The sequence below is a fragment of the Sinorhizobium fredii genome (assembly GCF_002944405.1).
Lineage (GTDB): Bacteria > Pseudomonadota > Alphaproteobacteria > Rhizobiales > Rhizobiaceae > Sinorhizobium > Sinorhizobium fredii_C.
The window spans coordinates 3484161-3541831 of sequence record NZ_CP024307.1 but is presented as its reverse complement, the minus strand read 5'-3'; the positions used below and the strand labels follow the sequence as shown (position 1 = coordinate 3541831).

Below are 57671 nucleotides of genomic sequence, written 5' to 3'. Positions count from 1 at the left end.
GTCAGGAGGGGACGTCAACGTGCGCTATTTCATGCCGCATCAATGTCACCCTTCGCTGGCGACGACCGGGGCCGTGGGGATTGCCACCGCCTGCATCAATGAAGGCACCGTAGCTTCCCTTCTCGTCGGCACGCGCAAACCGCCGGTGGTGCTTTCGATTGAGCACCCGAGCGGCCACCTGGACGTCAAGCTCTATGGAAGGGACGGCAAGGTCGTTGCCGGCATCCTTCGCACCGCCCGCCGGCTGTTCGAAGGACATGTCTTCGCAAAACCTGTCACGCAACTGGGTTGCGCGGCATAATGATCGTGGCCGCCGGGAGGGCGCCATCAACAGGAGGAGAATATCATGCACAAGCTCATGCTCGCCCTCGCGGCAACCGTCGCCTTTACCGGTCCCGCGTTGGCGGATCCGGTCCGCATCAGCGTCGGTTCTTATAATCTTAATAATCTTCCCTTTCCGGTCGCCCAAGGGCTCGGCCTTTATGAGAAGGAAGGCCTGGAGGTGACGGTAGAGAACTTCGCGTCGGGCGGCTCGAAGACTCTCCAGGCGCTCGTTGCCGGCTCGACGGATATCGCCGTCGGCTTCTACGACCACACCATCCAGATGCAGTCTCAGAACAAGGCCGTCGTGGCCTTCGTGCAACTCGCTCGCAATTCCGGCCTGGTGCTGGCAGGCGGGAAGGAAAGCACATTCGACCCGGCAAAGCCTGAAACGATCAAAGGGGCGAAAATCGGGATCACCTCGCCAGGCTCGTCTTCCGATTTCTTCGTCCGCTATTATCTGCAGCGCAACGGCTTGTCCGCCGACGACGTCTCGCTGATCGGCGTTGGCTCCGGATCTGCCGCCGTTGCAGCGCTCGAACAGGGCAAGGTCGACCTGCTCGTCAACTACGACCCGGCGGCAACCTTCATCGAAGCCAAGGGTGTTGGGAAGATCCTGATCGACGGGCGCAGCGACGACGGTGCCAAGGCGATCTATGGCGGGATTTACCCCACCTCCGTCCTCTATGCCACACAGAGCTATATCGAGGAAAATCCGGAAACCATCCAGAAGGTCACGAATGCGACGGTCAAAGCGCTCGAGTGGATGAATAGCCACTCCGCGGAAGAGATCGTCGACAAGCTTCCGAAGGAGTTCATCTCCGGCGATCGTGACACCTACATCAAGGCGGTCGAGAACGCGAAGGCGATCTTTTCAAGGGACGGGCGCATCGACGAGGAAGATATCAAGACTCCGCTCGCCGTCCTGAAGAGCTTCAACGAAAAAGTCGCCGCGGCTGAAATCGACCTTACGAAAACCTACACGAACGAGTTCGTCGGCAAGGTCCCGACCGTCGCTGCCAACTGACAGGAGGAGGTCATGGCATTGGCCGTAGTTAAAACCGCACCCCCGACGGACAACCCTCATCAAGCAAAGTCGATGGTTTCCCTCGACTCGGTCACCATGGCATTCGGCGCCTACGTGGCCGTGCAAGATGTGAACCTGAGTGTTGCCGATGGCGAGTTCCTCGCCATCGTAGGCCCTACGGGCTGCGGCAAGAGCACAATACTGAATGCGACTGCCGGCCTGCTGAAACCTGCGAGTGGCACCGTATCGATCGATGGTCAGCCGGTGCGTGCGATCCAGAACGACATCGGTTATCTCTTCCAGCAGGACGCATTGCTACCGTGGAAGACCGCGATCGAGAACGTGGAACTCGGTCCCATGTTCAAGGGTGTCGGCGCTGCCGAACGTCGCGAGCAGTCGATGAGATGGTTGGCGAAAGTCGGACTGAAGGGGTTCGAGCATCGCTATCCCCATCAGCTATCCGGCGGTCAGCGCAAGCGCGTGCAGATGGCCCAGGCGCTGATTACTGGCCCCAAGGTCATCCTGATGGACGAGCCCTTCTCGGCGCTCGATATCCATACCCGCCATCTGATGCAGAACGAGCTGTTGCGGCTTTGGCAGGAAGAAAGGCGCGCCGTTGTGATGATCACACACGACCTTGAGGAGGCAATTGCCCTCGGTGATCGAGTCGTGGTGCTTGCCGCCGGACCGCGATCGCGGGTGATCGACAGCTTCCCCGTCGATCTCGAACGCCCGCGCGACGTCGCCGAAATCAAGCTCGATCCACGCTTCATGGATCTTTATCGCAACATCTGGTCGTCGCTGCGCGGCGAAGTGGAGAAAAGCTATGAACGCCATGACTGAACGCTTAATCCAGGTCGTGCTGCTGGTGGTAATTGTCGGCGGCTGGCAGCTCGGTGTCACGGCAGGCGTTATCGACGTCTTCTTTTTCCCGGCGCCGGTCGACATCTTCAACCAGGTTGTTTCCTGGGTGATGGACACCAGCTTTTATAGCCATGTGGCGATCACCTTGACGGAAACCGTGCTCGGCTATCTGGTCGGAACGGCACTTGGCGTGGCGGCAGGCGTTTGGCTCGGCCTCAGCCGCTCGGCGGCGCGGATCCTGGACCCTTTTATCAAGGGCTTGAACGCGATCCCTCGCGTCGTACTGGCGCCAATCTTCGTGCTTTGGCTCGGCCTCGGTCTGTGGTCCAAGGTGGCGCTGGCCGTGACGCTCGTGTTTTTTGTCACCTTCTTCAACGCCATGCAAGGCGTCCGCGAAGTGAACCCGGTGGTGCTGTCGAACGCTCGCATTTTGGGGGCCAAGCGGTCGGACCTGCTCCGCCATGTCTACTTCCCGGCAGCAGCGAGTTGGATCCTATCCTCCCTGCGTACATCGGTCGGCTTTGCCGTCGTCGGGGCGATCATCGGCGAGTATCTCGGTTCTTCCGCCGGCCTCGGCTACCTCATCGCACAGGCCGAAGGCAATTTCGATGCAGTGGGCGTCTTTGCAGGTATCTTTATCCTCGCGATCTTCGTCCTGATCATCGACAGCATCCTGGACATGGCAGAGAGACGCTTGATCAAGTGGCGTCCGAGCGCATCCGAACGCCGGGCTTGAAGGCGCATCTTTGACCCGCCACTCGTCAAACCCATCGACCGCGCGTTCTCCCCTTCGGCCATGAAGGGTAGAACGCTGGCGCCCGCGGACTTCGATGCAATTAAGTTCGCGACCGCTCGCGAACTCGGTCTGCTGGGTCAGCGTTGTCGTCGCTGCTCATGCTAATATTCAATGGCCGCGTGGGACGACTATCTGCTGCAGGGACCCTTTCGCTGGGCGCGTTAAAGACCGCATTGCACTCATTACCGGATTTTCAATGCGCTCCCGGCGTATGTCCGCAACGGGTCGAAGGCGTGACTAGCCGGCGTCTGGTGCCGGTTAGCGGCGTTGAGTCCGCTGGTGACGAAAGCTGCCGCGGCCGAGTCGCTGAAAGGATTGATCGGCATCAAAGGTCGCGAACCCATATCAGCTCGACCTGGGCGGTCTTGCGTCGGCGGTTGAAAACCAAAGGTCTTTGTAGATTGCAACGGCCGTCTCGTCTGGCGAGCGATCCCGTGTCAGCCAGACCGAGCGTGTCGACCATGCATCGGCCGAACTTGGCAACTTGCTGCATTTGGCACCATCTGATGCACCGACGCAGGGAATGAACCAAGCTGGCATCAGTGGCCTCGCTTCGTAGCCTGCGGCTGTTCGTGTGATCAGCACTGCGAGACCGGTCCTCCTGTTTGCCTGCCAAGGAAAGATTATGCGGCCGCCGGGGAGCAGTGCTTCCAGCCAGTGCGCTGGAAGCGCGACGACGCCGGCACTCACATAGACGAGGTTGGCGCTCTGCATGGGCAGAGCGGTCGCATCATCATTGGTGACCGCAACGCCCTCAAACGGCTCGAGGTTTTCCCGCGCACGGTCGGCCAGCCGTCGATCAATCTCAAAAGCTTGAACATACCCGTTTGGCAGCACCAGCATCGCCAGCAGCGCGGTATAGTAGCCCGTTCCCGCGCCGACATGGATGACCATCTCACCAGGCTTGGGGGCCGCCGCGCCGATCAAGGCTGCATGGAGGAACGGTTCGCCATTGTTGATGCCTTTCGTGACATCCAGTGCGACAAGGACATTCTGGTAGACGTAGCAGGGATCGACGCTGGGCGTCTCTATGTAGCGTCGATTGACTTTGATCTGCCACGGCCCGGAACCCAGGAAGGCCTCGCGCGGGACAAGCTCAAATATCCGCTCAAGCCGTTCGTCTGCCGAGTTGCTGGCAACCGCCATCATCCTCGCGTGGAATGCGCGTATCTCATTCAAACTGGCACGGCGATTTCTAGTCATTACCTCCCTCCGTCCGTCGGCAAATATTTTCGACCGCCTGTCCACTCCCGGTCGGCACAGGCTATAGCAGACAGCCATCAGATGAAAAGCTTAGATCTCCTGTCATCAGGAGTTGCAATGCGGCCGCTTCGTTCGCATTCTGTCCGGATCGGCGCGGCAGGTAGGATCCGTGCTCTAGTCGCAATGAGTCCCTTTGCCCCCTTCTCGTCCTTAGCCGGAGCCGCCATGTCGTTTTCGGATCTCATCTATCGCCCGTTCGAGACGCTCATTCGTCCGCTTGACATTCCTTACACGCCGCTGCCCTCACGGGGGCCGTTCGCGCTTCTCATGCATTTCGCCTCGATGTTCCGCGGCGCGCTCGCGGCCGTCGCCATGCTGATGATCGCTATCGAAGGCATCAATCTCGCGACGATCTGGGGCATTTCCTTTGTCGTGGACGGGGTGACCGCCAAGGGCGCGGCCGCTTTCCTCCAAGAGAATTGGCCTACGCTGGCCGTTCTCGGCGTGCTGGTTTTCCCGGTGCTGCCGCTGCTGATCTTCCTCGGCAACACGCTGAACTCGCAGGCCGTGGCAGTCTGCATGCCGGCCGCGATGCAATGGCAAGGCCACAAGGCGGTGGAGCGCCAAGACCTCGCCTTCTTCCACGATCTCTTCGCCGGCCAGGTGGCTGCGCGCATTTCCCAGGTCGCGTCTGCCGTGCAGCAGCAGATCGTCGTGGCCTTCTACCAAGGACCGCTCTTCCTCGTGCAGTTTGTCGGCTCGCTCGTTCTGCTCAGCGCGCTCTCCTGGCCGCTGGCGCTCCCCGTCTTCGTCTGGATCGCGGCCAACATCGCGCTTGCGTCGGTAGCCGTGCCGCATTTTTCCGAGCGTTCGCGCAAGACCGCCCGCGCCCGCAGCCTTGTCGTCGGCGCCATGACCGACCTCTACAGCAACATCCAGATGGTGAAGCTGTTCGCGGCGGAGGACAGTGAAGCGGGGACGATGCGCAAGATCATGGCGAACGCTATCGAGAGCCAGCAGCGCGAAAGGCGCATCCACCTGACCACCGACACGAGCGTCATCCTGCTCAATACCGTCCTCATACTCGCCAATTCCGCCGTAGGCTTCTGGGGACTTGTGGGCGGCTTCGTCACCATCGGCCAGTTCGTCGCCTCGGTTGCTATCGTGCTGCGGCTCAACGCGAACTCCCGTGCCTTCCTGCAGATGGGGCAGCAGATTTTTCAGGCGGTGGGAACGATCCGCGACGCCATGCCCGTCGTGACCACGCCTCCGACGATCATCGACGCGCCGAACGCCAGCTCGCTCACCGTGAGGGCCGGCCAGGTCGAGTTCAGGAACGTGCAGTTTGAATACCGGCAGGGACAAGGGGTGATCGAAGGCCTGTCGCTCACTGTGCGTGCCGGCGAGAAGGTGGGGCTGGTCGGCCTCTCCGGCGCCGGCAAGTCGACCCTGGTCAGCCTGCTCCTCCGCTTCTTCGATCTGAAGGGCGGCGCCATTTACATAGACGGGCAGGATATACGCAACGTCACGCAGGCGAGCCTGCGTCAGAGCATCGGCGTGGTCACCCAGGACGTATCGCTGCTGCATCGCTCGGTAGGCGACAATATCCGCTACGGCCGGCCAAGTGCCTCGCGGGAAGAGGTGGAACATGCCGCGAGGCTAGCTGAGGCGGACGGCTTCATCGCCAATCTCAAGGACAGCGAAGGCCGCACCGGTTATGACGCCTTCGTCGGCGACCGCGGCGTAAAGCTGTCCGGGGGCCAGCGCCAGCGCGTCGCTATCGCACGAGTCCTGCTCAAGGACGCGCCGATCCTTGTGCTCGACGAGGCGACGTCAGCACTAGATAGCGAAGCCGAGGCTGCGGTGCAGGACAAGCTCGCCCTATTGATGGCGGGAAAGACGGTAATTGCTATCGCGCATCGCCTCTCCACCATCGCCAGCATGGACCGGATCGTCGTGCTCGATAAAGGCCGCATCGTCGAGCAAGGAACACCGTCGGCGCTGCTCGAACGAGACGGGCTCTACGCGCGGCTATGGAAGCGGCAGACGGGTGGCTACATTGCCGATACGGTCGAAGCGACGTGAAACGACTCTGAAGCCCCTCCCAGGTCGTCAGGAATACGTGCGGCAAAGCGGGCAGTTCGTGCGCAGGCGAGCATCCTCCTGCGGCCTATAATCACCGTTTGCCGAAATGTGCAGGATGGTTGGTTCGGGGCCAGGACCGGAGTTCCGGTGTTTCCGCGAGTGATTGCAGTGGTTGAACGCGGTCGCCCGATCAACTCGGCTGCGACGGCCGTGGTGCGCCAACAGCGGGCATTGCGGTCGTTGTGGAACTCCGTAGTTTGCAAAGCTGATTGCTTTTACGGCACCTACGGAACACCGGCCATGTATGACTTTGATCCGCTATATTCGACCTCTCAGACTGAGGCGATCGAACGCTTTATCGATAAGCACTACGCGTTGGGAGCGCCGGTTTCTTGCCAGTTGCTTCAACGCGGCTTGAATGACGTTTACCTGGCCAGCGTGACGAGCAGCGAGCGTTATGTGTTTCGGCTTTCTCACCATCGCGCGCGTGGGCCAGCCAACGTCAGGAGCGAAACTGCATTTTTGACCCACCTCTCTAAATTGGGAGTTCCGGTCGCCGCGCCCATTCCGACACGCGATGGCACGTTCTTCCTTCAAGGGCACGCACCAGAGGGTGCACGCGATGGTGTGCTTTTTCAGGCGATCGATGGCCGAGAACCGCTTGCAACTGGCACCGGTGATGCTTGGGCCAACGGAAAGACCCTTGCTCTACTGCATAACGCGGCCGAGACATTTCCGGCTGACGGTGCGCTGTACCAGCTTGATCTGGAACATTTGCTGCATCGGCCTCTTGCCCGAATCCGCGATAGCGGAATTGTGGAAGATGCACTTGTCCTCAGCGACCTTGGACAGATCGCCGAGCGGACTGCGGCGGCTATCAAGGCGTTCAGAAACCTAACATGGACGTATTGCCACGGGGACTGCCACGGCTTCAATTCGCGTATCAATGGGGCTGGAGAAGCCGTGTTTTTCGATTTCGATGACGGAGGTCCGGGATACCTTGCGTACGACTTGGCCGTTTTTTTGTGGGCACAAGTCTCTTTCGGCCGGTCGTTGACTGCTATGTGGGCTGCCTTCGTTGACGGATATCAGTCAATCCGACCAATAACTCCTGACGACTTCGAAGCAGCTATTCGGTTTGTGATCGTCCGCCACTTTTGGCTGATGGGTGAGTACGCGAGCCGCGCACGAGAGTGGGGGAGCAACAGTGTCGGTTGGATAGCACGGGAGGTCACTTTTCTCAGGACATGGGAGACTGAGCGATTTGTCGGTCGCCTATTCTGAGTCAGTTCTCAAACGTCGCCACCAACAGAGGAATGACCGCTTCTGGCTCAATCGAGCCATTCGTGGTGCTTTTCGCCAACGACCGCAAGGGGTCGATCTTTCCGGTTCGATCCGTCGGCGTCGGGTGGATTGTCGCCATACGAGCTTCGGTGCCAGAATGACCAGCATGCTGATGGAACGGACGTTGGCCCTGTCTCCAATAATGACCGGTGGCAACTTCGTGGAGGATAATCATGACGCTACCCAGCTACGCAATGAACCAGGCAAGTTTCCCGGAGATGTACGAGCGGTGGCTAGTCGGTCCTCTTTTCCGCCCATGGGCCGAAATGACTCTCGAAGAGCTGGCACTATCTCCAGGCGACCGTGTCCTCGATATCGCTTGCGGAACAGGAGTAGCGGCGCGCGTTGCAAGAGAGCGACTCGGTCACGCCGCATATGTCGTCGGCATCGACATCAGTCCGGATATGCTTGCCGTGGCGCGCGCTGTGGAACCAGCCATAGACTGGCGCGAAGGCAATGCCAGCGCACTGCCTCTTCGCGACGGAGAGCAGTTCGACGTGCTCGTCTGCCAGCAAGGACTGCAGTTTTTTCCTGACAAGCCGGCGGCGGCAGCGCAGATGCGTGGCGCGCTGGCAAAGGGTGGCAGGCTGGCGCTGGCCACGTGGCGCCCAGACGATGAAATCCCGTTCTTTCGGGAGCTGCGCCGCGTCGCGGAGCGCCACCTGGGCGCCATCGTCGATCAGCGGTACAGCCTAGGGGATGCTGCCCCGCTTGAGGCGCTGCTGCGAGACGCAGGTTTCCATGAGGTCCGATCAAGGATCGTTTCGCGCACCATCCGTTTCGAAGAAGGTGCACCCTTCCTGCGATTGAATACGATGGCGCTGGTTGGGATGAGTTCTCTAGCCAAGGAGATGGGCAATCAGGAACGCAAGCGCATCGTGGACGAGATCGTGAGCGAGAGTGCGTCCGCGCTGCAGCCATACAGCGATGGATCGGGACTCGCTTTCGAGCTCAGCACCAATCTGGCGACAGCCAAAGGGTAAAGTGCTTCCCTCATCCCGCTATGGGAACATGAGCCATCCCGGATGGCGTTCCTGAGTGGGGCAAATCTGGGCAACGGCAGGTGACGGCGGGTTTCTCCATACAAAGCCGCTGTTCCCGAACAGGCCGATCAAGGACAATAAAGGCTCGATGCTGCTCTGTAGGTCTCACCAGGGTCGACAGCGGTCGTGAGCGCGGCGATGCAACGGCGGCTGCTCCTGGGGGCGAAGCAGAAATTCTCGCCGTAAAGCCACCCCGAGGCTTGGAAATTTACAAGTCTCCGTGGCTTCAGGCCCCCGCAACCAAATAGTCCTCAAAACGGCCCGCCAAGCGCGGGCCTTTTTGCGTTCGCCTCCCCGCGCAACCCCCGCTGAAGCCGGCACAAGCCCCGCCGACGCGTGGATTTCTACCTCTCGGAGCAGGCAAGGGTGCAGGCGGCGCCGTGTCGCCGTCACGAGCTGCAGGTCTTCCAAAAAACCTTCGATCTCCAGGATTTAAACGCTTTCCGCAGCAAGTGCCGAAGCCTTGCCACTTGTAGGCAAGGGCGATGCTCCGGCTCGAAATGGTCAGTCCGGCTCTGGCGCGCCGGCGATCTCCGGATCCCAGGTGAACAGTTCCTTCGCTCTTGCGACGCCGCGAAGCGCGAAGCGGCCGAGCGAAACGGCGTTGGCGCGATGGGCGGCCGGAGAGGCCTCGATGAACTCCGAAGACATGATGAGGTGCCGTTCCACCGAGCGACACATCGAAACAATGCGGCTCACCTCGTTGACGGCCGGGCCGACCACGGTGAAGTCGAGCCTGTTCCGGCTGCCGATGTTTCCGTAGAAGACCTCGCCGATATGCAGGCCGAGATACACGTCGGTGGTCGGCTTTCCTTCCCCGAGCCGTTGCTCGTTCAGCTCGGCGAGCATGACGCGCAGTTGCCGCTCGGCGGCGATCGCCGCATTGCAGGCATCGGCCGGCTGGCGGCCGTTGAAAATCGCGAGGACGCCGTCGCCGATCAGTTTCAGTACGCTGCCGCCATGCTCCTCGATTGCCGTGATCACCGTACCGGAATAGTCGTTGAGGAAGGGAATGACCTCCTCCGGCGCAATGCTCTCGGCGATGCGCGTGTAGTTGCGCAGGTCCGAGAACCACATGACCGCCTCGATGCGCTCGGCCGCCCCCCGTTCGATGCTGCCCTCGACCACGCGCCGCCCGGCGTCCTGGCCGAGATAGACGTCTGCGAGCGTGCCGATGATGCGGACGCAGGAGGCCGCCTTCACGGCGAGCGCAAGCGTCGGCACCAGCGTCCGGAGCACGTCAAGGTCCTCGTCGCTGAAGCCTGCACGTCTCTTCGTCGCCCAGTGGGAGTAAAAGCAATCCATCTGGCCTACCCGGCCGCGGTCGGTGAAGCGGTGGATGAAGCCGACACAGTCGGTGTGTCCCTCGGACTTGAGCGTGTCGAGGGTGGTGAAGGGGATGTCTCGCTCCTGCGCAAGGCGAATGCGGCGTTCTGTTTCGTCTGCCTGGAGCATGTGGAAGAAGAGAGAGCGCTGCCAGTTCGCCAGTGCCTCGCCGCTGGTCGTCGAGCCGTAGTGCAGAACGTCCGGCACTTCATCGCTTTCTCTGTTCCACTGGAAGGCGCGGCCCTCGAATTCCGGGTGGAGCGTGTCGATCAGCCCGAGCGCGCGGTCGACGTGAACGCCGGCAGCATGGCAACGGTCGCAGAAGCCCGCAAGAAGGTCCTGTTCCTTGAGCCCGCGAATTGCCTCGTCCGACATCCATAGAACGATGTCGCGGATTGCCTGGTCCTTCATCCTCTATCCCGTCGTACTGTCGCGCCGGTTTCGCCCGGCGATCAGCAGCACAGTGGCGCGCCTTGCCGTCGCGCGCAAGTCGGCGGGGTTTCAGTCGAGGGGGCTGCGGGAGGCGTGAACCTGCTGGGGGCCCGCGACGGGCCCCCAGCAGTATCTGAGTGTTCGGTCAGCCCGCCGGCGCCAAAATCAGATGATCAATGCCAAGCGCGACGTTCAGGCCCTCCTGGACCTGGACATTGATCGGCTGCAGCATGAAGGCCTTGTTGGTGCCGCCGGCGATAACCTTTGCGCCGCCGCCGACGGCGAAGCTCGCATCGGCACCGAGACCGGTATATTCGCCGGCCAGCGCATACTCGGTGAAAGGCGTGCCGGTCTTCGCCAGCACGTCCCAGACCATGACGGTCTTGCCGGTCGAGCCAATGTCGATGCCGATCTTGGTGATCCTGCCGGCATAGACGGCTCCTGGCGATCCATCCGCAGGCTTGAAGGTGCACATCAGGTTTTTAGTGGAGGTGACGATGAGCCCCGTGCCGCCCTCGGAGCCGCAGGTCAGGCGACCGAGCGCCATATAGTTCTGGGCGGGCGCCGTTCCTGAAAGGGCCGCAAGGGCGGCCGCCGCGATGACAATGTGTCTGATCATGGCTCAGATCTCCGTTTGGAAGCTCTGGTCAAACGGATAGAACCCCTGATGGTTCCGCAATCTGCCGGTGCTACCAGATCGGCATTCCACAAAGAAAACGCCCGCGGCATCGCCACGGGCGTCTGAAATTAGCGAGGGAGCGACCTCAGGACATTGCCTTGACGCGCTCCAGCCCGGCGCGGGCCGGCTCATATTTCGGATCGAGCTGCAGCGCGTGCGAATAGGACTTCTGCGCCTTGGCCTTCTCGCCGCGACGCTCGTAGATCAGCGCCTGGTTTGCCCAGGATTCTGCGAGCTTGCCGTTGAGGTTGATGGCTGTGTTGAAATCCGAGAAGGCGTTGTCGTCGTCGCCTTGCGCCGCATAGGAAATGCCGCGGCCGTTATAGGGCTCGGCCGAGCTCGGCGACAGCGAGATCGCCGTCGAGAAATCCTCGATCGCCTTGGCGTGATCATTGCGCGCCTGATAGATCAGGCCGCGATTGTGGTAGGCGCGGGGATCGGTGGTGTCGAGCTGGATCGCCTTGCTGAAATCGTTGAGGGCAGGGTCCAACTGGTTGGCCTGGCGATAGAGATTGCCGCGGCCGATATAGGCGACGTCGTAATTCGGATTGAGCTGGAGCGCCGCATTGTAGTCGGCAAGCGCCGCCTGCTGGTCGCCCATGTTGCGATGGACGAGCCCGCGGTTGGCATAGGCCTGGTAGAAGCTCGGGTTGAGCTTGATCGCCTGGTCGAAATCGGCAAGCGCCCGGCGGAATTCGCCGGCGCGGCCATAGGCCGAACCACGCACATTATAGGCTTCCGGGTCGCTCGGATTGGAGGCGATGACGCTCGACAGCGACGCGATGTTTTCTTCCGAGCCCTGCTTCCGCTCGACGCGGATCATCGATTCGGAGGCGTTGTCGGTCTGGCATCCGGCAAGCAGCAGAGCCGAGCCGAGTATCAGCATGGCAGCAAGCTTCGGATTGCGCTGGCGGCGGCGGTGCGCCTCTTGAAAGGTGAAACCGGAGACGTCCGCAGTCATGGCAGCAAGTGTCAAAGTCGATCCCTCAAGCGACAGGTCCCAGTGCTTTCCTTTACGGAGAGCGGCGAAGGCGCGGGGCTCCGGGGCTCAATGAGCGCCTCGGATGAACCGACCGGCCTATTTCCGGGCGGCTGACCGTCGCCAACTGATGCGGCAGTCACGCTAAACTGCCGACGGACAGGGTGTCCATATCAAAATGGCGGCGGCGATGCCTCGCCCCCGCCACGATTTACATTGGAAAGCGTCGAAAAAACGACCAATCAGCGGGCCAGGAGGCCTTCACGCTGCGCGCGCTTGCGAGCCAGCTTGCGAACGCGGCGGACAGCCTCGGCCTTTTCGCGCGCACGCTTCTGGGACGGCTTTTCGTAGAAGTCACGCATCTTCATTTCGCGGAAAATGCCTTCGCGCTGCATCTTCTTCTTGAGTGCGCGAAGCGCCTGATCGACATTGTTATCGCGGACAAGTACCTGCACGTGAATCCCGTTCCTTTGTTCGAGTTGGCAGCCTCACCATCAGGTTTGGGAGGCAATAAGTCTACGTTCGCCGAGCCGAAAGCTCTACGATTAGAGGAGCGGATACCAGATGACGGGCCGAAAGTCCAGCGGCGAGAGCATCGCTGCCGGCAAAAATGCGCCACAGCGGGACAGAAGGAGGGCTTACGCCTCGAATGCTTGTCGCCCATGTCGCAAGTCCGACCAAGTCCGCCGGATCGCGTCGCAAAAGAAACGTTGCGCCGTCACCGGATTTGCGATTTCTAACGCCGACAGAACGTATTTTCGGGGTTCATGGAGTAGCAGGCGGATGCGCAAATATTCTGTTTTCGCCGTGGCGCGTGAGGCACTGCGCGGCCACAAGGGCTGGGGCCCCCACTGGGCCTCGCCGGAGCCACGCCCGCACTATGATGTGATCATCATCGGCGGCGGGGGGCATGGCCTTGGGGCAGCCTATTATCTCGCCAAGGAGCACGGCATCACCAATGTCGCCGTGCTTGAAAAGGGATGGATCGGCGGCGGCAATACCGGCCGCAACACGACGATCATCCGGTCCAACTATCTCTATGAAGAGAGCATGGATATCTACGAGCATTCGTTGAAGCTCTGGGAGAACCTGTCGCAGGACCTGAACTATAACGTCATGTACTCGCCGCGCGGCGTGATGATGCTGTCGCACAACATCCACGACCAGCAGTCCTTCAAGCGGCATATCAATGCCAACCGGCTCTACGGCATCGACAACGAGTGGCTGACGCCGGAACAGGCAAAGGCCTATTGTCCGCCGCTCGATATTGCCAAGACCGCCCGCTACCCGATCAACGGTGCGGCACTGCAGCGCCGCGGAGGCACGGCGCGTCACGATGCGGTCGCCTGGGGCTATGCGCGTGGAGCGTCCGACCGGGGCGTGCACATCATCCAGAATTGCGAAGTGACCGGCATCCGCCGCGACGAAACCGGCCGCGTTACCGGCGTCGACACCAATCGCGGCTTCATCGGCGCGAAGAAGATCGGCATTTCCGCCGCCGGCCACAGTTCGGTGCTGATGCAGATGGCGGATGTGCGCGTGCCGCTGCAGAGCCAGCCGCTGCAGGCGCTGGTCTCCGAGCCGCTGAAGCCGATCTTCCCCTGCGTGGTGATGTCGAACTCGGTGCATGCCTATATTTCGCAGTCCGACAAGGGCGAGTTCGTCATCGGCGCCGGTACCGACCAGTACAATTCCTATTCGCAGACCGGCGGCCTGCAGATCATCACCCATACGCTCGACGCGATCTGCGAGCTCTTCCCGATGTTCCGCCGCGTCAAGATGATGCGGCAATGGGGCGGCATCGTCGACGTGACCCAGGACCGCTCGCCGATTCAGGGGGTGACGCCGGTGCCGGGGCTTTACCTCAATGCCGGCTGGGGCACGGGCGGCTTCAAAGCGACGCCGGGTTCGGCCAATCTCTTCGCCCATCTGATCGCACGCGGGGAGCCGCACCGGCTCGCCGCCGGGCTGACGCTCGAGCGCTTCCGCACCGGGCGGCTCATCGACGAGGCGGCTGCCGCCGCCGTTGCGCACTAGAGTTGAAGGATAGAGCGACCTTTGCGCCTTCCGGGGAAGACGCGGCGCTCTAACGCGAGGAATTACCAGATGCTTCTGATTTACTGCCCCTATTGCGAGGAAGAGCGCTCGGAGCTCGAATTCCGCAACGGCGGTGATGCCCACATCGCCCGTCCGACCAACATCGCCGAGATCAGCGACGAAGAATTCGAGGCCTATTTCTTCCTGCGCGACAACCCGAAGGGCGTGATCTTCGAGAGATGGCGCCACATCCACGGCTGCGGCCGGTTTTTCAACGCCGCCCGCGATACGGTCAGCGACCGGTTCCTGACGACCTACAAGGCCGGCGAGCCGAAGCCCAATCTCGACGCGGCGCCCGAGACGAGCGCGACGGTCGAAACCTACGAGGCCCTGGAAGGAGCAGCCCAATGAGCGGGGTCAATCGCATTTCCGGTGCGGGGCGCCTGACGCCGGCCCGCACCGCACGCTTCAGCTTCGACGGCCGCACGCTGACGGCGCTAGAGGGCGATACGGTCGCCTCGGCGCTGATCGCCAACGACATCCATCTCGTCGGCCGTTCGTTCAAGTATCACCGCCCGCGCGGCATCCTTTCGGCCGGCGCCGAGGAGCCGAATGCGCTTCTCGACGTCTCGCGCGATGCGGCCCGCCGCCAGCCGAACGTGCGCGCCACCGTCCAGGAAGTGTTCGACGGCATGAAGGTCGCGTCGCAGAACCGCTGGCCGTCTCTTGCCTTCGACGTCGGCGGCTTCAACGATCTCCTGTCGCCCTTCTTCGCCGCCGGCTTCTACTACAAGACCTTCATGTGGCCGAAGGCGGCGTGGCACGCGCTCTACGAGCCCTTCATCCGCCGGGCAGCCGGCCTCGGCGTGGCGCCGACCGAGCCCGATCCGGATCATTATGCGAGCCGCTATGCCCATTGCGACGTGCTGGTGGTCGGCGCCGGCGTTGCCGGTCTCGCGGCCGCGCTCGCCGCGGCAAAGGCGGGGGCGAAGGTGATCCTCTGCGACGAGCAGCCGGATGTAGGCGGCGCGCTACGTTATGACAGCGGCACGACCATCGACGGCAAACCCGGTTACGACTGGGCCCAGGAGACCGGCAGGGCGCTTGGCGGCATGGACAACGTCACCGTGCTGGCGCGCACGACGGCCTTCGGTTACTACAACCACAATTTCGTCGGACTGGTCGAGCGGGTGACCGACCATCTCGCCTCGCCTGACAAGGCGCTGCCGCGGGAGCGGCTCTGGCAGGTGCGCGCCAAGAAGGTGATCCTCGCCAACGGCGCGATCGAGCGCCACATGGTGTTCGCCAACAATGACCGGCCGGGCATCCTGCTGGCCTCGGCCGGCCGCACCTTCCTCAACCATTTCGGCGTTGCCGTCGGCAAGAAGGTCGGCATTTACACCGCGCATGATTCCGCCTACGAGGCCGCCTTCGACCTCAAGAAGGCCGGCGTCGCGGTTCCGGTCCTCGTCGATTGCCGCGAAAAACCGGGCGAAGCGGTGCTGGAAAAGGCGAGAGAGCTCGGCATCGAGGTGCTCAAGGGGCACTCCGTCGTCAACACGACGGGGAAGCTGCGGATCGCCTCGATCACCGTCGCCCGCAATGGCGGCAGCGGGGCACGCAAGATCGCCGTCGATGCGCTGCTCGTCTCGGCCGGCTGGACACCCTCGGTGCACCTCTTCTCGCAGTCGCGCGGCAAGGTGAAGTTTGATGCGGAGACCGAGCGCTTCCTGCCGGGCACTTATGCGCAGGACTGCCTGTCGATCGGCGCATGCAACGGCACCGACGATCTCCAGGCGACGATCGACGAGGCGCTTGCCGCCGGCGAGCTGGCGGCGCGGGCCTCCGGCGCAGAAGGTGGTGCGCAGGTAACGCTCACCGGTCAGAACGCCTTCGAATGGACCGGTGGCATGATCGGGGCGGCCGAAGGGGCGGGGCCCGATACGACGGTCAAGGCCTTCATCGATTTCCAGCACGACGTCTGCGCCAAGGACATTCGCCTGGCCGTGCGCGAGGGCATGCACTCTGTCGAGCATATCAAGCGCTTCACCACGAACGGCATGGCCTCCGACCAGGGCAAGCTCTCCAACATGCACGGGCTCGCGATCGCCGCGGAAGCGCTCGGCAAGGGGATCCCCGAGGTGGGGCTGACGACCTTCCGCCAGCCCTATACGCCGGTTACCTTCGGCGCGATCGTAAACCATTCGCGCGGCAGCCTGTTCGATCCGGCCCGCAAGACGCCGATGCATGCCTGGGAGGAGGCGCAGGGCGCCGAGTTCGAGGATGTCGGCAACTGGAAGCGCGCCTGGTTCTATCCGAAAGCCGGTGAGAGCATGCATGACGCCGTCGCCCGCGAGTGCAAGACCGTCCGCGACGTTGCCGGCGTCTTCGACGCCTCGACGCTCGGCAAGATCGAGGTCGTCGGCCCCGATGCAGCCCAGTTCCTGAACCTGATGTATACCAACGCGTGGGACAACCTGAAGCCCGGCCGGTGCCGCTACGGCATCATGCTGCGCGACGATGGCTTCGTCTATGACGACGGCGTGGTGGGCCGGCTCGCCGAGGATCGCTTCCACGTGACGACGACGACCGGCGGCGCGCCGCGCGTCCTGCAGCACATGGAAGACTATCTCCAGACGGAGTTCCCGCATCTCAAGGTGTGGCTGACCTCGACGACGGAGCAATGGGCCGTCATCGCCGTGCAGGGACCGAAGGCGCGCGAGATCATCGCGCCGCTCGTCGAGGGCATCGATCTTTCGAACGAAGCCTTCCCGCATATGAGCGTCGCCGAAGGGCGGATCTGCGGTGTTCCGACCAGGCTCTTCCGCATGTCGTTCACCGGCGAGCTCGGCTTCGAGGTCAACGTCCCGGCGGATTACGGCCAGGCGGTTTGGGAGGCGATCTGGGCCCGGGCCGAGCCGATGGGCGCCTGCGCCTACGGGACGGAGACGATGCACGTTCTGCGCGCCGAGAAGGGCTACATCATCGTCGGCCAGGACACCGACGGCACCCTCACGCCGCATGACGCCGGTGTTTCCTGGGCGGTGTCGAAGAAGAAGCCGGACTTCATCGGTATTCGCGGCCTGAAGCGGCCCGATCTCGTCAAGGATGGCCGCAAGCAGCTCGTCGGCCTGCTCACCAAGGATCCGAAGGTGGTGCTGGAGGAAGGCGCGCAGATCGTCGCCGATCCGAACGAGCCGAAACCCATGACCATGCTCGGTCATGTGACCTCGTCCTACTGGTCGTCGAATTGCGGCCGCTCGATCGCGCTGGCCGTCGTCGCCGGCGGACAGGCGCGCCTCGGCCAGACGCTCTACGTGCCGATGGCCGACCGGACGATTGCGGTCGAAGTGAGCGACACGGTGTTCTTTGACAAGGAAGGAGGTCGCCTCCATGGCTGACCAGGCAATTCGCAAAGCTCCGCTCGCCGGCCTCAGGGGCGGCTCGCACGCGGCGATCCTCACGCCGGCGGCACCCGCCTCGCGGATATCCCTGCGCGCCGGCAAGGACGCGGTGCCGGCCCTCTCGGCCGCTCTCGGGGTGACGCTCCCGACGCGGCCGAAGACCTCGGCATCGACGGCCAAGCGCCACGCGCTCTGGCTCGGTCCGGACGAGTGGCTGGTGATCGACGAGGACGGCGCCGACCTGATGGGCGCTGCCGCCCAGAGCGGTACCCTGCATTCCGCGGTCGACGTGTCGCACCGCAACACGGCGGTCATCGTCAGCGGACCAGGCGCGGAAGTGGCCATCAACAGCGGTTGCCCGCAGGACCTGTCGCTCGGCCTCTTCCCGGTCGGCGCCTGCTCGCGCACCATCTTCGGCAAGGCCGAGATCGTTCTCCTCCGCACGGCGGAGGATACGTTCCGCCTCGAGTGCTGGCGGTCGTTCGCCCCCTTCGTCTTCGGCCTGCTTTCGGAAGGCGCTGAAGACGCGGCGCATTGAAAAGAGCATCGGAAGCGGCGGAGCGATCTGCCGCTTTTTCTTTTTCCGATGTTCGCCCCTCATCCGGCTGCCGCCACCTTCTCCCCGCAGGCGGGGCGAAGGACTGTTCCGCGCCGGCGCCAGTCCCGTCTCCCCGTCGCTACGGGCAGAGGGCTAGTCCCCGGGTTAAACCCGAGGAGAGGGGCAACTTGCGGCGTTCCTCGTCATTGGCGCATAAAGTTGGCTCGTCAGACATCCGCCGGCCGGTCCTTCGGGTCGAACTGGATGATCGTCTGCCACACCGCCGTCAGCGCCGGCTTGCGCTCGCCCTCGATTTCCACGGTCGCGTCATAGGTGATCATCAGCATGCCGGCGCCGCGGAAGCGGGCGTCTGCCATGCTGAAGCGGCCGCGCACCCGCGCGCCGCTCTTGACCGGCGCCATGAAGCGCACCTTGTCGAAGCCGTAGTTGATGCCCATCGTCTGCTCGCGGATCTTCGGCAGGCAATTGTAGTTCATCGCCGAGAGCAGCGAGAGCGACAGGAAGCCGTGCGCGATCGTGCCGCCGAAGGGCGTCTCGGCGGCCGCGCGCTCGGGATCGGTGTGAATGAACTGGAAGTCGCCCGTCGCTTCGGCAAAATTGTCGATTGTCTTTTGGGAAACGGTGATCCAGTCGGACACGCCGATTTCTTTGCCGATCAGATTCTTGACGTCGGAAAGTGAAATGTCTTGCGGCATTTGTTTGTCCTGAACCAGCGGCCCCCCTATCGATCTATAGGCCGGCCGGGCAATTTCTAGCAAGTGGCGGTAAAACTTTAGAAAACCTCGACGAAGAAGCTGACCGAGCGCGCCGGAGCGAAGGCCGGCAGCCTAGCACCCGAGAGGGCATCGCGCCATTCGCCGACGAGGCTGGTGGGCGGTCTGAAGGGGTGGGGCGCATGGCTGCGGTTGATGACGACGGCGAGCCGGGTCGAGCGCTGCTGCTGCCGATCCTCGGTCGCCAAAACCATGGCCAGGTTGTCGGTTGCCGGATGTTCCCAATCCTCGACCGTCATCGGGTGACCGTCGAGGCGAAGCCAGGCGACGTCGCCTTGTCCGGTGAAGAATGACGTCTCGGCGAAGATGCCGAAGCGGCGGCGCATGGCGGAGAGCGCGGCCGTGTGGTCGACGAGTTTTTGGTCGAGCTTTTCCCAGTCGAGCCAGGTGATCGCGTTGTCCTGCGCATAGGCGTTGTTGTTGCCGTGCTGGCTGCGGCCGCCTTCGTCGCCTGCCGCCAGCATGATCGTTCCGCGCGAGGCGAAGAGGCTGCCGAGGAGCGCCATGGCATCGCTCCGCCGGGCCGTCACGACCTCCGGATCGTCGGTCGGGCCTTCGGCACCGTTGTTCCAGGCGTAGTTCTCGTTGTGCCCGTCGCGATTGCCTTCGCCATTCGCCTCGTTGTGCTTGCGCGCGTAGGAGACGAGGTCGAAAAGCGTGAAGCCGTCATGGGCGGCAATGAAATTGACGGTGCGTGTTCTCGTCTCGCCCCAGCGCGAAAACGTGTCGGAGGAGCCGGCAAGCGCTGTGGCGAGCGCGCCCACAGCATGTCGGTCGCCGCGCCAATAGCGGCGGATATCGTCGCGCGCCCGATCGTTCCATTCGAGGAAGCCTTCAGGGAAATTGCCGAGCTGATAGCCGCCGGGACCGGTGTCCCAGGGCTCGGCGACGAGTACGCGGTCCGACAGCAGGGGATCGGCTGCGATTGCCGAGAAGAGTGCTGCGTCGCGATGAAAGCCGCTCATATCCCGGCCGAGGATCGAGGCAAGGTCGAAGCGGAATCCGTCGACGCCGGCGGCAAGAACGAAGTGACGCAGGCTATCGAGGATCAGCCTTTGAACCATCGGGTGGTCGCAAGCGATGGTATTGCCGCAGCCGGTGTCGTTGATAAGTTCTCCCGGCTGGTCGATGACATGGCGATAATAGGTAAGATTGTCGAGCCCGCGCATCGAAAGCGTGGCGCCGTAGCGGTCGCTTTCGCCAGAATGATTGAAGACGAGATCGAGGATGACGCCGATGCCGGCCTTGTGCAGGGCTTCGACGGTTTTGCGCAGTTCCTTGATGCCGCCTGGAACCAGGCGCGGATCGAGCGCCATCGGCGCGATCGGGTTGTAGCCCCAGCCGTTGTGAAGCCCGAGCGGCGGCAGGTGCCGCTCGTCAATCCAGGCGACGATCGGCATCAGTTCGACGGCGGAGACGCCGAGGCGGTGCAGGTGCTCGATGACGACCGGCTCGGCGAGGGCGGCCAGCGTGCCGCGCTTCTTTTCCGAAATCTCCGGATGAAGGATAGTGAACGGCTTGACCGCGACCTCGTAGATCAGCCCGCCAGGCTGGAACAATGGCGGCTTCGGGTTGAGTGCCTTGACGTCGGTCACGATCGCTTTCGGCACGAGGTCGGCGGTCTCCTCGCCGAAGACGGTCAGGCGCGGATCGTGGAGAAAGGGGCGGTCGAGTTCAATAGCATAGGGATCGACCAGCAGCTTCGATGGATCGAACCACAATCCGTGATCGGGTGAGTAGACGCCCTCGGCGCGTAGGCCATAGCGACTGCCAGGCGGCACGTCGGGAAGAGTGATGCTGTGCACATCGCCATCGCGCGCCATCGGCAGACGGCGCAATTCCTTTTCGCCCTGCTTGTCGAACAGGCAGAGCTCGATACGGGCGGCATTGTGCGACCAGACGGCAAAACGTGTCCCGCCAGGCGTGTGCATCACGCCGAGGGGTGGAATTCCGGTCGTCGGCATGACGGCACGTCCTTTTTGATTCACAACTGAATTCTGTATTCCGTCCACCCCCTCTGCCCTGCCGGGCATCTCCCCCACAAGGGGGAGATTGGATGTGGCTCGGCCGGTGCCCGTCGCCGGACTCGGGCTGCCGGTTTTCCTGCGGGAGCGATGGGCTTGCCGCGAGTCGATCTCCCCCCTTGTGGGGGAGATGCCCGGCAGGGCAGAGGGGGTTGAGGGCAGTAGAGAGAAGGGCCGCGGGTCGCGATCCTCGCCGCACTGTTCCTCAGGTGATAACGCTCGGCTCCTCACGGCCGGTGCGCGACTTGATCTCGGCAATCTCGTCGGCGACGGCGATCAGGTCGGCCAGCGCTTCCTGGGTGTCGAGGTCGTGGCGCGCCGGGTCGGGCTCGAAGCGCTCGATATAAACGCGCAGCGTCGCGCCGGAGGTGCCGGTGCCGGAAAGCCGGAAGACGACGCGCGATCCGCCCTTGAAGAGGATGCGGATCCCCTGGTTCTTGCTCTCCGACTTGTCGACCGGGTCGTTATAGGAGAAATCATCGGCGGCCTCGACCGTCAGCGCGCCGAAGCTCGTGCCCGGCAGGCCGGCGAGCTTGTCGCGGAGCGCGGCGATCAGGCCGTTTGCGGCGTCGGAATCGACGCCCTCGTAGTCGTGGCGCGAGTAATAGTTGCGGCCATAGGTCGACCAGTGCCGGCGGACAATGTCGAGCGCGCTTTCCTTGCGGACCGCCAGGATGTTGAGCCACAGCAGCACCGCCCACAGCCCGTCCTTTTCGCGCACGTGGTTGGACCCGGTGCCGGCGCTTTCCTCGCCGCAGATCGTCGCCAGGCCCTCGTCGAGCAGGTTGCCGAAGAATTTCCAGCCGGTCGGCGTCTCGTAGAGGCCGATGCCGAGCTTTTCGGCGACGCGGTCGGCAGCACCGCTCGTCGGCATGGAGCGGGCGATGCCGGCAAGGCCCTTGTCGTAGCCCGGCGCCAGATGCGCATTGGCGGCCAGGATCGCAAGGCTGTCGGAAGGGGTGACGAAAATGCCCTTGCCGACGATCAGGTTGCGGTCGCCGTCGCCGTCGGAGGCGGCGCCGAAATCGGGCGCGTCGGGTGCCATCATTGTCTCGTAGAGCGCGCGGGCATGGACGAGATTCGGGTCCGGGTGATGGCCGCCGAAGTCGGGCAGGGGGATGAAGTTCATCACTGAGCCCTTCGGTGCGCCCAGCCGTTTCTCGATGATCTCCTTGGCATAGGGTCCGGTGACGGCGCTCATCGCGTCGAAGACAACGCGGAAGCCGCCGGAGATCAACTTGCGGATCGCCGCGAAGTCGAACAGGCTCTCCATAAGCTCGGCATAGTCGGCGACCGGATCGATGACCGTAACGGTCATGTCCTCGACCTGCTGCGACCCCTCGACATCGAGATTGACGTCGCCGTCGGCGATCCTGTAGCTGTCGATCACCTTGGTGCGGGCGAAGATCGCATCCGTCACCTTTTCTGGTGCGGGACCGCCATTGCCGACATTGTACTTGATGCCGAAATCCTCGGTCGGGCCGCCGGGATTGTGGCTTGCCGACAGCACGATGCCGCCGAAGGCCTCGTATTTGCGGATGACATTCGAGGCGGCCGGCGTCGACAGGATGCCGCCGCGGCCGACGAGCACCCGCCCAAAGCCGTTCGCCGCCGCCATCTTGATCGCCTTCTGGATGACTTCGCGGTTGTAGTAGCGGCCGTCGCCGCCGATCACCAGCGTTTCTCCCGCGAAGCCTTCGAGCGAATCGAAAATCGACTGGATGAAGTTCTCGGCGTAGTTCTTCTGCTGGAAGACCGGAACCTTCTTCCTGAGGCCCGATGTGCCGGGCTTCTGGTCGCCATAGGGGTTGGTGGAGACGGTTTTTATCATCTGTCTTAGCCTTTCGCGAGAAGACCGGAGTAGAGCGAAGCGTAGCGTTCCGCACTCTTGGCCCAGGAAACGTCGGACTTCATGCCCTGGTGCTGCAGGCGCGCCCACACTTTCGGCTCGTTGTATGCATGCATCGCGCGCCGGATCGCAAGACGCAGGCCGTCGGCGGTGACCGGGCGGAACTGGAAGCCGGTTGCGACTCTCGCCGACAGCGCCGCCTCGTTGGCGTCGATCACCGTGTCGGTGAGGCCGCCGGTGCGGGCGACGATCGGCACGCAACCATAGCGCAGACCGTAGAGCTGCGTCAGGCCGCAGGGCTCGAAGCGCGAGGGAATGAGGATCGCGTCAGAGCCCGCCTGCATGAGGTGCGACAGCGGCTCGTCATAGCCGGTGACCATGCCGATGCGGCCGCGATGGCGCGAGGCAGCCGCCAAGAGCGCCCCCTCGAGCGCGCTGTCGCCTGAGCCGAGCACGATAAGCTTGCCGCCGAGCGTGACGATATCGTCGGCCACTTCGGCCAGGAGGTCCATGCCCTTCTGCCAAGTGAGCCGGCTGATGACGCAAAAGATCGGGCCGCGGCTATCATCCAGGCCGAAACGCTCTTCCAGAGCCTTGCGGTTGACTGCTCGCTGCTTGATCGCCGTCGGACCGTAGTTGCGGACAATGTGCGGATCCGTCTCGGGATTCCAGGTGTCGACGTCGATGCCGTTGACGATCCCGGTCAGATCGAGCGCGCGGCTTGCCAGAAGCCCTTCCATCCCCATGCCGAATTCCGGCGTCAGGATTTCGTGCGCATAAGAAGGACTGACCGTGGTGATCGCCGTCGCCGTCTGCAGGCCGCCTTTCAGAAACCCGACATCGCCGTAATATTCGACGAGTTGCACCGAGAACGCCTCGGGCGGCAGAGAGAGCTCGGCGAACACCGAAGGGCCGAACTGTCCCTGGAAGGCGATGTTGTGGATCGTCAGCACGGTCGGCACGTTCCAGGCCGAGCCGAAGCGCATATAGACCGGCGTCAGCGCCGCCTGCCAGTCGTGAACATGAACGATATCGGGCTTCCAGCCGGAAACGACGCCGTCGCCGGCGATTTCGGCGGCTGCGAGCGACAGGGCCGCGAAACGGCGGAAATTGTCCGGATAGTCGCGCCCGGTCGGATCGAGATAGGGCCCGCCGTCGCGATCGTAGAGCGCCGGTTGATCGAGGACGAGCAGGTCCAGTCCGTCGAACTCGGCCGCAAGCACGGTCGCCGGATGGCCGAATAGATTGTCGATGCCGCCGACCTTCTTTTTCTTCTTGAGCTTGTGAAGGACGGCGGGGTAGCCGGGCACGAGGGTGCGGGTGCGGATGCCATGGGGAAGAAGCGCCGCGGGAAGCGCGCCGACGACATCGGCGAGCCCCCCGGTCTTGACCAGCGGGTAGACCTCGGACGCAACGGACAGGATGTTCATACGGCGGCCTACATTCCCAGCTTGTCGATCATCGTTTGGGTGATCAGGCAGACGCCGTTCTCGGTCCGGCGGAAGCGCTTGGCGTCGAGCTCCGGATCATCGCCGACGATCAACCCTTCCGGGATGACCACCCGGCTGTCGATGACGACATTGCGCAGGATCGAATGCCGCCCGACCGTCACGTCGGGGAGAACTACGGCATTTTCGAGTCGGGAGTATGAATTGATGCGGACGCCGGTGAACAACAGGCTCTTGTTGAGCGTTGCGCCGGAGATGATGCAATCGCCCGAGACGAGGGACGAGGTCGCCGAACCGCGGCGATTGTCGTCGTCATGGACGAATTTCGCCGGCGGCTTGATCTCGGAGAAGGTCCAGATCGGCCAGGTGCTGTCGTAGATGTCGAGCTCCGGCGTGATATGGGTGAGGTCGATGTTCGCCTGCCAATAGGCGTCGATGGTGCCGACGTCGCGCCAATAGGCCTCGCGTTCGAAGTCCGAGCGGACGCAGGAATGGGTGAAGCGGTGCGCCACGGCTTTCCCGTGCTCGACGATATAGGGAATGATGTCCTTGCCGAAGTCGCGGCTCGATTTGGGATCGGCCGCGTCGCGGCGCAGCATGTCCATCAGGAACTTGGTGTGGAAGACGTAGATGCCCATGGAGGCGAGCGCCATCTCCGGGTTGCCCGGAATGCCGGGCGGATCGGCCGGCTTCTCGACGAAGGCGATGATCCGGTCCTTGTCATCCACATGCATGACGCCGAAACCTGTCGCCTCCATGCGCGGCACTTCGAGGCAGCCGATCGTCACATCGGCGCCGGAATCGACGTGCTGCTGCAGCATCAACTCGTAGTCCATCTTGTAGATGTGGTCGCCGGCGAGGATGACCATGTACTCGACGCCGTGATCCTCGATGATGTCGATGTTCTGGAAGACCGCGTCGGCGGTGCCTTCATACCATTGCGTCTCCGAGACGCGCTGGCTGGCCGGCAGGATGTCGAAGCTCTCGTTGCGCTCGGGGCGGAAGAAGTTCCAGCCGCGCTGCAGGTGCCGGATCAGCGAGTGGGCCTTGTACTGCGTCGCCACGCCGATGCGGCGGATACCGGAATTCAGCGCGTTGGAAAGCGCGAAATCGATGATGCGCGCCTTGCCGCCGAAATAAACGGCAGGCTTGGCGCGCCGGTCGGTTAGTTCCTTCAGTCGGCTGCCGCGGCCGCCGGCGAGAACATAGGCCATGGCATCACGGGCCAGGGGTTGAGTACGCTTTTCCACCATTTGTCCTCCCCAAGATCAGTTCTTCGAGGACCGCCCGGCGGCATTCTGCGACGCCTCGCGGGCCCCATGATTTCTTTCTATCCGTCCGCCGGCGGTGCCGACGAGACCCATTCCTCAATCCTGCTCCAGCATCAGTGTCGCCAAGGGCGGCAGCGTGATGGTGGCCATCGTCCTGCCGTTCGATTTCTTTTCCGCGAGAACGGCGCCACCGTTGCCCTTGCCGCTTCCTCCGTAGATCTCTGCGTCGGTGTTGAGGATTTCCTTCCAGCGTCCTGCCACCGGCAGCGGCACGTCATAGCCCTCGCGATAGACGGGGGTGAAATTGGTGACGACGGCGACCAGCTTCTCGCCCGGTGCTTTTCTCAGCCAGGCGAAGACCGAATTGCCCCGGTCGTCGGCAATCAGCCACTCGAAACCCTCGCCCTCGCAGTCGCGCGCATGCAGCGCCGGCTTCGCACGATAGGTGCCGTTCAAGTCGCGGACCAGCCGCCGCATGCCTTCGTGCAGGTGGTATTCAAGCAGGTTCCAGTCGAGCTGGCGCTCTTCCGACCATTCGCGCCATTGCGCGAATTCCTGCCCCATGAACAGCAGCTTCTTGCCCGGATAGCCCCACATGAAACCGTAATAGGCCCTGAGATTGGCGAACTTCTGCCAATCGTCGCCGGCCATCTTGGCGATCAGCGATCCCTTGCCGTGCACGACCTCGTCATGCGACAGCGGCAGGACGAAATTCTCGCTGAAGGCGTAGAGCAGCCCGAAGGTCATGTCGTTGTGGTGGAACTTGCGGTGCACCGGCTCGCGCGACAGATATTGAAGCGTGTCGTGCATGAAGCCCATGTTCCACTTGAAGCCGAAGCCGAGCCCGCCGGTGTGGACAGGATGGGAGACTTTCGGCCAGGAGGTCGACTCCTCGGCGATCGTCATCACGCCCTGATGAATGCCGTAGAGACGGGAGTTCATCGTCTGCAGAAAGCGGACCGCCTCGAGATTTTCATTGCCGCCATACTCGTTCGGCACCCATTCGCCATGCTTGCGCGAATAGTCGAGATAGAGCATCGAGGCGACCGCATCGACGCGCAGGCCGTCGACATGGAACTTCTCGGCCCAGTAGAGGGCGTTGTTGATGAGATAGGCGGCGACCTCCTCGCGGCCGAAATTGTAGATCGCCGTGTTCCAGTCGGGGTGGAAGCCCTGGCGCGGATCCTCGTGCTCGTAGAGCGCCGTGCCGTCGAACCAGCGCAGGCCATGCTCGTCGGTCGGAAAATGTGCCGGCACCCAGTCGAGGATGACACCGATGCCGACCTTGTGGCAGCCATTGACGAAACGGGCAAAGCCCTCCGGCTCGCCGAAGCGGGCGGTCGGTGAAAAAAGCCCGGTGGTCTGGTAACCCCAGGACGGGTCGTAGGGAAACTCGGAGATCGGCAGGAATTCGATATGGGTGAAACCCATGTCGGCGCAATAGGGGATGAGCCGCTCTGCCAGTTCGTCCCAGGTGAGCATATCGCCATTGTCGCGGCGCTGCCACGAACTGGCATGGACCTCATAGATCGCAATCGGCTGGCGGCGCGGATCGACCTCTTCCCAGTGCTGCCGATGCGCCTCGTCCTCCCAGACCTGGACGATCTCGGCTGCCGTTACCGATGCGGTATCAGGGCGCAGTTCCGAGCGCCGGGCGAAAGGATCCGCCTTTAGCGGCAGCAGCGTGCCGTCCTTGCCGAGGATCTCGTATTTGTAAGGGGCGCCGATCGGCACGCCGGGGATGAAGATCTCCCAGATGCCGGTATCGGTCCGCAGCCGCATGACGTGCCGGCGCCCGTCCCACTCGTTGAAGCTGCCGACGACCGACACGCGCCGGGCATTCGGTGCCCAGACGGCGAAGTGGAAGCCTTCGGCGCCGTCATGTGAGATCGGATGGGCCCCCATCCTGTCAAAGAGCCTGAGGTGCGAGCCTTCGCGGATGTAATAGTCGTCCATCGGTCCGAGGACGGGACCGAAACTGTATGGATCGACGACGATCCATTCGCCGCCCTTGTTGCGGGCGCGGTAGCGGACCGGCTGCTCCTTGCGGAGCGAGACGGGACCTTCGAAGAAGCCGGCATCGTCTCGCCGGTGAAGTGCTCCGATTTCGCTGCCGGAGAGTGTCTCCGCGACCACCGTTTCTGCGCCGGGGATGAAGCACCGTGCCACATAGCTTTTGCCGGATGCATGCACGCCGAGAACGGCAAAGGGGTCGCTGTGGGTGCCGGAAAGTATTGCCTCGATCTCCTGCGCCGGCAGGAAGCCTGACGCAGCTGGCGTTTCGTCCTTGCCGGGCGGTGAGGTCATCCAGCTCTCCAGATCTCACCGGCATATTGCCGGATCGTGCGGTCGGATGAAAACCAGCCCATGCGCGCCGTGTTGCGGATCGTCTTCGAATACCAGTCGGACGGGGTCGTCCAGAGCTGGTCGACTTCGCGCTGAGCCTTTGCGTAGGCTTCGAAATCGGCGGCGACCATGAACCAGTCATGGTTGTAGAGACCGTCGACGAGGCCGGCGAACCGGTTGCGGTCGTCCGGCGAGAAGACGCCGGAGGCGATTGCCGCGAGCGCCTGCGACAGCTCGCGCGACCCCTCGATGATGGCCCGCGGGTTGTGCCCCTCGGCCCTTGCCTTCGCCACTTCATCGGCGGTCATGCCGAAGATCTTGATGTTCTCCTCGCCGACCCAGTCGCGCATCTCCACATTGGCGCCGTCGAGCGTACCGATGGTGAGCGCGCCATTGAGGCCGAACTTCATGTTGCCGGTGCCGGACGCCTCCATGCCGGCGGTCGAGATCTGCTCGGAGAGATCGGCGGCCGGAACCATCACCTCGGCAAGTGAGACGTTGTAGTTGGGGACGAAGACGATCTTCAGGAGACCGCGCACTGCCGGGTCGTTGTTGATGACGCGGGCGACATCGTTGGCGAGCTTGATGATCAGCTTGGCGTGGTGGTAGCTCGGCGCCGCCTTACCGGCGAACAGCTTGACGCGCGGCACCCAATCGAGTTCCGGATGCGAGCGGATCTGATCGTAGAGCGCCACGGCCTCGATGACGTTGAGCAATTGCCGCTTGTACTCATGGATGCGCTTGATCTGGATGTCGAACATCGCCGAAGGGTCGAGCCTGATGCCGAGGGTTCCCTGGACCAGCTTCGCCAGCCGAACCTTGTTGGCACGCTTGACGGCGGCGAAGTGCTCCTGGAAATCCGCCTTGTCGGCGAAGGCGTCGAGCGCCTGCAGCGCTTCGGTATTGTCCATGAACTCGTCGCCGATCGCTTCGCGGATCAGCGCGAAAAGGCCGGGATTGCACTGCATCAACCAGCGGCGCGGCGTGATGCCGTTGGTCTTGTTGTTGATGCGGTCCGGATAAAGGCGGTGCAGGTTGGCAAACACCGTTTCCTTCATCAGCTCTGTATGCAGTGCCGAGACGCCGTTGATGGAGTGCGAGCCGACAAAGGCGAGATTGCCCATCCGTACCCGTCGCTCGCCCGTTTCGTCGATCAGCGAGATCGAGCGGATCTCCTCGTCGGCCGCATGCTTCTGCCGGCGCGCTTCGATGAGGACCTTCGCATTGATGGCGTAGACGATCTGCATGTGGCGCGGCAGCAGCCGCTCGAAGAGCGGCACCGGCCAGCTTTCGAGCGCCTCCGGCAGCAGCGTGTGGTTGGTATAGGCGAAAGTCCGCCGGGTGATGTCCCAGGCCTCTTCGAAGCCAAGCCCGTGGACGTCGGTCAAGAGCCGCACCAGTTCCGCCACGGATACGGCCGGATGGGTATCGTTGAGCTGGATGGCAACCGCATCCGGCAACGACGTGAAGTCCGGATATTGCTGCAGATGCCGGCGCAGAATGTCCTGCAGCGAGGCGGACGAGAAGAAATATTCCTGCCGGAGGCGCAATTCCTGGCCGGCGGGCGTTGCATCGGCCGGATAGAGCACGCGGGTCAGCGACTCCGCCTTGTTGCTCTCGCGCAGCGCACCGATATGGTCGCCGGCATTGAAGGCGTCGAGCAGGATCGGGTCGATCGGCTGTGCGGCCCAGAGCCGCAGCGTGTTGACGCGCTTCGCCCGCCAGCCGACCGCCGGCGTGTCGAAGGCGGTGGCGATCACCCGTTCCGCCGGCTTCCAGACGTAGCGCTGAACTTCCTCGTCGATATTGACCGTTTCGACGCTCCCGCCGTAGCCGATCTCGTAGGAGCTCTCGCGCCGTTCGAATTCCCAGGGATTGCCATGCGCCAGCCAGGTTTCTGGCAGTTCGACCTGCCAGCCATCGGCCATCTGCTGGCGGAACAGGCCGTGCATGTAGCGGATGCCGTAGCCATAGGCGGGGACGTCGACCGTCGCCATAGATTCCATGAAGCAGGCCGCAAGGCGCCCGAGGCCGCCATTGCCGAGCGCGGCGTCGGGCTCGAGCTGCGCGACCACATCGATATCGACGCCGAGCGAGGCGAGCGCGTCACGCATCTCGTCCATCAGACCGATATTGGTCATCGCGTCGCGCATCAGGCGACCGATGAGGAATTCGAGGGAAAGGTAGTAGACCCGCTTCGCCCCGGTGGCATAGGTCTTGCGCGTCGACTCCATCCACTTGTCGGTGATCCGGTCGCGGGCCACCAGAATGGCGGCGGTCAGCCAGTCGTGCGGCTTGGCGACCTTCGGATCCTTGCCGATGCGGTATTTCAGGCGCTCGAGAATCTCGACGGCGAGCTGGCCGGGTTCGGAGGATCTCAGGGCCGGCTGCGGCAGTTCGTTGGTGGAGAGCCGATTCATCATGAGAACTGTCAAACCCTTGTTGCATTTCAGGAAACCGCAGGCCGAAGCGGCCGGGAACAGGGCATTTATGCATCGATCCGAAGCGCTTGCAACAGCTGTTTTTAAATGGATTAGATCGTTTCTACGCCGGGTACGGATGTACTTAGGCTTCTATTTCAATAGGTTCGCAGCACGAAAAATGCCATCCGGCAAGGCCGAACGGCATGGGGAGGGGGGACAGCGGCGATTTCGGGCTCCGGTCCGACCAAAGCAGCCTGCCCGCCGGTGTCGCTCACTTCGTGAGGCGGGAAACCACTGCTGCGGCGCGCTCGCCGATCGCCTGGAAGGCCGCGACGAGGTCGGTGACTTCCTCGGCCTCGAAATAATGCGAGGCGGACGAGGCGCAATATCTCAGCAGTTCCTGGCCGCGCTGCGGCGCCATGAATGCGACGCTATAGATCTCGACTTTGTTGGCCTTGGCGGTGTCGCACCATTGCTTGGTGACCGTGTCGTCATTGGCGTAGTTGTTCTCGCCGTCGGTCATGAAGACGAGGTATTTCGACGGCACCTGGCCATTCTTGGCGGCGTGTGTCGTGTTTTCCGTCTCCGCAATGACCTTTTGGTAGGCGGTCTTGAAAGCGCCGGCCGAGGCCGTGCCCCCGGTTGCGACGAGCGCATTGACATAGCTTGCGGCGCCGCTCGTACCCCAGGCGAGTGTTCCGGCGGCATCCTGTACGGAGTTATAGGAGACCGCAGCGGTACGAACGTAGATCTGATCCGGATCGGCGACCAGCAATTGCGCCAGCAGGTCGCTCACCGCAGTCTTCAGGGCGTCGATCTTGGTGACGTAGCACGGGCTGGTCGCCTTCAGGTAAGGGTACTTGCTCCAGGTCGCTTCGGTATAGTTGGGGCAGCTCTTCTTTGTCGTGTTGATGGTGTTCGTCTTCCATGCCATCGAGCCGGATCGGTCGAGAACCAGATACATCGACAGCGCGTTCTTGCTCTCGGTCGCGCTTTCCGCCGTGGAACTCGCTTCGAGCTCGACCGAATCCGTCCCGAGCAGCCGCGTCATGGCGTTGAATTCGATGACTCGCTTGTTGACGACGGTCACCTGGAAGATTTTTCCCTTCGTGCCGTTCGGCGTCTCGGTGATATTCACCTCGAGCGTGTTGACGTCGTCCCATGTTGGAGTCGATGATTGAGTGCCGGTCGGAGTTCCATCGCCGCTGTCGGCCGGAGTATCCGGCGTCGTGGTGCCGCCGCCCTGGGTTTTCAGGAATTTGCGGGCGAGTTCCTTGGCTTCTGCGATGCTCGGCTGTTCCTCGGAGACGAGCGCAGACGCCGCCGCAAGAGCGGCCGCATCGGTAGCGTCCTGCAGCTGGTTCTTCGTCATCAGCATATTGGCCATGTCGATGGACACGCCGCCGGCCGCGAGAAGCAGCGGCGCAGCGACCGCCGTCATCATGCCGAAGTTGCCGCCCCGATCCTTCAGCATCTTCATGAAGGATTGGCCGATAGTGGACCGTCTTCCCATGCTGCACCCCCACACGTTGTAGCCTGTCGGCTATGACACTAGTGGATGATGCGTTACCGTCCCGTTCAAGCAATCGCTGCAATCTTAACGAACCGCCGCAAAGCCCATGCTTTCTGTGGGGCGCCGGCAAGCGTGGATTTGCCTTTATCTGTGTGAAAACGGCACGAAGCGTGCCAGTTTCGGTCATTCCACCGGAATGACGTCGACGGCCTGTTCGGTGGTATGGCTGCCGTAGCTTTTCAGGACACCGATAACCGGCGCCACGTCGCCATAGTCGCGCCCGTGGCCGACGACGATATGGTCGGTGCCTGCCGGAATATTGTTGGTCGGGTCGAGCTCCATCCAGCCACCGGTTGTGCCGCACCAGAAGCGGACCCAGGCATGCATGGCGTCCGCTCCTTCCAGCCGCTCCTTGCCAGGGGGCGGCAGGGTCCTGAGGAATCCGCTGACATAGCCGGCGGGAATGCCTAGGCTGCGCAGCGCCACGATCATCACATGGGTGAAGTCCTGGCAGACGCCGCGCTTCAGCTTGAAGGCTTCGGCCGGCGTCGTCGTCACCGTCGTCGCTTCGGCATCATAGGCGAAATCGCGGTGGATGCGCTCGCAGATGGCGATGCCGATCTGGCGAACCGTCATGTTCTCCGCGGCGATCTCGCGCGCATAGGCGGCGATTTCCGACGCTTCCGGCAGCAGCGGGCTCGGGCCGATGAAATGGTGCGGCGACTCGGCATCGACGGACCAGCAGGAGGCGAGTTGCAGGGGCAGGCCGGCGAGAGGCGGCGAGAAATCGGCGGTGAGCGCCGTCGCCTCGGCCTGCACGCGCGACTGCATGCGAATGACCAGGTGCTCGTGCATGGAGCGGAACAGGATGGAGGTGGTGGCGTTGGCGAAAAAGTCGACGCTCTCCGATCGCTCGCCGGGGGTGGGCTGGAATGTGACGGAGCCCGCTATGAGGCGCTGGCGGCCGGGAATCGAGGCGGGCAACACCCGCACCAGATGGCGACCGCCGCTCACCGGAACTTCGTAGCCGTAGGTGATCTTCAGGTTGATGTCATAGAGCATGCGAAGTGACGCCCTTGGTTCGATCGCGATGCGGTCTCGGTTCGTGGCTGAAACCCCTCCCCAACCCCTCCCTACAAGGAGGAGGGGCTAGGCGCCCGCGGCGATCGCCTGTCATTCCAGACTTGCGTCGAGCACAGAGGCTGACGGCGAGGAGGGGAGGGTGCGGCAAAGAGTTCCTCTCCCCCTTGTGGGGACGGGCTGGGGAGGGGTATTCGCATGCTTCGTTAGCCGCCATGCCGCCTTATACCATTCTAGCCGAGGTAGGTTTGGGCGAGCAGGTCGGAAAGTCTTTCCAGATCCTGCTCCAACCGCCTGTAGACCGCCTCGGTCATTGCCTCGGGCGTCATCACCGCAAGGCCGGAGTGAAGCCGCATCGTCTCCCGGTAGAAGGGCGACATCTGGCCGTTGACGAAGGCATTCGGCAGCAGCTCTACCTCCGTCTTGATCTCGTTCAATTGGAAGAGCACCGAGCGTGGGTTGAGCGGATCGAGCGCCAGCAGGTCGGTGACCGTCAGGGCGGCCGTGTTGACGTTGTAGCGGCGGCGATGGGTCATGACGCTGTCGCCGATCTCGAGCAGCATGTCATAGGCGCCGTCCGGAGCCTCCGGTCCGGACATATGGCCGAGCAGCCGCGTCATGTGCAGGCCGCGCTCGAGATAGCGCCCGATCGACAGGAAGCGCCAGCCGGTAAAGCGATACATGTTTTCGTGGACGAGACCGGCAAAGCCCGCCAGCTTGCGCAGGAGGATGGTCATCGCATGGGTCGCGTCGTCGCCGGCCTGAACGGTCGCGTGGAACTTGCGCGCCGTCTTCGACAGGTCGTTCAGCGCGAGCCAGCCGTCGGGAGAGAACCTGTCGCGAATGTTGCCGGCGCTGAATAGGGCGCTGTCGATATTGGCGAGCAGGCTGGCAGGCACCGGCTGGCGCGTGCTGATATCGAGGGCCGCGAGATAGCTGCTGACATCCTTCAGGAGCGGCATGTTCGGATCCGCCGCCTCGGCGAAACGGGCGTGCCAGGCACGCAGGATCCGGAGCGCACCCTCCGCCCGCTCGATATAGCGGCCGAGCCAGAAGAGATTGTCCGCCGCGCGGCTCGGCAGGCTGCCCGGCAGGTTGCGGGTGAAGCTCTCCTCGGCCGGCAGCAGCGTAGTGCGCTCGACCGGCTTTTCGCTGACGATCCAGACATCGGCGGCGGTGCCGCCCGCCTGCATGGCGATCGCCGCCACGTCGTCGCCGGAGCCGATGCGGGCGAAGCCGCCGGGCATGATCTGCCAGCCGTCGCGGGTGCGCGCTGCAAAGACGCGCAAGCTCATCGGCCGCGGCGTCAGCCGGCCGCGCACCCAAGCCGGCGTCGTCGACAGCGTCACCACCTCCTGCCCGACCAGCTTGCCTCCGCCTGCCGCCAGCCATTCGGCGGCCGAAGTCTTGGTGGTTTCGCGCAGCGCCGCACCGAGCACCGATTGCCCGTTGTCGTCGAAGAACGGCCGCGTCGAATAGGCCGGGCCAATGACCATGCCCTCGATATTGCTCGCGACGTGCTGACGCTCCTGTTCCTGGCCGCACCACCAGGTGGCGATCGACGGCAGCTTCTGCTCTTCTCCAAGCAGGTGGCGGCAGAGCGTCGGCATGAAGGCGAGGAAGGCGCGCGTCTCGAGAATGCCGGAGCCGATCGCGTTTACGATCGAGACGGAACCGCCGCGTAGCGCTTCGACGATGCCGGGCGTGCCGATATGGGAGGATTGATTGAGTTCGAGCGGATCGGCAAAGGAGGCGTCGAGGCGGCGCCAGAGCACGCCGATCGGCTTCAGGCCGGCGACGGTGCGCACCATCACCCGGCCGCCGACGACCGTCAGGTCCTCGCCTTCGAGCAGCATGAAGCCGAGATAGCGGGCGATATAGGCATGCTCGAAATAGGTTTCGTTGGCGATGCCGGGCGAGAGCACGGCGATGCGGTCGTCCGGATGCAGCTTTTGCGCCTGAAGAGTGTCGCGGAAGGCCCCGAAGAAGCTCGCCAGGCGACGGACGTGGGTTTCGGCGTAGAGGTTGGAAAAGGCGCGCGTCGTCGCCACGCGGTTTTCAAGCGCGAAGCCTGCGCCGGACGGCGCCTCCGTCCGATCGGCAAGAACCCACCAGGTGCCGTCAGGCCCCCGGCCGATCTCGAAAGAACAGAAGTGCAGGAAATGTCCGTCTGCCGGCTTTACGCCGACCAGCGGGCGCAGGAACTGCGGATTGGAGCCGACGAGCGCCGGCGGCAGCAGACCTTCGCCCACCAGGCGGTTCTCGCCATAGATATCTGCAACGACCTTCTCCAGAAGCTCGGCCCGCTGGATCAAGCCTTCCGAAACGGCGGCCCATTCGGCTTCGTCGATCAACACCGGTATGTGCGAAAGCGGCCAGCTTCGTTCGGTGTTTTCCTTGCCGTAGGCGCGATAGAAGACGCCGGCGTCGCGCAGATAGCGGTCGGCACGGGCGAAGCGGTTGGCCAGCTCCGTTTCGTCCATGCGGCCAAGAGCGGCGAGCAGCCGCTGCCAGACCGGCCGGACATCACCCTGCGGGTCGAGCATTTCGTCGGCGACCCCCGGCAGGGCGCGATAGCCGAACGCCGGGTCGCCATCGAACCGCCCCTCGCCTGTTGCCTCTGCCGCCTGCTTCTTCGCCATTTACACTCCTGCCGGACGCCTCAAGTCGAGCGTCAGGGGAAACTCCGCCGAGGGTGCCTCGGATCGCAGCCGATACATGCCGGTCGTGTGCCCCCAGGGTTCGAAGCGCGCCAGCCGGCGTGCCTCCGCCTCGTTGCCGTTGACCGGAAAGGTCTCATAGTTACGCCCGCCCGGATGCGCAACATGGTAGACGCAGCCGCCGATCGCCCGATTCGACCATGTATCATAAACGTCGAATGTAAGGGGAGTGTTCACCGGCAAAACAGGGTGCAGGCCGGATGCCGGTTGCCAGGCCTTGTAGCGCACGCCGGCGACGGCGACGCCGTTCGTACCGGTTTTCGACAGCGGCACCGGCCGGCCGTTGCAGGTCACCGTGTACCGATCGGGGTTGCCGGTTTCGAGCTTCACCTGCAGGCGCTCGACGGAGGAATCGACATAGCGCACCGTGCCGCCGATTGCACCCTGCTCGCCCATCACGTGCCAGGGTTCGAGCGCCTGGCGGATTTCGAGCTTCGCCTCCTCGTATTCCACCTCGCCGCAGAAGGGGAAGCGGAATTCAAGCTGCGCCGCGAACCATTCCGGCCGGAGGTCGAAGCCGTGCGCTTTCAAATCAGCGAGAACGTCGAGGAAATCCTGCCAGACGTGGTGCGGCAGCATGAAGCGGTCGTGGAGCGCGGTGCCCCAGCGAACGAAGCTGCCTTCGACAGGGTTTTTCCAGAAACGGGCGATGAGCGCGCGGACCAGCAATTGCTGGGCGAGCGACATGCGGGCATTGGGCGGCATCTCGAAGCCGCGGAACTCGATCAGGCCGAGGCGGCCGGTCGGACCGTCGGGCGAAAACAGTTTGTCGATGCAGATCTCGGAGCGGTGCGTGTTGCCGGTGACGTCGACGAGCAGATTGCGGAACAACCGGTCGACGAGCCACGGGAGAGGCGGCACGCGGCCTGCGCCGGGCGAGGGCACCTGCGCCAGGGCGATCTCCAGCTCGTAAAGCGAATCGTGGCGGGCCTCGTCGATGCGCGGCGCCTGGCTGGTCGGCCCGATGAACAGGCCGGAAAAGAGATAGGAGAGCGAGGGATGGCGCTGCCAGTGCAGAACGATGCTCTTCAGCAGATCAGGCCGGCGCAGGAAGGGACTGTCATTGGGGCTGCGGCCGCCCACCACCACGTGGTTGCCGCCGCCGGTTCCCGTGTGGCGGCCGTCGATCATGAACTTGTCGGCACCGAGCCGGCTCTGGCGCGCCTCCTCGTAGATCGTCGTGGTGATGTCGACGCATTCGCCCCAGTTCGAAGCCGGGTGGATATTGACCTCGATCACGCCCGGGTCGGGTGCCACGCGGATGACGTTGATGCGCTCGTCTTGCGGTGGCGGATAGCCTTCGATATGGACGCTGAGGCCGAGCGCCGCGGCGGCCTTTTCGGTCGAGGCGATCAGATCCAGATATTCCTCGATGCTCGTGGTCGGCGGCATGAAGACACTCAGCCGGCCGTCGCGCGGCTCGACGCTGAGGGCGGTTCGCACCGAGCCGCCGATCTCGTCGCGCGAGGCGGGCAGCGGCGTCTGCGGCTCTTCGAAGGGCTGGAAACGTGACTGCTGGGCGCGTCCCTTCTCTTCGGCGAAGTCCGGCAAGTCTCCGCGCGAAACCGTGGGGTCGACGGGGTTGATATAGGGATAGGACGAGGGGGAGATATGGGGAAGGGAGGCGAGCGGCAGGCGATAGCCGACCGGGCTGTCGCCCGGCATGAGAAAGATGCGGCCGCGCCGCGTCGTCCACTTCTCGCTCGTCCATTTCCGGCCAGAGGCCCGAGAATTCCAGGCCTGCACCGGCAGCACGTAGCCGGTCGGCGTCGTCAGGCCGCGCTCGAAGACGCGGGCGAGACGGCTGCGCTCCTCCGGGTCCTTGAGCTTCGAGTTGGACGGATCGACATTGTCCGGCAGGTTCGCTTCCTTGACGATCCATTCTGCCGGATCCTCATAGGCCGGAACGACCATGTCGGCGGCGACGTCGAGCTCGCCGGCGATCGCGACCAGCAGGCGCTCGGCATCGCGCTCGGTTACATTATTCCTGCCGCGTTCCTCGGCGATGAGCTCCGGCCGCTGCCAGATCGGCAGGCCGTCCCGGCGCCAATAAAGCGAGAAGGTCCAGCGCGGCAGGCTTTCGCCCGGATACCACTTGCCCTGCCCGTAGTGCAGGAAACCGCCCGGCGCGAAGCGCTCGCGCAGGCGGCGAATGAGGGCGTCGGCCTTTTCACGCTTGGTCGGGCCGACGGCGGCGGTGTTCCATTCGTCGGATTCGAAGTCGTCGATCGACACGAAGGTCGGCTCGCCGCCCATGGTCAGGCGCACGTCGTTGTCGGCGAGCACCCGGTCGACCTCGTTGCCGAGCGCGTTGAGCGCCTCCCAGCTCTCGTCGGAAAAGGGCTTGGTGATGCGCGGATGCTCGGCGACGCGCGCGACCTTCATGTCGAAGGCGAACTCAGTTCTCGTGTCAGCATCGCCGAAGAAGCCGCCGGAGATCGGTGCGGCGTTGCGATAGTGCGGTGTGGCGGCCAGCGGAATGTGGCTTTCGCCGGTCAGGAGGCCGGAGGTCGGATCGAGCCCGATCCAGCCGGCGCCGGGAAGATAGACCTCGGCCCAGGCATGCAAGTCGGTAAAGTCGTGCTCGGTGCCGGAGGGACCGTCGAGGGCCTTCAGGTCGGGCGTTAGTTGAATGAGATAACCGGAGACGAAACGGGCGGCAAAGCCGAGATTGCGCAGGATCTGCACGAGCAGCCAGCTCGAATCGCGGCAGGAGCCCCTGGCGAGCCCAAGCGTCTCCTCCGGAGGCTGGACGCCCGGTTCCATCCGGATGACGTAGCCGATTTCCTTCTGCAGCCGCGCATTGAGGCCGACGACCATGTCGACGGTGCGCTGGGGCGAGCGATCGACGCCCGCGAGAAATACGGAAAGCCTTTCGCCCGCCGGTTCCGGCGTCATGTAGATCTTCAGGTCCTCGCTGAGGTCTTCAGGGTACTGAAACGGCCAGCGTTCGGCCTCCTCCTCGACGAAGAAGTCGAAGGGATTGTAGACGGTCATGTCGGCGACGAGATCGACTTCGATCTTCAGTTCCGTCACCGGATCGGGAAAGACATAACGGGCGAGATAGTTGCCGTAGGGATCCTGCTGCAGATTGACGAAATGGTTCTCCGGCGAGACCCTCAGCGAGTGGCTGATGACCTTCGTCTTCGAATGGGCAGCCGGTTTCAACCTGATGATCTGCGGCGAGAGCCTTACCGGCCGGTCATATTTGTAATGAGTCAGATGATAGATACTGGCCTTAATCGACATGCAGCGTTTTTCCCCTCGATGGCGGGTCCGTCGCCCGCCATTCGAGACGACTTTGTGCAATGCAAAGAAAGAAAGCAAGCCGAAACCGAGACTTGGCCTGGGCCGGTCAATGTGCTCGATTCAGTATCAGACGGGCGGTGGATTGATCCTCGCGAAGCCCTCCTGCCGGTAGTAGGGGAAGTGAGGATAGGGCGCCGTCGTCGCGCTCGCCGCATCGAGGCGGGCGATCTGCTCGGCCGCCAGCGACCAGCCGCCGGCGCCGAGGTTCTGGCGGAGTTGCTCCTCGTTGCGCGCCCCGATGATGACGCTCGACACGGTCGGGCGCTGAAGCAGCCAATTGATCGCGATTTGCGGCACCGTTCGACCGGTTTCCTTCGAAATCTGATCTAGCACCTGGACGATGTCGTACAGCTTTTCGTCGTCAACCGGCGGCCCGAAAGCGGCGGTGTCGTGCAGCCTGCTTCCTTCGGGCCAGGGCTCGCCGCGGCGGATCCTGCCGGTCAGCCGGCCCCAGCCGAGTGGGCTCCAGACAAGCGCGCCGACACCCTGGTCGAGGCCGAGCGGCATCAGCTCCCATTCGTAGTCCCGCCCGACGAGAGAGTAGTAGACCTGATTGGCGACGTAGCGTGGATAGCCGTGGCGATCGGCAACCGCGAGCGACTTCATCAATTGCCAGCCGGAGAAATTGGAAACGCCGACATAGCGCAGCTTGCCGGAGCGCACGAGCATGTCGAGGGTCGACAACACTTCTTCGACCGGGGTGCCGGCATCGAAGGCGTGCAATTGCATCAGGTCGATGTAATCGGTGCCGAGCCGTCTCAGCGCCGCGTCGACGCCTTTGACGAGGCGTGCGCGGGACGAGCCGGCATCATTCGGTCCGTCGCCGGTCGGCAGCGATATCTTCGTCGAGACGAGCACGGCGTCACGCCGCCCCTTGATCGCCGCTCCGAGGATTTCCTCGGAAGCGCCATCGGAATAGACATCCGCCGTGTCGAAGAGGTTGACGCCCGCCTCGAGGCAGATGTCGACCAAGCGGCGGGCCTCCGCTTCCGCCGTGGTGCCCCAGGCACTGAAAAGCGGCCCCTTGCCGCCGAACGTGCCAGCCCCGAAGCTGAGCGCCGGCACCTTCAGGCCGGACGAACCAAGCCGTCGATACTCCATTCCAAGAACTCCTTAGTGCTCATGTCACCCATGCGAGGAGAAAGATGGAGCGGACGGCGTTTTGGATATAGACTGGCAACGGGAACATTATCTGTGAGTTGAGTTCACATGTCACGACCCTCGGTCAACCGCTCGGGTGAGATGGAAGTCTTCGCGAAAGCGGTGGAGCTCGGCGGTTTCTCCTCCGCCGCCCGCCACTTCCGCATGACGCCGTCCGCCGTCAGTAAGCTCGTGCTGCGCCTCGAAGAAAGGCTCGGAGTCCGGCTCGTCAACCGTTCGACGCGTAAGCTCCAGCTTACGCCGGAAGGCCATGCCTTCTACGAGCGCACGACGCGGATACTTTCCGACATCGACGAGGCGGAACGCTGCGCTTCGGCCGGCGAAAGCCCGACCGGCAGGGTGCGGCTGAACGTCAACGCCTCGTTCGGCACGCATGTCCTGATGCCGCTGGTGCCAAAGTTCCGCGAGCGATTTCCGGCGGTCACCCTCGATATCGTTCAGACCGATGCGGTGGTCGACCTGATGGAGGCGCGCGCCGATGTGGCGGTCCGGGCGGGGCCGCTCAAGAGCTCGACACTGATCGCCCGCAAGCTCGGCGCGACGCGGATGGTGATCGTTTCAGCCCCGTCCTATCTCGCGCGCAACGGCATGCCCTCAAGTCTGGATGAACTGCGGGCCCATGACCGGCTCGGCTTCTGCTATGCCCGCGCGGTCGACGGCTGGCCTCTCCGGCAGGCAGGCGAGACGATCGTGCTGCCCGCTTCGGGAGCGGTGCAGGTCAGCGACGGCGAGGGCTTGCGGCACCTCGCCCTTGCCGGCGCCGGGCTGGCCCGGCTTGCCGAGTTCACCGTGCGCGAAGACATGCGTGCCGGCCGGCTGCTGCCGGTGCTCGAGGACTTGAACCCGGGCGACCTCGAAGAGATCCATGCGGTTTTCCTGGGGCAGGGCGGGGCTCTCCCCTCCCGTGTGCGTGCGGTTCTCGACTTTCTTGCGAGCCATGCCCGCGTGACGCCGATGCTGCCCGACGAGCTCGATCGGCAGCGGTTGGGTGTGTCGGGATAGAAGAAGGCCCGCGGGGACCGCGAGCCATTTATTGATTGGCGCTTGCGTCAGCGCTTCGGTGCGACAAGCGCGAAAACTGCGCCCTGCGGGTCGGCGCCCTGCACGATCCAGGCGCCGCCAGGCACCTCCATCGGATCCTGAATGATCTTGCCGCCGCCGGACGTGACCCGATCGATCGCCGCATCGAGCGCCTCGACGTTGAAATAATAGAGCCAGTAGGGTGGCGCGGGGATTTCCTTCGGCTTGGTCATCATGCCGCCGATCGGCCGGCCGTTGAAGGCGAAGATCTGGTAGACGCCCATTTCGCCCATGTCCATCGTCTGGTCCTTCGTCCAGCCGAACAGCTTCGAATAGAAGTCGAAGGCGGTGTCGAGGTCGCCCGCCATCAATTCATGCCAGCCGACGTTGCCGGCTCCCATCTGGTCCATGGCCGGCGGCGGTTCGCCATCGCCCTTGAACAGCGCGAAGGCAGCGCCATGCGGATCGGTGACGATCGCGAAGCGGCCGACGCCGGGAATGTCGTCCGGCGCGCGGTGGACGGTACCGCCGGCGGCGGCGAGCTTGTCGGCGGTCGCGTCGACATCATCGACTGCCACATAGCCGAGCCAGGCCGGCGGCACCTTCATCTCGAGCGCACCGTCGGGCATGGTCATCAGGCCGGCGATCTGGTGCTCGCCCTTGGAAAAAAGCGTGTAGTTCATGTCCGGCATCCCCGCGTCGCGGGCGGACCAGCCGACAACGCTCTTATAGAAGGCTTCCGCGGCCTTCGTGTCCGTCGTCATCAGCTCGTACCAGATGAATTTCCCGTGCATTGTCGATCCTCCGGTTTGGGTCTATGCAGGCGACGCAGCGATCGCCATGGCTCCAGCTATCGGCGGCGATACTCCGCCCTCATCAGTTCCTTCCAGTCTCCGTCTGCCGCCTGGACGCGGGCCGTCAGCACCCTGCGGTTGGCGTCGATCAGCGTTATTCTGTCCTGGTATCTGGCGGACTTGCCTGGGTTCTCAAAGTCCGGGCCCTCGCAATTCAGAGCGAGCGTCTTGCCGTCGTCTTCGATCTCGCCGTCATAGACCCACATATGCGTCATCATCGAGCCGACCCACGTGCCGAGATAGCGGCCGGTCAGCGGATTGAAGCCCAGCGTCATCAGGGTCTGGCCGGAACTTCCGTCGGGCATGGTGCCTTGCCCTTCGCAAACGACCCAGAGTCCCTGCATCGAACGGACATTCTCGACCCATGGCTCACTCGACCCGCCGCTTCCCATCGACTCTTCCGACGTGACCGTCCATTCACCAAGCAGCTGTTCCAGCCATCGGTGTTCTTCCTGAGGCTCTGCTTTCACGTTCTCCTCCTTGGTTTTTTCGATTGCATCGCCGTGGTCTGCCGCGCCTCGATGCTACGCGGCACAGAGCGTCAGATAGGGCCGACGGCCCTTAAGTCCATTCGACCGCGGCAGGCAGGCGTGCGGTCACAGTCAATCGTCATACAGGTCGCAGTGGCGAACGAATTCCGTGCTCGAATTCTCATGGGTGAGAACGTCGAACGGTGGATGCATCGCCATTTTTGCTTGACTATTTAGGTTGATATCAACATTAGTCGAGCATGTCAAAGCTGCCGCTCATCCCCTTCTCGACCACGATCGTCGTCAGGGACAGCTGTCTGTGCCTGCATGTCCAGCGTGCCGCCCGGGCCCTCGCCCGCCGTTTCGACGAGGCGCTGAGGCCGCTCGACATCACCAATGGGCAGTTCTCGCTGATGATGTCGCTCAACAGGCCGGAACCGCCAAGCATGAGCGCGGTCGCGTCGCTTCTGGCGATGGACCGCACGACGCTGACGGCAGCGCTGAAACCGCTCGAGCGCCGCGGTCTCGTCGAGACCTTCGTCGATCCCGATGACAGACGGCTGCGCCGCCTGCGATTGACGGAAGCGGGAGAGCGGCTGCTGGCGGAAGCCGTCCCGATCTGGCAGCGCACGCATGCTGCGGTCGATGCGCAACTCGGCGACGTAGGTCCCGACCGGCTGCGGACCGACCTCCTCGCTCTCACGGAAACGCCGGCGATATGCGGCGCGTGATCAGGTCGGCGCGCGACGCTCTCCGAGCAGCGCGGCGAGTTCGGCGATCAGCGCCGTCGCCTGCCGCAGCCTCTCCTCTCCCATCTCAGCGCCAAGCGCGTTCGCCCAGACGGCCTGCCTTGCCGTGATCTCTGCGAGCGCCGCTTCCCCGCCGGGCGTGAGCGTCATCAGCTTGGCGCGCTGATGTGCCGGATTCTGCCGGTAGGCCAATAGGCCCTCGGCTTCGAGAATATCGGCGATGCGTTGCACGCCCTGCCGCGCCAGTCCGAGGGCGCGGGCCGCCTCTGCCACCGACAACGTCGAATGCCTTGCCGCAGCCAAGACCTGCCAGCGGGCGCTGGTCTGGCCGGATGGCTGCGCCAGCCTATCTCCTTCCGAGGTCAAGTGTCCGGCAAGGCGCAGGACCGAGATGGCGAACTCGGCGAAGGCGTCGCCGGAGGGAGTCCGTGAGGGCTGATTCATGTTGACAACATATTGTCATTTGCGATAGATGTACTTTGACAATAAGTTGTCATATTGGTTGATGATTGGCAAGAGAGCGCCGGGAGGAACGGGATGAAGATGACCTACAAGGGCAGCTGCCACTGCGGACGTATCCGCTATGAAGTCGATGCCGATCTCGAGGCCGGCACCAGCCGGTGCAATTGCTCCTATTGCTCGAAGACGCGCTATTGGGGCACGCTGGTGAAGCCGGAGGACTTCCGGCTGCTCTGCGAAGAAGCAAGCAGTGGCGACTATCAGTTCAACACGATGAGCGGCCATCATCGCTTCTGCCCGACTTGCGGCGTGTCGCCCTACGGCACGGGAAATGTCGAAGAGCTCGGCGGCGCCTTCGTCTCCATCAACGTTGCCTGCCTCGACGATATCGATCCGGCGGTGCTTGCCGCCCTGCCGATCCAGTATATGGACGGGCTGCACGACAACTGGTGGAATGTGCCGGCCGAGACGCGGCACCTTTGAACATCAGCGACAGCTGAGCTTGCTGACTGCGGCGTCGAGACATGTCTCGAAAGCGGCGAGATCGGTGTAGATCGCATCGGGCCGGGCGTCGCCGACAATGACGACGCCGCCGCGGCGCTCGATGCCCGCATGCAGCATGAGGTTGTCAATCAGGCCGAAATCCTCGACCGACAGCCCGCCCGGATCGCGCAATTGACCGGCGGGATCCGGCTGCACAGCTCCCTTGAAGTGTTCGACAACACGGGCGGCGTGGTCGCGCGCCACATTCGTATAGGCGAAGACCGGCTTGCCGAGCGCGCACATGAAACCAAGCTCGAAGGTGGTGCCGGTATCGGCGGCAATCCCGCGAAAGGGCGTCAGATTGGCGATGATCGCGTCTGCTTCGAGCATCATCCGTTCATCCACGGCGCTGATCGCTGCCGCCCGTTCCCGTTTTGAATTGGTCGGAGGGATCTCAAGGTCACCCGGCGAAAGCGGTATCAGTCCGGCGGCACGCGTCAGAGACGCCTTGCGGTCGAGCATTTGGCGCGCGTTCGGAAGGAAGACTTCAGGTCCGGCCAAATAGACCTTCTTCGCCATGATTTCAGCCCCTGCACAGACAACATGGTTCGATCAGTGTTGCAATCGAGGCTCCGGAGCGGATGACGCTCACCCGGTCCGGGGCACCACTTTGAGCTGACGCGGTTTGGCTTAGCGGTCGCCGAGATCCCGCACCGCGCCGCGGTCGGCGGAGGTCGCGAAGGCGGCATAGGCCTTGAGCGCAGTCGTCACCTTGCGCTTGCGCGGCTCGGCCGGCTCCCAGCCTTTTGCGTCCTGCTCGGCGCGGCGCCTGGCAAGCTCGGCTTCGTCCACCCTCAGGCTGATGGTGCGGTTCGGGATGTCGATATCGATCATGTCGCCCTCGCGGACGAGCCCGATCGTGCCACCATTGGCCGCCTCGGGCGAGACATGGCCGATCGACAGCCCGGAGGTGCCGCCGGAGAAGCGGCCGTCGGTGATCAGCGCGCAAGCCTTGCCGAGGCCCTTCGACTTCAGATAGCTCGTCGGATAGAGCATCTCCTGCATGCCGGGGCCGCCCTTCGGCCCCTCGTAGCGGATGACGACCACGTCGCCGGCCTTGATCTCGTTGCCGAGGATCGCCTTGACGGAGGCATCCTGGCTCTCGAAGACGCGGGCCGGGCCGGAGAATTTGAGGATGCTCTCGTCAACGCCGGCCGTCTTCACGATGCAGCCGTCAAGCGCGATGTTGCCCTTCAAGACCGCGAGGCCGCCGTCCTTGGAGAAGGGATGTTCGACCGAACGGATGACGCCCTTTTCCCGGTCGGTGTCGAGGTCGTCCCAGCGCGCCTCCTGGCTGAAGGCAACCTGCGTCGGGATGCCGCCCGGAGCGGCGCGGAAGAAGTTGCGGACAGTCTCGCTCGATGTGCGGGTAATGTCCCAGCGATCGATCGCGTCGCCGATCGTCTCGCTGTGCACGGTCGGGCAATCGCGGTTGATGAGGCCGCCTTTTTCCAGTTCGCCGAGGATCGACATGATGCCGCCGGCGCGGTGCACGTCTTCCATGTGGACGTCGCTCTTCGCCGGCGCGACCTTCGACAGGCAGGGAACCTTGCGCGACAGCCGGTCGATGTCGCCCATGGTGAAGTCGACCTCGCCCTCGTGGGCGGCGGCGAGGATGTGCAGCACGGTGTTGGTCGAGCCGCCCATGGCGATGTCGAGCGCCATGGCGTTTTCGAAGGCCTTCTTGCTGGCGACCGAGCGCGGCAGCACGCGCTCGTCCTCCTGCTCGTAATAGCGGCGCGCCAGGTCGACGACGAGATGACCGGCCTCGACGAAGAGGCGCTTGCGGTCGGCATGGGTCGCGAGCGTCGAGCCGTTGCCGGGCAGCGACAGGCCGAGCGCTTCGGTCAGACAGTTCATCGAGTTGGCGGTGAACATGCCGGAGCAGGAGCCGCAGGTCGGACAGGCGGAACGCTCGATGACCTTGACGTCCTCGTCGGAGACGCTGTCGTCGGCGGCAGCGACCATGGCGTCGACGAGGTCGAGCGCGTGCTTCCTGCCGTGCAGCACGACCTTGCCGGCTTCCATCGGCCCGCCGGAGACGAAAACGGCCGGAATGTTGAGGCGCAAGGCTGCCATCAGCATGCCGGGCGTGATCTTGTCGCAGTTGGAGATGCAGACCATGGCGTCGGCGCAATGGGCGTTGACCATGTATTCGACGCTGTCGGCGATGATCTCGCGCGACGGCAGCGAATAGAGCATGCCGTCATGGCCCATGGCGATGCCGTCATCGACCGCGATCGTGTTGAATTCCTTGGCGACGCCGCCGGCCGCCTCGATCTCACGGGCGACGAGCTGCCCGAGATCCTTCAGATGCACGTGGCCGGGCACAAACTGGGTGAAGGAGTTCACCACCGCAATAATCGGCTTGCCGAAGTCGCTGTCCTTCATGCCCGTCGCGCGCCAGAGGCCGCGAGCGCCGGCCATGTTGCGGCCGTGGGTGGTGGTGCGGGAGCGATAGGCAGGCATGACGTGTTCCTTCACGGACGAATATCGATACGCGAATATAATGGCGATGATGGAGCGCCTTGCAGGCGTACTAGCGCAAATTTGCGCGCGCGTCATCTTTCGCGTCAGATTATTTCCGCCGCATGAGCGCCGCGCCGCGCCGGTCATTCGTCGCACATTCGAGGCGGCGTTTCCTTGAGGGTTGCCGACCTGCCGCTTCACCTCCGCCTGCAAGGCGCATTGCTTGCCAAGCCACGTCAACAAGTCCATTGTTTTCGGCATTCCGACCTGTGCCGCGGACGTCTCGCGGCGGGTGGGTATCGAGGTTCGTCGGCGATGAACTGCCATGAATGCGGTAGCGAGATAGAGAGCGGCTTCGCGTTCTGCCCGAAATGCGGCGCCAAGCAGCAGAGTTCGTGCTCTGCTTGCGGCTATCTCTGCGCGCCGCATTTCGCCTTCTGCCCGCGCTGCGGCACCCGGCTCGGAGCGCCGGCGGATGTCAGACCGGCTCCAAAGCCGCCGGCGGTAGGCGTCGCGCAGGCGCCTGCAGCACCCTCACCGGATATCGGCGCCGACCGGCGTACCGTCACGGTCCTGTTCGCCGATCTCTGCGGTTTCACCGGTCTCAGCGAGCAGATCGATCCGGAAGTTCTGCAGGCGCTGCAGAACGAGCTCTTCGAGGCGCTGACGAGTGCCGTCGAGACGTTCGGCGGCTTCGTCGACAAGTTCATCGGCGATGCGCTGCTTGCCCTCTTCGGCGCCCCGGTGGCGCATGAGGATGATCCGGAGAGGGCCCTTCGGGCCGCATTGGAAATGCTCGAGCGGACCGCGCAGGTGAGCGAGCGCTGGCATGGGCGCATCGGCCTGCCGCTCAGCCTGCATATCGGCGTCAACACCGGCCCGGTCGTCACCGGCGGCTTCGGGGCGCGCGACGCGAAATCCTATTCGGTCACCGGCGACACGGTGAACACGGCGCAGCGGCTGCAGACGATGGCGGGGCCGGACGAAATCCTGGTCGGGCCGGTGACGCACAGGCTTACCCGGCACGCCTTCGCCTATGAGACGCTCGGCGCCGTCGCGCTGCGCGGCAAAACCGGCAGCCTTCAGGTGCATCGCCTGACCGGCGCGCTCGCGGCGCCGCGCCCGGCCAGGGGTCTCGACGCCCTCGGTCTCAGCGCTCCGCTCATCGGACGCAATGCGGAGATCGGCCGGATGCGCGACTGCCTGGCGCTCGCCTGCGCCGGTACCGCGCAAGTCGTCCGCCTGACCGGCGAAGCCGGCATTGGCAAGTCGCGTCTGGTGGGCGACTTCCTGGCCGCCATCGGCGAGGACCCGCGCTTTGCGCAGGTGGTCGTCAGGCGCGCGGCCTGTTCTCCGCTCGGCGAGCCGTCCTACGGGATGCTCGCCGCCGTGCTCGGCAGCGCCTACGGCATACCGGCCGGCGGCACGGCGGAGGAAATGCAGGAGCGGCTGGCTTCCGGTCTCGCCGAAATCGGCTTCACCGCCGATGAACTCGGTGAGGCGATGCCGCTTCTCTTCCATATTCTCGGAATGGGGGACCGGGACGGCGCCCTGCAGCACGTTCCTCCCGACCAGGTCCGGCGCCAGCTCCTCTCGGTCATCCGCACCATGTTCGAGCGGCGGCTCGAACGGACGCCCTTGCTCATCGTGCTTGAGGACCTGCATTGGGCGGATGCCGCTTCGCTAGAGGCGTTGCGCTTCGTGCTCGACCGGCTCGATCGCCGCCCCTTGATGCTGATCACCACGCAGCGGCCCGATTCCGGCCCGGAGCGCTTGGCTCCGGGGCGCACAAGCGTAACCGCATTGCGTCTCGGATCGCTCTCTCCCGCCGACGGACAGCGGCTCCTTGCGGGGTTCTTCGGAGAGAATTGCCTGCCTCAAGGCCTGCGCCGGCAAATTCTTGCGCGCGCCGGCGGCAACCCGCTGTTCATCGAGGAAATCGTCCGCGGCCTCATCGAACTTGGAACCCTCCGGCGCGACGGATCCCGGTGGCAGGTGGCCGCGGGCGAAGCAAGCGTCGACATTCCCGCTGGCATCGAGGCGATGCTGCTGGCGCGCATCGACCGCCTGCCGCCGGAGGTGCGCCGCCTCGTCCATGGCGCCGCCGTCATCGGCCCGCGCTTCGACGCGGAGCTGCTCGCCGCCATCTCCCCGCAATCCGGCGACGTCGCGACGGGACTGGAGTTGCTGTGCGACGCCGAAATCATCGAGGAGAGTGCCGGGGGCGGGACGCCGGCATCGCAAAGCTTTCGCTTCGTGCAGTCCTTGCTGCACGAAGTGGTCTACAACAATCTCCTCGTCAAGCGGCGAACGGAGATTCACGCGGCGATCGCCCATGCCCTGGAGCGCCGCCACGGGGAAAGCCCCGAGCGTTTCGAGGATCTGGCCGTCCTCGGGCATCACTACGGTCAGTCGGTCGACCGGGCCAAGGGGGCTCGCTACCTGATGGCGGCCGGAGACCGCGCAAGCCAGCTTTATGCCAACGAAGACGCGATCCGCTTCTATCGGCAGGCGATGGCCGCGCTGGCCACGCTTGGCGAAGAGGAGCCGGACTGGTTCGCCGCTCGCGAGCGGCTCGCCGATCTGCTGGTCCCCCTCGGCGAGCGCGCCCAGGCGGAGGAGCACTATCGTGCACTGCTCGATGCCCGTCCCGTCGCGGCGGATGCGGTAGCCTCTGCGCGGATCCTCCGCAAGCTCGGCCATCTTCTCTGGGAGGCCGGCAAGCGCGATCGGGCGCAGGCGCGCTTCACGGAAGCGGCCGGCCTGCTCGAGCGCGCCGAGGCACCGATCGAAAGCGCGTCGCTGCTGCAGGAGCGGGGTCATCTGGCTTTTCGCATGGGCGACTATCTCGGCGCGTCAGAATGGGCGGACGAAGCCTTGGAGAGGGTCAAGGCGCTTGGTCCCGACATGGGTGCCGAATCGAGTCGCGAGGTAGCCCTCGTCACCGCCGAGGCGTTGAATACAAAGGCGGTGGCCCTCGCGCGGCGCGGTCGCACGCGAGAGGCGATCGAGGCGGTGGAGACGAGCGTCAAGGTGGCCGAAGCGGCGGCCCTGATGCACGCGGCCTGCCGCGGCTATACCAACCTCGGCGTGCTCTACACGATCGTCGATCCGAAGCTCGCCATCGACGTCTGCCGGCGCGGCCTCGACATGGCCCGCCGTATCGGCGACCTCGGCTTCCAGGCGCGGCTCCTTGCCAATCTTGCAGTCGCCCATTGCACCTTTACCGACCGCTGCGCGGCCGAAGGGGTGCCGGCGGCGCAAAAGGCGATCGAGATCGACCGGGCGCTCGACCAGCGCGATCATCTGCCGGTCTCGCTGCTGGTGCTGGGGCAGATATTCCAGTGCCACGGCAGGCCAGCAGAGGCTCGCAGGCTCTACGGCGAAGCGCTCGATCTTGCCGGTGAAACGGACGAAGCGCAGGTGCTGTTTCCGTGCTATGATGGCTTGGCGACACTTTGCCTGGATGAAGGCGAGCTCGCCGAGGCCGAACGTCATTTCCGTTTGGCGCAAGAAATCTGCGAAAGTCACGATCTCGATCCGGAAGCCCTGGTGATACTGCCTTTCCTCGACTGAGCAGCCTTCACTCGGCAATGGCCCGGAAAGAGGCAGCGTCGCACGCCCCGAGAGGCCTGCGCTGCACGGCATGCAGGGAGGAGAACAGCCATGGCGGAGTATACCAGTTCCGGGCCGTTGCAGCCGGGCGACCGGGCGCCGAACGTGGTGCTCGACGCGATCACCCAGGAGGGCAAGATCGCCATTGATGATTTTCGGGGGCGCAAACCCGTTCTGGTGGGACTGTTCCGGGGCCTGCAATGCCCGTTCTGCCGCCGGCAGATCGCCACCATGGCGCAGCTCAAGGCCGCCCTCAACGAAAAGGGGGTAGAGACCCTGACGGTCGTCAACACGCCGATCGAGCGGGCCCGGCTCTATTTCCGCTACCATCCCCTGCCGAATTTGCTTGCCGCGTCGGATCCCGAGCGGCTTTCGCACCGAGCCTTCGGCCTGCCGAATCTCGAATTCACCGAGGATGAGGACGATTGGCCGCATAAATTGGGCATGCAGACGGTGATGTCGATGCGCCTCGACATGCCCGGCGAACTGCCGGAACCGATGAATCCTGTCGCCGCGTCAGCCTATCTCCAGAAAGCCGACGGCTATGAGATGACCGAGGACGACAAGCGGATGGAGGCGGCCGCCATGGCGCAGCTCGTCGGTGAGTTCCTGCTCGACCGCGACGGCGTCGTGCGGTGGTCCTTCACCGAAGCTTCGCCGGACGGCCGCAACATGTTCCGTTCTCCTACGCCGGACGAGGTGATGTCGGCTGCATCGCAGGTCCTCCATTGAGCGTGAGCGGCGGTGCCGGCCCGCCCTTCGGAACCGCTCCGGACAAACAAAAAGGCCGGGGTAAACCCGACCTTCCTCATCACCTTCCGCCTTTGCCAGTCCATCCGTGGTCAATGGCGAGGTGGGTTCTTCCTAGACGCTGTTCGTGACAAGTGCATGACGAGCAACCGAATACGCGATCGATTGCCGCGACAGGGAAGATCGATGCGCCGATACGATCCGCTTGAATGCAAGTTGGAACGTTAGCGCTTTCTAAAGAATTCATCGACAAGATGTCTATATGCGCGGCTTGCTACTGTTCATTGTTGCGTTGGCTGGTTTCTGGGCGATCGACCGGATCGCCTGCGAGGGGCGATACGGCCGCGCGGCCTGGCGCGAAGCAAAGCAGCAGGCCAATTCCGTTCGCTATCAAGTGGAATATTGGGTCGACGATATCGTCAGGCTTTAGCCCCCCGCCGATGGCAGAACCGGTTGCAACAGAAAAGGCCGGGCTCGCCCGACCTTCCTCATCACCTCTCGCCTTTGCCAGTCCATCCCCAGATGGCGAGCCAGCTGCTCGGATGATTGGTCAACTCGGGAAAGCGTTAGAAGCCTTGAAATCCGATCTGTTGGCGCCGATATTTTCTGCACTTCTTTTTCATCCGGTGTGAATGCGAAAGGAGGACATCATGCTTAACCCGGAACTGGTTTGGATGACGCCCGTCATCGTTCGCAAAAAGGACGGGACCCCGCAGGTCTTCGCCTGCGTCAACGATGCGCTTGATTTTCTCGAAGAGGACCTGGCCCTCCATCGAGGTGGAAAATACAGTCGAGCCGTTCAAACGTGCCGCCGTGCTCTGAACCGAATGACCCCAGTGGCCATCGCGCGCGAAGCGTTCATTGACGCCTGCCGAGATGCGGGCATGGCAGCGAGCGCGGATGCAATGTTCGGCGCGAAACCCGGTGCTGGCGGTCAACACTCGCTTGCCTAAAGGCTGGAGTCGGGGCACGCTTCCAGGCCCCGACCTATCGAGCAGCAACCCATGCGACCCGTCACCACGTTCTGAATGGCCCTGTCGTAAGGATTGCCCTAACCCCGCGACTCCGTCTCGCCTCGCTCGCGGGAATGTCCGGAAGTGCACGTCCGTCCAAACAAGTAATCAAGTCCGTCTTGAAGATTAATTTGCCCAAGATTACATCGTCTTACGCAGCGTGCGCAGCACGCGGAACAGCGTCAACAAGCTTCATTCGTGGCTCGGGCTCTGGTTGATCGTCTCGCCCTGCTGCAATTTGCGACACGCGCCGCTACTGAAAGGTACGGCGCTTCGGCCACAGCCGGTTACTGCTCCCCTCAAACTAGCGGCTCCTGTCGTCCACGACGATGTAGTTAAGTTTCCGTCTTTCCGCATAGGCAATGGCGGCCTCGCGGGATGGGAAGTTCGACCTGAGACAGCGTGTCACTCCCTCCGGTTTAGCCGATGAGATAGTCGATGACCGGCGGGTCTCTCCGTTCGAACACCAGCAGCCAAGGTCGCCTTGAGAGGCGCGCTGACGTCATCACGGAACGTGACGGACGAAAGATGCGTGCTACCGGGTCACTGTTTGGTTTTAGCCGGTCCTCAGCCGCCGGATGCTGGCTGTCGCCGATCTGCTCCGCGAATTTCCGATCATCGCTACGAGAGCTTTCCTGTCGAGAACGGCGTCCCGTAATGAGATAGGTTGTCGTCACCAGAATAGCCGGCCGGGCAATCGACCCGGCCGGCGGCGACGGTACTATTTGGCTTTATCGATGCTGATCCGCTTGACGTTGGCTCGCGCCTTCTCGGTCTTAGGCAGTGTCACCGAGAGCAGGCCGTTCCTGAACGTTGCGGCGACCTTATTCTCATCGACCTGGCCACCAAGAGCCAGCCGCCGTTCGAAGCGCCCGTAGTAGCGCTCTGTGAACCGGCGGCCCTTGTCCTCCGTTTCCGATTTCTTCTCGCCGCGAAGCGTTAGCACACCATCGTCCAGCAGCACCTCGACATCGTCTGGATCGATGCCCGGGACCTCCGCTATCACGCGGATTTCGTTGTCGTTCTCCTCGACCTCCACTGTCGGCCACGAGCCATTGAAGGACGTCGCAGCACCGAACAACGAGGGCTGGCCAAAACCTCGGAAGACGTCGTCAAACAGCCGGTTTACATTGCGGTGCAGCGAAAGGAACGGATCTAGGTCATCGCCGCGAAAGGCGCTTGGAACCTGGCTGCTGCTACGATTCCAGGGGATCAGGTCACGTACATTCATGGCTTCATCCTTTCTTCGGTTTCGTTCACGCCTTTTTTGCGCTCTCTCCCGGCCCTCGCCTTCGAAAACAGCCGAGGCTTGAGCGGCGCGCCGGTTTAGGCTGCCTTGTCGCCTTCGATCTGCTTCGAAGCGGGCTTGGTCACTTCGGTTTGGATGGTGATCCGATGTGGCTTCATCTCCTCAGGGATCTCCCTCCTGAGATTAATGACAAGCAACCCGTTTTCGAGCTTTGCGCCCTCGACAAAGACATGATCGGCGAGTTCGAATTTACGCGCGAACGGCCGCACGGCGAGCCCCTGATGGAGGTACTGTGCCTCCTCATCCTTGGACTTGGCGCCGTTGACCATGAGCATGTTCGCCTCATGGGTGATCGTTAGGTCGTCTTCGGCAAATCCCGCTACCGCGATTTCGATTCGGTAGGAATCTTCGCCAAGTTTCACGATGTTGTAGGGCGGCCAGTTTTCAGCGTTCAGACTGGCGTTTTCCAGCAGATCGAACATGCGATCGAAGCCGATGCTCGACCTGTAGAAGGGGGTAAAGTCGAGGCTTGTTCTCATAGCTACATCCTCCGTAGAGCAACATAGATACGAGGAAGCGCCAAGAAGCTCGGCGCTCCCTGACCAGGCCGACCCCAATGGGGCGTCGGCAGAAATGAGTTGGGGATCCCACCGCGTTACGTCAAGGGGGGTGGCGGGAAATGAAGCTATAAATTCATGGGATTAGCACTCACATGGATCGAGTGCTAAAAAATTGCGCCGCCCTCTTGAAACTCGAAAAATCAGAAACCAGATCGATTGGCGCGATGCCAAAACATCGTGCGTCCCGCGTCGGATTCGAGCCGGATGCGGCGCGGTGAGCTTCTATGAAATCTGTTTGTCCACGAGGTGAGCGACATGACGTTCCGTCCCCTGCATGACCGCATCCTGGTCCGCCGCATTGTAGCCGAGGAAAAGACGGCCGGCGGCATCATCATCCCCGATACGGCGAAGGAAAAGCCGCAGGAAGGCGAGGTCATCGCCGTCGGCCCGGGCGCACGCGATGACAGCGGCAAGCTCGTCGAGCTCGACGTCAAAGCCGGCGATCGCATCCTGTTCGGTAAATGGTCCGGTACAGAAATCAAGCTCAATGGTGAGGAGCTTCTGATCATGAAGGAATCCGACGTCATGGGCGTGATCGAGAACGAAGCCTCGGCGAAGAAGGCCGCCTGAGAGCCGGGCCAATTGGAGGAGTAGAAAAAATGGCTGCCAAGGAAGTGAGATTCCATACGGAAGCCCGCGAGAAGATGCTTCGCGGCGTCGACATTCTCGCCAATGCGGTGAAGGTGACGTTGGGCCCGAAGGGTCGCAATGTGGTGCTCGACAAATCGTTCGGCGCTCCACGGATCACCAAGGACGGCGTCACCGTCGCCAAGGAGATCGAGCTTGAGGACAAGTTCGAGAACATGGGCGCCCAGATGGTGCGCGAAGTGGCATCAAAGACCAGTGACATCGCCGGCGACGGCACCACCACGGCAACGGTTCTCGCCCAGGCGATCGTCAAGGAGGGAGCGAAAGCCGTGGCCTCGGGAATGAACCCGATGGACCTCAAGCGTGGCGTCGACAAGGCGGTGGAGGCTGTGGTCGAGGAGCTGCGCAGCAATGCCCGCAAAGTCACCAGAAACGATGAGATCGCCCAGGTCGGCACCATCTCGGCCAATGGCGACACGGAGATTGGCCGCTTCCTCGCAGAAGCGATGGAAAAGGTCGGCAACGAAGGAGTGATCACGGTCGAAGAAGCCAAGACCGCGGTCACGGAGCTCGAAGTCGTGGAGGGCATGCAGTTCGACCGCGGTTACCTCTCGCCCTATTTCGTGACCAATCCCGAAAAGATGCGCGTCGAGCTGGAGGAGCCCTATGTGCTCATCCACGAGAAGAAGCTGTCCAATCTGCAGGCGCTGCTTCCGGTTCTCGAATCTGTCGTTCAATCCGGCAAACCGCTGCTGATTATCGCCGAGGACGTCGAGGGTGAAGCGCTCGCCACGCTCGTCGTCAACAAGCTGCGTGGCGGCCTGAAGGTCGCTGCAGTGAAAGCGCCTGGTTTTGGCGACCGCCGCAAGGCCATGCTCGAGGACATCGCCATTCTGACCGGCGGTACTGCGATCTCCGAGGATCTCGGCATCAAGCTCGAGAACGTCACGCTCGAAATGCTCGGCCGCGCCAAGAAGGTGGTTGTCGAGAAGGAAAACACGACCATCGTCGACGGCGCTGGTTCGAAGACGGAGATCCAGGGTCGCGTCGCCCAGATCAAGGCGCAGATCGAGGAGACCACCTCGGACTATGATCGCGAGAAGCTGCAGGAGCGTCTCGCCAAGCTCGCCGGCGGTGTTGCCGTGATCCGCGTGGGGGGCTCGACCGAGGTCGAAGTCAAGGAACGCAAGGACCGCGTCGATGACGCAATGCATGCAACGCGGGCGGCTGTCGAGGAGGGCGTGCTGCCCGGCGGTGGCGTCGCTTTGCTGCGAGCCGTCAAGGCCCTGGACGGCGTTCAGACCGAGAACGCCGATCAGAGGCATGGCATCGAGATCGTGCGCCGTGCGATCGAAGCGCCGGTGCGCCAGATCGCCGAGAACGCGGGTGCCGAAGGCTCGATCATCGTCGGCAAGCTGCGCGAGAAATCCGAATTTGGCTATGGCTGGAACGCCCAGACCAACGAGTTCGGTGACCTTTACGAGCAAGGTGTGATCGATCCGGTCAAAGTCGTTCGAACCGCGCTGCAGGACGCCGCTTCTGTCGCCGGGCTGCTGATTACCACCGAGGCAATGGTCGCCGAGAAGCCGAAGAAGGAGGCGCCGGTTCCGCCGATGCCGCCTGGAGGTATGGACTTCTGACGGAAACGATGGGTTCGCGCCTCAGGGGCGCGGACCCATCGAACCATGGCTTGCCCCTCGATGGGTGAAGCGTTCGAACATCGGTTTGCAGCAGGGCGGCAGGAGCCCGAGATCGGCTCCAAGGAGGCCGGACCCGAGGCCCGTGTCAGCGCTCTTGGGCGTGGCGGCATCAATGTCGAGGGTTATGAGGATTTCATCCAGACCGACGCCTCGATTAATCCCGGCAATTCGGGAGGGGCACTGGTGACTGCCGATGGTCGGCTGGTCGGCGTCAGCACCGCCATCATCGCGCCGGCCGGCGGCAACGTCGGCATCGGCTTTGCGGTTCCGATCGCGATGGCCTCCGCCGTGATGCAGCAACTGATCGAGCATGGCGAAGTGCGGCGCGGCCGGATCGGCGTTTCCATTCAGGACCTCACGCCGGACCTAGCCGAGGCGCTCAGCATAGAGGAGACTTCCGGCGCCGTTGTCGGAAGCATTGAGCAGAATTCGCCGGCAGCGAGTGCCGGTCTGGCGATGTCATCATCGCCGTCAACAATCGCAAAATCACCGGCTCGGCAGATCTCCGCAATCGGATCGGTTTGGCTCAGGTCGGATCACAGGTCGAGATCGAATATCTGCGCGATCGGGCTCGCAAAAAGGTGACAATGCGCATTGAGCCGGCCGAGGCAAATGCTGAGGCCGATGCAACGCCCGCTCCCCTGCAGGGCGCGCAGTTCGAGGATGCGGCTGGTAATGTGGTTGTCTCCAGCATTGAAGGAGGAAGCGCAGCGGCGCGATCGGGTTTGCGCGCCGGCGACGTGATCATTGCCGTTAATCGAAAGCCCGTCGCCACCGTGGCGGAGCTCGCCGCGGCGTTGAAGGACGCCGGCGGCGCGATTGCGCTCGATCTGTTTCGCGGTGGCTCAAAACTGTTCCTGGTGATCGGTTAAGCGGCCGCCGCGCGCGTGAATGTCGAACGTTGAAGGGGAACGAGATGAGGAGCGCTGAGCCGCGACGGCATGACAGCACATGCTCAACGTGGTGCAAACGGTCTGCGATCGCATTGCGTTGTTTAGCAACGGCCGGATTGGATTCCTCGGCACCATCGAAGAGCTTGCCGACAAGATCGGGGGAGGCGCTTTCCTCATCGATGTCGAGGCCGATGGTATCGACCTTACCGAACTGGGCACGTCGGCCGAGGGCGTGACGTCGATCGCACCCGGTCGCCACGGCCATTGGCTGGTCGAAAGCGACCGCGATGTTCGCCCGGAGCTCGCCCGCCTCGTCGTCGATGCTGGTGGTTCCCTGAAGAATTTGGACCTGCGTCGGGCGCGGCTTGACCAGGCCTACAATCGGTATGTCCGGGAGGTTGTCCATGACGCGTGAAGGCTCACCCTTCAAGGTAGCGGCAACGATTGCCTTCAAGGAAGCGGCCGATCATATGACCAGCCGCGCGGATGCATCTGATCATGCTGCTCGTGCTGCTGACCGCGATCGGCGCCGTCTATGGTGCGATTGGGCGCATCACCGCAACCACAGCCGAGGATCCTTTCCTGTTCCTGAAGCTGTTGACGGAGGCGTGCGAGCCGCTTCCATCCTTCGCCGCCTTGCTTGGCTTTCTGTTGCCGCTGGTG

At 63.3% G+C, this 57671-nt stretch carries 46 protein-coding genes and 1 pseudogene (2 of these 47 cut by a window edge); 23 read left to right on the top strand and 24 right to left on the bottom strand.

The window, feature by feature from the left end; genetic code table 11:
- The 4 genes in view from NXT3_RS17345 to NXT3_RS17330 are tightly spaced (at most 45 nt apart) and all read left to right on the top strand, a layout consistent with a single transcriptional unit that may run on beyond the window.
- Positions 1–301, top strand: the final stretch of a protein-coding gene (locus NXT3_RS17345; protein ID WP_104839757.1) for a 4-oxalomesaconate tautomerase. Its footprint begins 782 nt before the window's first position; only the last 301 of its 1083 coding nucleotides appear in the window; its start codon lies off the left edge, out of view; it ends in the stop codon at positions 299–301.
- Positions 302–346: 45 nt separating this feature from the next.
- A complete protein-coding gene (locus NXT3_RS17340) occupies positions 347–1348 on the top strand; it encodes an ABC transporter substrate-binding protein (RefSeq protein WP_104839756.1) in 1002 nt (333 codons plus the stop codon).
- A gap of 12 nt (positions 1349–1360) precedes the next feature.
- Positions 1361–2191 (top strand): ABC transporter ATP-binding protein, encoded by an 831-nt coding sequence (locus tag NXT3_RS17335; protein ID WP_097540183.1) that lies wholly within the window; start codon positions 1361–1363, stop codon positions 2189–2191.
- A complete protein-coding gene (locus tag NXT3_RS17330; protein ID WP_097540184.1) occupies positions 2175–2948 on the top strand; it encodes an ABC transporter permease in 774 nt (257 codons plus the stop codon). Before NXT3_RS17335 ends, NXT3_RS17330 begins: the two co-directional genes overlap by 17 nt.
- A gap of 405 nt (positions 2949–3353) precedes the next feature.
- On the opposite strand, the gene NXT3_RS17325 is transcribed toward NXT3_RS17330, so the two are convergent.
- Entirely contained in the window at positions 3354–4211 is an 858-nt protein-coding gene (locus NXT3_RS17325; RefSeq protein ID WP_104839755.1) for a protein-L-isoaspartate O-methyltransferase family protein, read from the bottom strand.
- Between the two features lie 225 nt (positions 4212–4436).
- Between NXT3_RS17325 and NXT3_RS17320 the strand changes: the two genes are divergently transcribed.
- The 3 genes from NXT3_RS17320 to NXT3_RS17305 all read left to right on the top strand — a co-directional run bounded on the left by NXT3_RS17320 (position 4437) and on the right by NXT3_RS17305 (position 8623).
- Positions 4437–6296, top strand: a complete 1860-nt coding sequence (locus NXT3_RS17320; protein ID WP_104839754.1) for an ABC transporter ATP-binding protein — start codon at positions 4437–4439, stop codon at positions 6294–6296.
- 300 nt (positions 6297–6596) lie between these two features.
- The gene (locus NXT3_RS17315; RefSeq protein ID WP_104839753.1) at positions 6597–7580 is read left to right on the top strand and encodes a phosphotransferase enzyme family protein; all 984 of its coding nucleotides are present in this window, start codon (positions 6597–6599) and stop codon (positions 7578–7580) included.
- 233 nt (positions 7581–7813) lie between these two features.
- A complete protein-coding gene (locus tag NXT3_RS17305; RefSeq protein WP_104839751.1) occupies positions 7814–8623 on the top strand; it encodes a class I SAM-dependent methyltransferase in 810 nt (269 codons plus the stop codon).
- Between the two features lie 564 nt (positions 8624–9187).
- On the opposite strand, the gene NXT3_RS17300 is transcribed toward NXT3_RS17305, so the two are convergent.
- From NXT3_RS17300 to rpsU, 4 genes are all read right to left on the bottom strand, one after another.
- A complete protein-coding gene (locus tag NXT3_RS17300; RefSeq protein WP_037420355.1) occupies positions 9188–10420 on the bottom strand; it encodes an adenylate/guanylate cyclase domain-containing protein in 1233 nt (410 codons plus the stop codon).
- Positions 10421–10586: 166 nt separating this feature from the next.
- Positions 10587–11060, bottom strand: coding sequence for a DUF992 domain-containing protein (locus NXT3_RS17295; protein ID WP_097526707.1), 474 nt, complete (start codon positions 11058–11060; stop codon positions 10587–10589).
- Positions 11061–11205: 145 nt separating this feature from the next.
- Positions 11206–12096, bottom strand: coding sequence for a tetratricopeptide repeat protein (locus tag NXT3_RS17290; RefSeq protein ID WP_037420349.1), 891 nt, complete (start codon positions 12094–12096; stop codon positions 11206–11208).
- Positions 12097–12341: 245 nt separating this feature from the next.
- Complete coding sequence (rpsU, locus tag NXT3_RS17285) at positions 12342–12554, bottom strand: 30S ribosomal protein S21 (protein WP_012709405.1); 213 nt, start codon at positions 12552–12554, stop codon at positions 12342–12344.
- A 328-nt stretch (positions 12555–12882) separates the two neighbouring features.
- Between rpsU and NXT3_RS17275 the strand changes: the two genes are divergently transcribed.
- The 4 genes from NXT3_RS17275 (at position 12883) to soxG (ending at position 18078) form a co-directional block, all read left to right on the top strand.
- The gene (locus tag NXT3_RS17275; RefSeq protein ID WP_037420346.1) at positions 12883–14136 is read left to right on the top strand and encodes a sarcosine oxidase subunit beta family protein; all 1254 of its coding nucleotides are present in this window, start codon (positions 12883–12885) and stop codon (positions 14134–14136) included.
- 69 nt (positions 14137–14205) lie between these two features.
- Complete coding sequence (locus NXT3_RS17270) at positions 14206–14547, top strand: sarcosine oxidase subunit delta (protein ID WP_037389331.1); 342 nt, start codon at positions 14206–14208, stop codon at positions 14545–14547.
- Positions 14544–17537: a sarcosine oxidase subunit alpha gene (locus NXT3_RS17265; protein WP_104839750.1), complete on the top strand. Its 2994-nt coding sequence runs from the start codon at positions 14544–14546 to the stop codon at positions 17535–17537. Before NXT3_RS17270 ends, NXT3_RS17265 begins: the two co-directional genes overlap by 4 nt.
- Positions 17530–18078 (top strand): sarcosine oxidase subunit gamma family protein, encoded by a 549-nt coding sequence (soxG, locus tag NXT3_RS17260; protein WP_037420338.1) that lies wholly within the window; start codon positions 17530–17532, stop codon positions 18076–18078. Before NXT3_RS17265 ends, soxG begins: the two co-directional genes overlap by 8 nt.
- Before the next feature lie 227 nt (positions 18079–18305).
- Here soxG and NXT3_RS17255 read toward each other — a convergent pair whose 3' ends face one another.
- The 12 genes from NXT3_RS17255 to NXT3_RS17195 all read right to left on the bottom strand — a co-directional run bounded on the left by NXT3_RS17255 (position 18306) and on the right by NXT3_RS17195 (position 39956).
- The gene (locus NXT3_RS17255) at positions 18306–18794 is read right to left on the bottom strand and encodes a MaoC family dehydratase (RefSeq protein WP_037420336.1); all 489 of its coding nucleotides are present in this window, start codon (positions 18792–18794) and stop codon (positions 18306–18308) included.
- Between the two features lie 77 nt (positions 18795–18871).
- Positions 18872–20836 (bottom strand): glycogen debranching protein GlgX, encoded by a 1965-nt coding sequence (gene glgX / locus NXT3_RS17250; RefSeq protein ID WP_104840023.1) that lies wholly within the window; start codon positions 20834–20836, stop codon positions 18872–18874.
- Positions 20837–21101: 265 nt separating this feature from the next.
- Positions 21102–22727 (bottom strand): alpha-D-glucose phosphate-specific phosphoglucomutase, encoded by a 1626-nt coding sequence (locus NXT3_RS17240; protein ID WP_104839749.1) that lies wholly within the window; start codon positions 22725–22727, stop codon positions 21102–21104.
- A gap of 5 nt (positions 22728–22732) precedes the next feature.
- Positions 22733–24175 carry a glycogen synthase GlgA gene (gene glgA, locus NXT3_RS17235; RefSeq protein WP_037420327.1) on the bottom strand — a complete coding sequence of 481 codons (1443 nt, stop codon included), beginning with the start codon at positions 24173–24175 and terminating at the stop codon, positions 22733–22735.
- A gap of 8 nt (positions 24176–24183) precedes the next feature.
- Positions 24184–25446: a glucose-1-phosphate adenylyltransferase gene (gene glgC / locus NXT3_RS17230; RefSeq protein ID WP_037420325.1), complete on the bottom strand. Its 1263-nt coding sequence runs from the start codon at positions 25444–25446 to the stop codon at positions 24184–24186.
- Between the two features lie 114 nt (positions 25447–25560).
- Positions 25561–27771, bottom strand: a complete 2211-nt coding sequence (gene glgB, locus NXT3_RS17225) for a 1,4-alpha-glucan branching protein GlgB (protein ID WP_104839748.1) — start codon at positions 27769–27771, stop codon at positions 25561–25563.
- Entirely contained in the window at positions 27768–30233 is a 2466-nt protein-coding gene (locus NXT3_RS17220; protein WP_097526699.1) for a glycogen/starch/alpha-glucan phosphorylase, read from the bottom strand. Before NXT3_RS17220 ends, glgB begins: the two co-directional genes overlap by 4 nt.
- A 271-nt stretch (positions 30234–30504) precedes the next feature.
- Positions 30505–31746, bottom strand: coding sequence for a vWA domain-containing protein (locus NXT3_RS17215; protein ID WP_097539782.1), 1242 nt, complete (start codon positions 31744–31746; stop codon positions 30505–30507).
- Between the two features lie 183 nt (positions 31747–31929).
- Positions 31930–32808, bottom strand: coding sequence for a transglutaminase family protein (locus NXT3_RS17210; protein WP_104839747.1), 879 nt, complete (start codon positions 32806–32808; stop codon positions 31930–31932).
- A gap of 251 nt (positions 32809–33059) precedes the next feature.
- Positions 33060–35468: a circularly permuted type 2 ATP-grasp protein gene (locus NXT3_RS17205; protein WP_097526698.1), complete on the bottom strand. Its 2409-nt coding sequence runs from the start codon at positions 35466–35468 to the stop codon at positions 33060–33062.
- The gene (locus NXT3_RS17200; RefSeq protein ID WP_097526697.1) at positions 35469–38795 is read right to left on the bottom strand and encodes a transglutaminase family protein; all 3327 of its coding nucleotides are present in this window, start codon (positions 38793–38795) and stop codon (positions 35469–35471) included.
- A gap of 126 nt (positions 38796–38921) precedes the next feature.
- The gene (locus tag NXT3_RS17195) at positions 38922–39956 is read right to left on the bottom strand and encodes an aldo/keto reductase (RefSeq protein ID WP_037420310.1); all 1035 of its coding nucleotides are present in this window, start codon (positions 39954–39956) and stop codon (positions 38922–38924) included.
- Positions 39957–40064: 108 nt separating this feature from the next.
- Between NXT3_RS17195 and NXT3_RS17190 the strand changes: the two genes are divergently transcribed.
- On the top strand, positions 40065–41018 hold the full coding sequence (locus tag NXT3_RS17190; protein ID WP_037420307.1) for a LysR family transcriptional regulator: 954 nt from the start codon (positions 40065–40067) through the stop codon (positions 41016–41018).
- Between the two features lie 47 nt (positions 41019–41065).
- Here NXT3_RS17190 and NXT3_RS17185 read toward each other — a convergent pair whose 3' ends face one another.
- Both NXT3_RS17185 and NXT3_RS17180 read right to left on the bottom strand, forming a co-directional pair.
- Positions 41066–41830, bottom strand: coding sequence for a VOC family protein (locus tag NXT3_RS17185; RefSeq protein ID WP_097526696.1), 765 nt, complete (start codon positions 41828–41830; stop codon positions 41066–41068).
- 56 nt (positions 41831–41886) lie between these two features.
- Complete coding sequence (locus NXT3_RS17180; RefSeq protein WP_037420303.1) at positions 41887–42360, bottom strand: DUF1579 domain-containing protein; 474 nt, start codon at positions 42358–42360, stop codon at positions 41887–41889.
- A gap of 260 nt (positions 42361–42620) precedes the next feature.
- On the opposite strand from NXT3_RS17180, the gene NXT3_RS17175 reads away from it, so the two are divergent.
- On the top strand, positions 42621–43091 hold the full coding sequence (locus tag NXT3_RS17175) for a MarR family winged helix-turn-helix transcriptional regulator (RefSeq protein WP_097526695.1): 471 nt from the start codon (positions 42621–42623) through the stop codon (positions 43089–43091).
- Here the strand turns inward: NXT3_RS17175 and NXT3_RS17170 are convergent, their stop codons facing one another.
- Complete coding sequence (locus tag NXT3_RS17170; protein ID WP_097526694.1) at positions 43092–43553, bottom strand: MarR family winged helix-turn-helix transcriptional regulator; 462 nt, start codon at positions 43551–43553, stop codon at positions 43092–43094. It lies immediately after the preceding gene.
- 93 nt (positions 43554–43646) lie between these two features.
- On the opposite strand from NXT3_RS17170, the gene NXT3_RS17165 reads away from it, so the two are divergent.
- Entirely contained in the window at positions 43647–44051 is a 405-nt protein-coding gene (locus NXT3_RS17165; protein ID WP_037420295.1) for a GFA family protein, read from the top strand.
- A 3-nt stretch (positions 44052–44054) separates the two neighbouring features.
- On the opposite strand, the gene NXT3_RS17160 is transcribed toward NXT3_RS17165, so the two are convergent.
- Together NXT3_RS17160 and ilvD are read right to left on the bottom strand one after the other, a co-directional pair.
- A complete protein-coding gene (locus NXT3_RS17160) occupies positions 44055–44630 on the bottom strand; it encodes a nucleoside 2-deoxyribosyltransferase (RefSeq protein ID WP_037420293.1) in 576 nt (191 codons plus the stop codon).
- Between the two features lie 111 nt (positions 44631–44741).
- Entirely contained in the window at positions 44742–46580 is a 1839-nt protein-coding gene (gene ilvD / locus NXT3_RS17155; protein WP_104840022.1) for a dihydroxy-acid dehydratase, read from the bottom strand.
- A gap of 315 nt (positions 46581–46895) precedes the next feature.
- On the opposite strand from ilvD, the gene NXT3_RS17150 reads away from it, so the two are divergent.
- From NXT3_RS17150 to NXT3_RS17135, 4 genes are all read left to right on the top strand, one after another.
- A complete protein-coding gene (locus NXT3_RS17150; RefSeq protein WP_104839746.1) occupies positions 46896–50156 on the top strand; it encodes an adenylate/guanylate cyclase domain-containing protein in 3261 nt (1086 codons plus the stop codon).
- A gap of 90 nt (positions 50157–50246) precedes the next feature.
- Positions 50247–50927, top strand: a complete 681-nt coding sequence (locus tag NXT3_RS17145) for a peroxiredoxin-like family protein (RefSeq protein WP_104839745.1) — start codon at positions 50247–50249, stop codon at positions 50925–50927.
- 280 nt (positions 50928–51207) lie between these two features.
- Positions 51208–51375 (top strand): hypothetical protein, encoded by a 168-nt coding sequence (locus NXT3_RS17140; protein ID WP_083854105.1) that lies wholly within the window; start codon positions 51208–51210, stop codon positions 51373–51375.
- A gap of 202 nt (positions 51376–51577) precedes the next feature.
- Complete coding sequence (locus NXT3_RS17135; protein WP_097526690.1) at positions 51578–51898, top strand: DUF982 domain-containing protein; 321 nt, start codon at positions 51578–51580, stop codon at positions 51896–51898.
- Positions 51899–52679: 781 nt separating this feature from the next.
- Here the strand turns inward: NXT3_RS17135 and NXT3_RS17125 are convergent.
- Positions 52680–53189, bottom strand: a complete 510-nt coding sequence (locus NXT3_RS17125; protein ID WP_104839744.1) for an Hsp20/alpha crystallin family protein — start codon at positions 53187–53189, stop codon at positions 52680–52682.
- A 95-nt stretch (positions 53190–53284) separates the two neighbouring features.
- Positions 53285–53746: an Hsp20 family protein gene (locus NXT3_RS17120; RefSeq protein ID WP_037420281.1), complete on the bottom strand. Its 462-nt coding sequence runs from the start codon at positions 53744–53746 to the stop codon at positions 53285–53287.
- Positions 53747–54082: 336 nt separating this feature from the next.
- Between NXT3_RS17120 and NXT3_RS17115 the strand changes: the two genes are divergently transcribed.
- From NXT3_RS17115 to NXT3_RS32455, 5 genes and pseudogenes are all read left to right on the top strand, one after another.
- Positions 54083–54397, top strand: a complete 315-nt coding sequence (locus NXT3_RS17115; RefSeq protein WP_037420378.1) for a co-chaperone GroES — start codon at positions 54083–54085, stop codon at positions 54395–54397.
- Positions 54398–54426: 29 nt separating this feature from the next.
- Complete coding sequence (groL, locus tag NXT3_RS17110; protein ID WP_097539772.1) at positions 54427–56055, top strand: chaperonin GroEL; 1629 nt, start codon at positions 54427–54429, stop codon at positions 56053–56055.
- A 144-nt stretch (positions 56056–56199) separates the two neighbouring features.
- A pseudogene (locus tag NXT3_RS17105) lies at positions 56200–56987 on the top strand (PDZ domain-containing protein); the annotation flags it as partial.
- Between the two features lie 79 nt (positions 56988–57066).
- Positions 57067–57423, top strand: a complete 357-nt coding sequence (locus NXT3_RS17100) for a hypothetical protein (protein WP_199773306.1) — start codon at positions 57067–57069, stop codon at positions 57421–57423.
- A gap of 83 nt (positions 57424–57506) precedes the next feature.
- Positions 57507–57671 carry the start of an ABC transporter permease gene (locus NXT3_RS32455; protein ID WP_272938910.1) on the top strand. It continues 294 nt past the right edge of the window, so only the first 165 of its 459 coding nucleotides appear in the window; its start codon is at positions 57507–57509; its stop codon lies off the right edge, out of view.

Coding starts and splice junctions, on each gene's coding strand:
- NXT3_RS17135 (WP_097526690.1), top strand. CDS start 51,578: ATGCGAAAGGAGGACATCATGCTTAACCCGGAACTGGTTTGGATGACG.
- glgX (WP_104840023.1), bottom strand. CDS start 20,836: ATGCCGACGACCGGAATTCCACCCCTCGGCGTGATGCACACGCCTGGC.
- NXT3_RS17240 (WP_104839749.1), bottom strand. CDS start 22,727: ATGATAAAAACCGTCTCCACCAACCCCTATGGCGACCAGAAGCCCGGC.
- NXT3_RS17305 (WP_104839751.1), top strand. CDS start 7,814: ATGACGCTACCCAGCTACGCAATGAACCAGGCAAGTTTCCCGGAGATG.
- NXT3_RS17215 (WP_097539782.1), bottom strand. CDS start 31,746: ATGGGAAGACGGTCCACTATCGGCCAATCCTTCATGAAGATGCTGAAG.
- NXT3_RS17270 (WP_037389331.1), top strand. CDS start 14,206: ATGCTTCTGATTTACTGCCCCTATTGCGAGGAAGAGCGCTCGGAGCTC.
- NXT3_RS17315 (WP_104839753.1), top strand. CDS start 6,597: ATGTATGACTTTGATCCGCTATATTCGACCTCTCAGACTGAGGCGATC.
- glgA (WP_037420327.1), bottom strand. CDS start 24,175: ATGAACATCCTGTCCGTTGCGTCCGAGGTCTACCCGCTGGTCAAGACC.
- NXT3_RS17120 (WP_037420281.1), bottom strand. CDS start 53,746: ATGAGAACAAGCCTCGACTTTACCCCCTTCTACAGGTCGAGCATCGGC.
- NXT3_RS17265 (WP_104839750.1), top strand. CDS start 14,544: ATGAGCGGGGTCAATCGCATTTCCGGTGCGGGGCGCCTGACGCCGGCC.
- NXT3_RS17275 (WP_037420346.1), top strand. CDS start 12,883: ATGCGCAAATATTCTGTTTTCGCCGTGGCGCGTGAGGCACTGCGCGGC.
- ilvD (WP_104840022.1), bottom strand. CDS start 46,580: ATGCCTGCCTATCGCTCCCGCACCACCACCCACGGCCGCAACATGGCC.
- NXT3_RS17320 (WP_104839754.1), top strand. CDS start 4,437: ATGTCGTTTTCGGATCTCATCTATCGCCCGTTCGAGACGCTCATTCGT.
- NXT3_RS17170 (WP_097526694.1), bottom strand. CDS start 43,553: ATGAATCAGCCCTCACGGACTCCCTCCGGCGACGCCTTCGCCGAGTTC.
- NXT3_RS17340 (WP_104839756.1), top strand. CDS start 347: ATGCACAAGCTCATGCTCGCCCTCGCGGCAACCGTCGCCTTTACCGGT.
- NXT3_RS17150 (WP_104839746.1), top strand. CDS start 46,896: ATGAACTGCCATGAATGCGGTAGCGAGATAGAGAGCGGCTTCGCGTTC.
- NXT3_RS17300 (WP_037420355.1), bottom strand. CDS start 10,420: ATGAAGGACCAGGCAATCCGCGACATCGTTCTATGGATGTCGGACGAG.
- NXT3_RS17145 (WP_104839745.1), top strand. CDS start 50,247: ATGGCGGAGTATACCAGTTCCGGGCCGTTGCAGCCGGGCGACCGGGCG.
- NXT3_RS17330 (WP_097540184.1), top strand. CDS start 2,175: ATGAACGCCATGACTGAACGCTTAATCCAGGTCGTGCTGCTGGTGGTA.
- NXT3_RS17295 (WP_097526707.1), bottom strand. CDS start 11,060: ATGATCAGACACATTGTCATCGCGGCGGCCGCCCTTGCGGCCCTTTCA.
- NXT3_RS17255 (WP_037420336.1), bottom strand. CDS start 18,794: ATGCCGCAAGACATTTCACTTTCCGACGTCAAGAATCTGATCGGCAAA.
- NXT3_RS17205 (WP_097526698.1), bottom strand. CDS start 35,468: ATGGCGAAGAAGCAGGCGGCAGAGGCAACAGGCGAGGGGCGGTTCGAT.
- soxG (WP_037420338.1), top strand. CDS start 17,530: ATGGCTGACCAGGCAATTCGCAAAGCTCCGCTCGCCGGCCTCAGGGGC.
- NXT3_RS17190 (WP_037420307.1), top strand. CDS start 40,065: ATGTCACGACCCTCGGTCAACCGCTCGGGTGAGATGGAAGTCTTCGCG.
- NXT3_RS17175 (WP_097526695.1), top strand. CDS start 42,621: ATGTCAAAGCTGCCGCTCATCCCCTTCTCGACCACGATCGTCGTCAGG.
- NXT3_RS17185 (WP_097526696.1), bottom strand. CDS start 41,830: ATGCACGGGAAATTCATCTGGTACGAGCTGATGACGACGGACACGAAG.
- NXT3_RS17195 (WP_037420310.1), bottom strand. CDS start 39,956: ATGGAGTATCGACGGCTTGGTTCGTCCGGCCTGAAGGTGCCGGCGCTC.
- glgB (WP_104839748.1), bottom strand. CDS start 27,771: ATGACCTCACCGCCCGGCAAGGACGAAACGCCAGCTGCGTCAGGCTTC.
- NXT3_RS17200 (WP_097526697.1), bottom strand. CDS start 38,795: ATGTCGATTAAGGCCAGTATCTATCATCTGACTCATTACAAATATGAC.
- NXT3_RS17125 (WP_104839744.1), bottom strand. CDS start 53,189: ATGAATGTACGTGACCTGATCCCCTGGAATCGTAGCAGCAGCCAGGTT.
- NXT3_RS17210 (WP_104839747.1), bottom strand. CDS start 32,808: ATGCTCTATGACATCAACCTGAAGATCACCTACGGCTACGAAGTTCCG.
- NXT3_RS17165 (WP_037420295.1), top strand. CDS start 43,647: ATGAAGATGACCTACAAGGGCAGCTGCCACTGCGGACGTATCCGCTAT.
- NXT3_RS17220 (WP_097526699.1), bottom strand. CDS start 30,233: ATGATGAATCGGCTCTCCACCAACGAACTGCCGCAGCCGGCCCTGAGA.
- NXT3_RS17115 (WP_037420378.1), top strand. CDS start 54,083: ATGACGTTCCGTCCCCTGCATGACCGCATCCTGGTCCGCCGCATTGTA.
- NXT3_RS17100 (WP_199773306.1), top strand. CDS start 57,067: ATGCTCAACGTGGTGCAAACGGTCTGCGATCGCATTGCGTTGTTTAGC.
- glgC (WP_037420325.1), bottom strand. CDS start 25,446: ATGGTGGAAAAGCGTACTCAACCCCTGGCCCGTGATGCCATGGCCTAT.
- NXT3_RS17335 (WP_097540183.1), top strand. CDS start 1,361: ATGGCATTGGCCGTAGTTAAAACCGCACCCCCGACGGACAACCCTCAT.
- NXT3_RS17140 (WP_083854105.1), top strand. CDS start 51,208: ATGCGCGGCTTGCTACTGTTCATTGTTGCGTTGGCTGGTTTCTGGGCG.
- groL (WP_097539772.1), top strand. CDS start 54,427: ATGGCTGCCAAGGAAGTGAGATTCCATACGGAAGCCCGCGAGAAGATG.
- NXT3_RS17325 (WP_104839755.1), bottom strand. CDS start 4,211: ATGACTAGAAATCGCCGTGCCAGTTTGAATGAGATACGCGCATTCCAC.
- NXT3_RS17160 (WP_037420293.1), bottom strand. CDS start 44,630: ATGGCGAAGAAGGTCTATTTGGCCGGACCTGAAGTCTTCCTTCCGAAC.